Raw genomic sequence first — 57,671 nt, 5'->3', positions numbered from 1 at the left:
TGTCACTACCCGCTTTCAAGCGGCCGTTCACCTTAATCTGTTCAGCATGAACAGAACCGTCAACAACCAGCCGGCCGTTCACCTGAAGCTCTTGGCAATCGAGTGTGCCCTTAAAATTTGCATTGCCGCCAATCCACAACCGTTCTGCCTGCACCGAGCCCTGGACGCTAACCATTCCGTTAACGGATGCTTCCTGAGCAGCCAAAGCACCGGATACCTTGCAATTACCGTTCACTGTAAATATTGTACATTCAAGCGCACCATTCATCCGGCAGGCTCCATCTACTCTTACATTACCGTAAATACCTCCCACAGCTGTTCCGATTCCTGCGATTGACAGGTTGTTGCGCTGTTGTTCAGACATGTTCCCGCTCCTCTCCTTCGTTGATCGTTAATTTCAGCTTCTCTACGATGGGCTGCAGCGGCAGCCTCACAATCTCTTTCACTTCCGGATCTGCGTAGAACCTGCCATCGGTCAACGCTATGAATGGAACGCCCATCTTTCTCCATACACAAAGTTCGCCATTACGATCCTTAAGCTGTGCCAGGTGGGCTGTCAGCGTATACACAACAGAGATGCCCTCCTCCCGTGTAATCTCGCCGCTGCGCAGCAGCTGATCCAGCATATACACCGCCAGCAGCCGGTCAAAATCAAATTCAGCCGCAGGGTGAATCTGCAAGAACAAATTCAGCGCCTGATCCGAAACAATGTTTCGCTCCAATAATTGATCCCTATCCAGCTTCAAATCGCCGGGTGTAGGTGCAAACACGTCAGCCAGCTCATCCAGGGACAAATCGTCTTTCATGTGCTTGATGCGGTTAATGCGGGGGATAATTTTATCTCTCGGGAAAAAAGTTTCCTGTCCTGTAAAGGAGGAACGGCGGATAAACCATTCTTCCGGAATCAGGTTTTTGCGCTTCCAGCGGTACAGCTGGCCATAGGATATGTCCGTCAGCTCCAGCAGCTCCTTCTTAGAGATGAGATGATCCTCCAAGTTGGCCACCTCCTTCTGAATACAGTGTAACATAACATTGTTACGCTACAAAAGGGGTAATCTCTTAATATTTTTCTACAGGACACGGGCTCATCCTAACAAATCACTTGCAACCCTTTTCAATTAGCTTTATTTTGAGATAAAGACGATTTCGAAGGAGAGATGAAACATGGCCCTTATACAATGTCACTTTTTTTCCGAGGTTTTAGGTCTCAGCACATCGATGACAGTCATCCTACCGCAGCAGACAACAACCCAGATCGGACTCGATAATGTACAGCATGCCGGACCGCACCCTACCCTGTATCTGCTGCACGGCCTGTCGGACGATGATACGATCTGGCTGCGCCGGACCTCTATTGAACGCTATGCTGCTTCGCTCGGGATTGCCATTGTTATGCCGCAGGTTCACCGCGGCTTCTATACGGATATGGCGGCAGGCAGCCGCTATTGGACATTTATCAGCGAGGAGCTGCCGGAGCTGGCACAACAGTTCTTTCCGCTTTCACGCAAACGTGAGGATAACTTTGTTGCCGGCCTGTCCATGGGGGGCTATGGCGCGTTCAAGCTGGGACTGCGCAAGCCTGACATGTTCGCAGCGGCAGCCAGCCTCTCCGGCGCCCTGGATCTGAGTCTGCAGCGCACGCAAGCGCAGAGCCATGTTATGCCGCAGGATGAATGGGAGAGACTGTTCGGAAAAGGCGAGATCGCCGGCACGGACAATGATCTCATCCATCTGCTGAAGCAGCTGGACGCCAGCAGCGGCCCCAAGCCGCTTCTCTACCAGTGCTGCGGAACGGAAGATTTTCTGTACGAGGAGAACCGGAGCTTCCGCCAGGCCTGTGAAGGAACGAGCCTGGAGCTGACTTACGAGGAAGAACCCGGCGCCCATGAATGGGGTTACTGGGACATGAAGATACAACGTGTGCTGGAATGGCTGCCTTTACAGAAGTAAAATAGGAAAGATGAACAACAGGTTTGGCAGCTCTGCTGTCAGACCTGTGCTGTGTGCACGGCATTTTTAGAAGATTGGATAAAAATTAATTTTCATATTGAAATATCATAAGGAGAGGACTATATTACATATTGTATAAAGTTCAGTCCCGGTGGTAGTCAATGCGAAATCAAATAGGGAGTGTTACTTACGAATGAAGCCATATGATGAACGATCCGATTTCATTGTGGATGAGATGGACCGCAAAATTATCTCACTGCTGCAGAGCAACGGCCGGATTTCTTATACGGATTTGGCCAAAGAGGTCGGGTTATCCCGGGTAGCTGTCCAGACCCGTATTCAGGCGCTTGTGGAGAATGAGGTCATCGAACGTTTTACCGCTGTCGTTAATCCGGTCAAGGTAGGGATCGGGGTATCGGCTTTCTTTAATGTGGATGTAGAGCCTCAATTTCTGCAAAAGGTTGCGGAACAGCTGGCCGAGGAACAAGCTGTAACCAGCCTTTATTTAATGACCGGACCAAGTCAGCTGCATATGCATGCTTTATTTGTAAACAATCAGGATATGGAAGCTTTTATGAACGACAAGCTCTATCCTCTTCCAGGGGTTACAGGCGTAGACTGCCAGGTACTGATCAAGCGGTATAAAAGCCGGATCGGCATGAAGCTGTAAAGTAAGCTGTACAAGGAAAGGAGCTTGTCCCTTGGGAAAGACAAACAAAGATTATTGGGATCTGACGGCTGCCATGGTCCGTACCGGAATTCTCGGTTACGGCGGCGGCCCTTCCGTGATTCCGCTGATTCGCTATGAGGCGGTGAACCGCTACAAGTGGCTGCCTGACGAGGAATTCGGTGAGACCCTAGCCATCGCCAACGCGCTGCCTGGACCCATCGCCACCAAAATGGCAGCCTATCTCGGCTACAAGCAAAAGGGCGTGCTTGGCGCGGTTGTCGCCCTCATCGCTCATATTCTGCCAAGTTCTATCGCTATGATCGCGCTGCTGTCTGCTGTCACTTTTCTCAGCGATTCGCCCATCATTAAAGGAATGATCGCTGCAGTTACTCCCGTGGTTGCCGTGATGCTCGGGCAGATGGCTTATGAATTTGGTGAGAAGGCTGTCAAAGGCCTCGGCAAGTATCTGGGCATCGGATTCTTTATCATCGCCTTCCTGCTGCTGGAGGGCATCCGGGTACACCCGGCGATTGTTATTATTCTCTTCCTAGCGTACGGGGCCGTGCATTTTCGTATCGTGGGCCGCCTTAAAGCCAAGCGCCAGGCAAAAGAAGGTGACCAATAATGGATTGGATTAACCTCATTATCGGCTTTTTCATTGCAAATGTGCTCGGCTACGGCGGCGGGCCTGCATCCATACCGCTGGTCTATCGCGAGGTCGTTCCGCATTATCACTGGCTCGGTGACAAGGAATTCTCGAACATGCTGGCATTAGGCAACGCACTGCCGGGTCCCATCGCGACCAAGATCGCAGCTTATGTCGGTTACGACGTCTCCGGCTGGTTCGGACTGGCCGTCGCTCTGGCTGCTACCGTTGTTCCGTCCGCAATCGCGCTGATTCTGCTGCTGCGCCTATTGAATAAGTTCCGTCAATCGCCTGTGGTCAAAGGCATGACTTTGCTCGTTCAGCCGGTCATCGCTATTATGATGGTGGTGCTGACCTGGCAGATGGGCGAGACGTCCATTGCCTCGATCGGTATCTGGCAGTCGCTGGGGATTGCGCTCGTTGCCTTCTGGGCGATGCAGATCCGCAAAATCCATCCGGCCCTTGTCGTGGTGGTCGCCTTTATTTATGGCGGCGTCGTTTTGTCCCAATTTATCGCCTGATCTGAAGAGATACCTTATATGCCAAAAGGCCGTCCGCAGCTATGCAGCTGGGACGGCCTTTTCGATTATGGAGTTGAACGGTCCGGGCTGCCCGCAGCTCCCTCATAATATGCGGTGAACGAAACGTTCGCCGTCAGGATGCTGCCGGATGCAGACTGCACATAAGGCTGCTGAAAGCTGAATGCCTCAATGCTGACAAATCGCGGCATCTTCTGCAGCTGATTCATCCATTCGTGGATCTGCTTGTAATCACCCTGCAGAACTCCTGTCATATGAATCAGACCCGTTCCGTCCGGAAGCTGGCTGTTCGTCTCGCTCTGGGCGGTTCCCGACGTATCCTCCTTGCTGGAGACCGTAGTGAACTGGATATCCCGCAGATCTGCGCTGCTGCGCTGCCCGATCTGGTTCAGGTCGACGATCAGCTGCTTGCTGTCATCCCCTTCCGGAATCGCCCGCTTGGCAGCCTCGCTGCCTCCTGTTCCGGCGTCCTCGGTACTGAATTCGGCGATCTTGGCGCGGAGCGTCTCGTTCTGCTGTTCCAGACTGCCGATCTCCACCTCCTGCTCGGCAACTGCATCCAAGGTTGGCTTTAACAAAAACATATAGAGCACCAGCAGAATGAGAAACAGGATAGCCATTCCGAGAAAGACGACCTGACGCTGCTTCAGTATTTTGTCCATCCTTATTGCCCTCCTTCTACGGATGTGCCCCATGTCGTTGAATCCTCAGCCGATGACTCAGCCGGGACTGCACCGGAATCTGTATCTGAAGATGTCCTGCCGGCAGCACCCAGGTTGGCACGGTATACAGCAGTATAAGCACCCGACGGTTCAGCCTGCACTTGGGCACCCGCATTATGCGTCAGCTTCTGAATCTCGGCCCCTGTCACAAATGACATTCGGCGCAGCTTGTCGAGATAAGCGGCGGAATCGTTCATGGCGGCAAAATCGACCGTCAACGACAGTTCGTTACGATGCAGATAGGAAACCGAACGCACCACTCCGCCCTGAGGCAGGGCCTTCATGATCTGATCGAGCACCGCTACGGTATCTCCACGGTAGAGCTGCAGCAGCTTAAGCAGTGCCTGCCGGTTCACAGCCCCTTCCGCGCTGCTGCGTTCAGCGAGCTGCATCTGCAGCAGCTCACTGTCATTGCGCAGCTGGACCAGCTGGTTGGCCTTGATCCTGCCTTCATCCCTGCTGCTCATATAGAGCATCAGCATAGCCACCAGCAGAACTAGCCATATACCGAGCGCAGCAGCACTTACGGTCGGGAACAGCTTGGCTTCCCGGTCTTCACGCGGGTAAAGGTCAACGGCCGCTCCTGTCTGATGGCGCATCGCCACACCCCAGGCGACCCGATAGTCATTCATCTGCATGCCTGCCGCGCCTACGGCAGCCGCCTGATTGAAGTCAATGGACTGTATCGTCACCTCTGCCATCGCCGTTCTCAGCTCTTCCTGCAGCTGCCGCCGTGCAGCCGGGCTGCCGGTTAGCAGCAGCTCGCGGATTCGGGTCGAGCCATCGTGCAGGCTGTACTGATAGAAGTTCATCATGCGCTGAATTTCTGCCATCATTTCGAAGAGCTGCTCATGCCGGAGCTTCTCTTCCTTTTCCGGTGCAGCTGCAGATGTATTCATCCCCCATTCTGCAGCTGCCGCGGCATAATCGACGCTGGAGTCAAAGTCGGACATGTTAATCGTCCGCATAAAGACCGGCTGGCCGTCACGGAACATATAGATATCCAGCATCGCACCGTCCAGATGGATCAGCATCGTCTCCTGAAGATCCGAAGCATTCAGCATCTGAACGGAGCGGGCCAAGGCAGCTGCGGACACCTCGACATGCTTGACCTTCAGTCCTGCTGCATCGAGCAGGAGTATGTATTCTACAATGATGGCCCGCGGCGCGGCGTAAACAAGCAGTTCTGTATTCTCCCCATCGCTGCCGATCTCCACATAATCATAGACCGGCTCTTCAAACGGCAGATGCAGCGCGTTCTCAATCTCCAGCTTGGCGAGCTGGCGCACCTGCTTGCGGTTCACTGCAGGAATCGTAAGGCGGCGGATAATCATCTGGGACGGCGGAATAGAGAGCGAGATATTCCCTTTTCGGATCCCTTCCCGCTCTACCCACTCCTGCAGCGCTTCACTCAACGCTTCCGGATCAGCGATGCCGTTCTCCTGGATCATGCCGGATTTCAGCGGGAGATGGCTGCAGAATTCGACTTCACCCGCTCTGTTGTTCTTCAGCTTGACGTAGCGGATGCCTGTCTGCTCAATGGTCAGACCGATCCGAGAATGTTGTATTCCAAGCATGCTTGCCGCACTCCTAACCTAAGAGCGAGAGATACCCGCTGATAATTTGTGATCCATAAACATACGAGACTAACGCTCCCGCCGCCAGCCACGGGCCGAACGGTACAGGCTGACTCCGGGTGATAATCTTAAGTCCGAGCAGCACACCACCAACGAGGCTTCCGAGCGCACAGGCCAGCATAAAAGCGAGCAGTGTCTGCGGCGCACCCAGCACCCAGCCGAGCAGCGCAAGCAGCTTCAGATCACCCATGCCCATTCGTCCGCGGCTTAGAACTACAACCAGGCCGATGAGTGCGCCTCCAAGCAGCAGACCCAGCAGGTGGCTCAGCCACTGCTCCGGCTCTGCGAGCAGCGTTACAACAGCCAGGAGCGGCAGAAAGAACAGCAGCACCTTGTTGGGGATCAGCATGTACTTCAGGTCCGAGATGGTAATGATGATGGACAGACTGACCAGCAGCAGCCCGTTCAGTGCAGTCCAGGTGAAGCCCAGCTCCAGAACCATCCATAGGAAGAGCAGGCTGGTGGCTAGTTCTCCAAGCGGATACAGCACAGACACCCCTGCGCCGCAGTGGCGGCATTTGCCGCGGGAGAACAGGTAGCTGAACACCGGCACGAGATCCCGGGAACGCAGCCTGGTGCAGCACGATGGACAGCTCGACGGTGGATGAATGATCGACTCTCCCGCCGGGACACGCAGGCCGACCACGTTGTAAAAGGAGCCGAGCAGCAGGCCCAGCAGCGCCGTGTAGACGGCAAGGATGATGTGCATAAGCGTTCACTTTCCTGGATAAAATTTGAAAGGAACCGGGGTTAAGCCGGTTCCTGGTGGGGTTGCTGTATAGCTGAGATGCCCACTGCGTGTGCGGAATATTCTTACGATCGCTGTTGCCCCCAGATTTTATTGAACGAAGTCTGCGGTTATAATCCGGTGGCAAAGGCGAACGCTGCGCTTCTTCAAAATATTTCCGCTCACTCCGTTACTCAGCTATCAAGTTTGTTTGGTGTAATTGCTCTTAAATCATTTCTTTTCTGATTTAAGAACCTCTTCAGCTTCAAATTCCTCTGTCTTTGTCCCACTGTCTTCATAATTTATTGTTACTTTAGACAAATTTCCTTTATCAAAAGTAACTGTCCCACCGGTGATTTTCTTTTTATTACTTGGCAGGTAAAGTTCTGACTCCAAGTACCCTTTAGATACCAGCGAATCTCCTGTAGCGCTTGCGATAGTTACAGAGTTAACACTCTTAAAATCACCATTCTTCTCGCTTGTAATATACATACGAGCTGCATCATAAACCTGACGGGCTGTTGCCACATCTGCGTTATCCCGAGATTTATTCAACAGATTACTGATCATCGGAATGGCGATAACTGCGATAATACCGATAATAACGATAACCGCCAGGAGCTCGATCAGCGTGAAGCCCTTCTCCTCTTTCTTGACACGTTTCAAAACTTTTGCCAACATGTGTATTCCTCCCAATAGCATATTTTTATTATTGCGATGACTGCAAGGGTGCACTTCAGTCATCGGAGCACGATCCGTCCATTACATCTGGCTGTAAATACTGAACATCGGCAGCATGATCGCTGCCACAATGACGCCAACCACGCCGGCCAGGAAAACAATCAGCAGAGGCTCGATGAGCGACTTCAGCCGGTCCACCGTATTCTCCACGTCCATCTCATAAAAGTCAGCCACCTTGCCCAGCATCTGATCCAGCGCTCCGGTCTCCTCCCCGATCGCGATCATCTGCGATACCAGCGGAGGGAACACCCAGGCGGTCTTCAGCGGCTCGGAGAGCGGCTTACCCTGACGGAGGGATTCCCCGGCTTTGCGGATATACCCCCCGATTACCCGGTTCCCGGTCACATCCTCCACAATGCTCAAAGCATGCAGCACTGGAACGGAGCTGGCATAGAGCGAGGAGAATGTCCGCGTGAACTGCGCGATGGCGCCCTTCTGGTTCAGCTTGCCGAACACGGGGATTTTGAGTTTGGCATAATCGAGCAGATACGCCCCGCGTTCGGTTCTTTTCGATATCTGATACGCTGCAATCAATCCGATCACAACCGCCGCCCAGATGTACCACTGATGCTGAATGCTTTTGCTGAGCGCCAGCACGAGTACAGTTACGGCTGGCAGCTGTGCGTTCATCGACTCGAACATTTGCACAAACTGCGGCACGATGGCCCACAGCAGGTACACTACCGATGCGATTGCCAGCAGTCCCACCGTGATCGGGTACATTAAGGCGGACTTGACCTTTTCCCGGGTGGAATGCTCCTTCTCGAAGAAGACCGCGAGACGGTCCAGCGTCCCTTCCAGGTTGCCGGATTCCTCACCCGCCCGCACCATACTGACGAACATCGGCGGAAAAATCCGTTTATGCGACTGTACGGCCTGGGAGAACGGGATTCCTTTGAGCAGACTGGAGTTGACCTCCAGCAGCGCTTTACGCAGCGCCTTGCTCTCCGTTTGCTCTGCCAGAATAGCGGTGGCTTCCACAATCGTGACGCCTGCCCGGATCAGAGTCGCGAACTGGCGGCAGTAGATGATGAATTGAATGGTCTTTACCGGTTTGCCAAAATAAATCTCCGTCGACAGCACCGTATTGTGCCGCTCCTTAAGCGCATAGACAATCATGCCCCGCTTGCGCAGCTCCTCCATGGCGGCCGCTTTGTCGCTCGCGGTAAGCTTGCCTTTCAGAACCTTGCCGCTGCTGTTGCGGACGTTGTATTCAAACTGCTGCATCAGCTTCCCGCCTCCGGCAGATACAGCCTGGCTGCAGCCGCATCAATTGTTCCCTGCTGCAGCTGTTCCCGGATCGCCATCTCCATCGTTTGCATCCCGAGCGCACGGCCGGTCTGCATGACGTTGAGGATCTGATGATTTTTACCGGAACGAATCAGGTTCGCAACCGCCGGGTTGTTAACCAGCACCTCAGCGGTGCAGACCCGGCCGGAGCCATGACTCCGCGGGAACAGCCGCTGGGATACGACAGCCACCAGAACTGCTGCCAGCTGGGTCCGGATCTGCTCCTGCTGGTGGGCAGGGAATGCATCAATAATACGGTCCACCGACTGCGGTGCATTCGTTGTATGCAGGGTTGCGAGTACCAGATGGCCAGTCTCCGCTGCTGTAACTGCAGCCGAGATAGTCTCCAGATCTCTCATCTCCCCGACGAGGATGACATCAGGATCCTGCCGCAGCGCAGCCCGCAGCCCATCCGCGAAGCTGGCCGTGTCACTGCCAATCTCGCGCTGATGAATCAGGGATGAGCGGTGGCTGTGTACAAATTCAATCGGATCCTCCAGCGTCACAATATGCTTGTTATGGTTGCGGTTGATGTAGTCAATCACGGCAGCGAGTGTCGAAGACTTACCGCTTCCGGTCGGTCCGGTTACCAGAATCAGACCGTGTGGACGCTGGGCCAGCCGGGTTAGCACACGCGGCATGCCCAGCTGCTCAAGCGAAGGAATATCTGAGGGAATGACACGGGCCGCAATGCCGGTCTCTCCCCGTTCCCGGTACACATTGACCCGGAAGCGGCAGGCTCCCGGCAGACTGTGTGAGAAATCCAGTTCCCCGGCTTCCCGGAATTTGACTGTTCGCACCGGTCCGAGCAGCCCCTCTGCCATGTGATCGGTATCCTCGGGACGCAGAATGCTGCTGTCCAGCGGGCGTAGTGCCCCGTCGACGCGCAGCATCGGAGGAACGCCTGCCGAGATATGGAGATCGGAAGCTCCTGCTTCCCATGTACTGCGCAGAAGCTGTTCGATGACGGATGTACTCTGCAGCATGGCATTCTCCCCTTCTCTCCTCGAAATTGTATAGCCAGGCAGCCCCATTCTAATGGGCCACCGTCTCACGCATAACTTCCTGCAATGTAGTGATGCCCCGCACGGCCTTATCCAGGCCATCATCCAACAGCTGAATCATCCCCTGACGACCGGCTGACTGCTGCAGCTCCTGGACAGATGCCGATGCCGTGATCAGGCTCCGCAACTCATCATCCACCAACAGCACTTCATGGATCGCCATCCGGCCGCGGTATCCAGTATGATTGCAGTTGCCGCAGCCTTGGCCGCGGTACAGCTTGTCCGCATGCTGTCCATGGCTGTGCAGCAAAATCTCTTCCTGTGCCGAAGGCACGTATTCGGTCTTGCACTCCGGACAGATTCGTCTTACCAGCCGCTGTGCAACAACTCCGATCAGCGACGAAGCGATCAGATAAGGCTCGATTCCCATATCCCGCAGACGTGTAATGGTGCTGACAGCGTCGTTGGTATGTACAGTAGACAGCACCAGGTGACCAGTCAGCGAGGCACGGACAGCGATTTCGGCGGTTTCGGTATCGCGGATCTCTCCCACCATGACCACGTTCGGATCCTGACGGAGGATGGAACGCAGTCCTGCCGCGAAGGTCAATCCGATCGAAGCATTGACGTGCACCTGGTTGATACCTTCAATCTGGTACTCGACAGGATCCTCGACCGTAATGATATTCGTGTTCTCCTGGTTTAGTTCGTTCAGCGCGGAATACAGAGTTGTCGTCTTGCCGCTGCCTGTAGGCCCGGTGATCAGCAGAATGCCGTAAGGCCGTTCGATCATTTCGGTAAAAGCTGCGGTGTTCCGGTCATTAAAGCCCAGCTGGTCAATCGCTTTGACCCCTGTGCTCAGATCCAGCAGACGAAGCACAATCTTCTCTCCGTGAATGGTCGGAAGCGAGGATACACGGATATCGACCATGCGGTAATCGACCTGCATTTTAATCCGGCCGTCCTGCGGCAGCCGGCGTTCCGCGATATTCAGACGGGCCATAATTTTTAGGCGGGCTGTCACAAAACCCTGCATTTGCTTTGGAATCATCCGCTCGGTACGCAGCTGTCCGTCAATCCGGTAGCGGATGGCCAGATTATTTTCACCAGGGTCCATATGGATATCTGATGCCTTAAGCAGCACAGCCTGCTGAATCATCTGGTTGACCAGCTTTACAATCGGGGAGTCCTCGTCGGTGATCTCCGTCTCTTCAATCTCTTCCTGGCTCGGCAGTTCACCCATCATCTGATTCATGGAATCGCGCAGCCCGTAATGACGGGCGATCGCACGCTGCAGCTCATCCCGGGACGTAATGGCAGGCTCAATCCGGAACCCTGTCGTCATGCGCAGATCTTCAATGGCGAAATAATCCAGAGGATCAGCCATCGCAACCATCAGCCTGGAGCCTTCTTTCATGAAAGGCAGCACCTGATAACGCTTGGCCAAACTTTCCGGAATAATTGCTGTCAGAGCAGGATCGATCTGATATTTGAACAAATTGACATGGGGGATGCCGAGCTGAACCTCCAGCACTTCAATCAGCTGCTGCTCGGTGATGTAGCCCTGCGCGATCATCAGGTCGCCCAGCCTGCGCTTGCTGGTCCGCTGTTCACTCAGCGCTTCCTGAAGCTGCTGTTCAGTAATGACTCCGCTCTCCACCAGCAAATCCCCGAGTCTTTTCTTGACGATCGCCATAGCCTCTCTCAACCCCATTTCCTCAATAAGTAAAATATCCCTATGTCATTTAAGACCAAAGTTTTAAATTAATATATAAACTTCATGAATGTACACATCTTTTATCCCAAAAATGAAAGAGACAAATTCCCTAGTAATCTATTGCTTCACACGGTACTTTGTCCTAAAATGTGTATACCATATAGTCTAAATTTTGGCAACAGCTTGTCAGATTTTGATAAACAACCAGCAATTTTATTCGCATTTACGAAAAATAGATTCGTCTTTAAACGCTCTAGCAGCTATGTCTATCAACCGGTGTATTCCACGACATCTCTATTTGTTATCGGATTGCTTATCCCTACGCTTAATAGCTGCTGCAAAAATACGAACCCATTGGAGTGTAACTATGAAAATATTCCCGGTCATACGTCTTCCTATTGTGCTGGCTTCTGTCCTGCTCGTGCTCCTGGTCATCCCCTTCGTGATTCTGAGATCTGACGCGGATACGGCTCCGCCCTATCCAATTCGTATCCTTGAAATTACCGACAGCGGCGAGTCTGACCTCGCAGAAAAGGCAAAGGCAGTATCGAACCTGCAGTTGGAGACGATGAGCATGAAACGGTTTGTCGCTCTGCGGACCTACCTGGACGGCAAATATGATGCCGTCTATATCGGATCAGGCATATACAGCCCTGCCGGGGCAAAAAGCTTTAACTATAACAATACCAACACCACCAACCAGACAGCCGCCCATAACACCAAATCGGTGGAGAATGACATCACCCAGCTGAAAGCCGCTGAAATTGTAGACAGCTACATCAACAAGGGACTTCCCGTCATCCTGAATAAAGATATTCTCAATCAGCCGGTGGTATCCGGGAAAAAGCGCAATCTGTACGATACCTTCGCCCCTTACCAAGGTACAGGCCGCAGTAACGTGATGTTCAAGACTACGGCAGAAGCTCAGGCTTGGGTCGACCGGATCCGCCTTCAGGATGCTGCGGTTCTGGCCTCCCTGAAACAGCGCCCCCGTATTGAGCTGATTACGAAGCCAACTGATTACGCACAGAACCAAACATTTGTCTATCACCTTGGAGATAAACTCAACTTCCGTTTTAACGTCAATAATGTCAGCTCTCTGGCCAGCCGCAATGTAAACGCAAATCTGTATATGACCGTGGATCAGGTACTGCCGCAGACCTCTGAGCAGCTTGTGGCGACAACCCGGGTCACCGGACCCGATGCCGGACTGACTTATACCCTGCCCAAAGCCTACTCCGGGCTGCTCTATTGGCGGCTGGAAGTCACCGACAGATTGAACAGACTGACAGATGTGGTGAACGGGACCATCCGTTATGAGGATGAGAAAACGGTTGTACGGGTGCTTCAGGTACTGCCCAGCGACAATAACAACAGCAGCCTGATGAGCACCAGATATAACAACATGAGACCGGCCTATCTGCAGTCAGATGATTATTCCATCCAGATTGATCCGATCAGTTTTGCTGATTTCACGAGGAACGGCTATACCAATCTGAACGGGACCTATGACATGCTGCTCTTCGGTTTCAGGGATGAATATAATTTGTATGGCCCACTGACATCCGATGCCATCAGAGCCGTGAAAAATTTTATTCAGACCGGACAAGGCGTCATGTTCACCCATGATACGATCTACCGCGGGCAGAGCAATAACACGAATTATCCGAATTGGCTGAATAACTTCCAGACAGACACCGGCCAGATCGAACCGGAGACGAACCTTGGTCTAAAGGCACCCAACAAATCAACCCAAACGGCCATTGTCAATGAAGGGCTGCTGACCCAATATCCTTTCGATCTGACAGCCGCACCGGCCTCGGGTTCCGTAAATCAGGTAAATACGACTCATAACCAGTACTTTACGCTGGACCTGGAAGATCCCAACATTGTGCCCTGGTACAACATCATCGGGGGCGGACGCGATCCTTACGACAGCTGGAATCACTACTATACGTACTCCAAAGGGAATGTCACATATTCCGGTACAGGACATACCAACACAGGGTTCCCGGACTGGGAACAGCGCCTGTTCGTCAATACGATGTTCCGCGCTTTTATCGGATCCAATCACGCGCCGATCATCAAGGTGAATACACCTGCAGAGAACAGCATTATTGCGTCGTACAGCGATATCGTGGTGAGCTACAAGGTGGATGACTATGACTTGAAGGACCGCAAAGTGACAACCGGCTTTACTTTTGAATATGGAGGCAAGACAGTCCAGATGATGCCGGCCACCGAAATTCTCTCGGGCGACACAGTCACAAGGACCTTCGCCAACCCGCTCCCTGAAGGTGGTAACCTGACCATCCACATCACAGCCAAGGATAAGCAGGGCGCCGAAACCAAGCAGGATGTGCAGGTGACCGTCAAAAAAATCAATGCTACCGTCATTCCGGACCGAACGCTGTCGGACAATGTCAAAGACGGCAAAGTGGAGAAAAATGAGCCGGTTGTGCTGACCTATACCATTACGCCGCGACCCGTTCCATACTATACCGTCAAGGAAGGTGAGCTGCCGCATCTGAACGGATTTACGATTCGGGAACAGCTCCCGCCCAACCTGGAAATTCAGAGCATCTCAGACAGCCTGGGGGGCATAACCCGGAGCGGAAGCCTCAGCAGCGGCTACTCGCTGACAGGACGTCTTGGCGAGCTGCACTACCGCCTGTCAGCGGATGGCCAGAATTACATTGCCGATCCGGTGCAATTCCAGATTACCGTGGTACCGAAGAGCAACGGCAATTATACGCTGGCTAACTCCAGCTTGGCGTATATAGATCTCGACGGCACCAGCTCCGTCACGCTGCCTTTCCCGACTGTATCATTTACAGCGGTGACCAAGCTGACTTCACTTACATTGAAGGATCAGACGCTGCTCGTTGGGGACAGTATTACTCTGATTCCGGCTTACACGCCGGAGGACGCCAGCAGCACTATCGTAACCTGGAGCTCTGACCAGCCGGGCATCGTCTCCGTTGCACAAACGGAAGGTACCACAGGCACCATTACCGGCAAACGGGCGGGTAAGGCCCGGATTACCATCAGAGCTACGGATGGAAGCAAGGCGACCGCGACCGCAGTAATTACGGTTATAAATCCTGAATTGAACATTACAGGACCGGATCAAATCCGTGTACATGAACAGGCAGACGTGAACGCATCCATGGTATTGGATGGACAGGAAGTAAAGAGTGTGGCCTGGAGCTTGAAGGACAGCGGAACAGCCAGCCTGAAGCTGGTACCATCCAAGGACAACCCGTGGCAGGCACGGATGGAGGGACTGAACTCCGGGGAGGCTGTCATCACGGCCACCGTGGTTACGAGGAGCATCGGCAGCGGCATCGAGCATACTTACAGCGATGAGCTGACCGTTACCGTTGTGAACCCGCTGCAGGGAATCCGTATTGAAGGACCGGATGCTGTCAGAATCGGCGGAACCATTAATCTGAATGCTGTCATGGATCCGGGAGATGCCGATCTCCCTGACGGAGGGTTCATCTGGAAACTGAAGGATAACGGCAGCACCTATGCCATCCTGAGTCCCGGCGGATCTGGCCTGAACAGCCTGCACACGGCACTAACCGGCAAACACACCGGTACAGTCACCGTTATCGTGAGCGGCGGAGGCTTCACCGCCGAGCATGAGGTCCAGGTGGGCATTGAGCTTACCGGGCTGCAGCTTCCTTACAAGATCGAGCTGAAGGAAGGTGATACCCGATCCCTGCTGGGCGGGGATCTCCGGTATCTGCCGCGCGAGATTGAAAGTGACCTCAATCTGATTGCCGAGATCAACCGGGAACTGCAATGGAGCAGCAGCCATACAGGCAGCGTCAGCGTCTCCAGCAGCGGAGTGATTACCGCACTGCATCAAGGTACTTCTGAAATAACCGTGCATTATGGACCGAATAATCAGATTAATGCCAAAGTGCTCGTCATTGTCACGAAACCAACGGATGGCGGAGACAGCGGCGGCGTTGGAGGCAGTGGAGACCGTTACTAGAAGCGGATGAGTGGACAACAAAAAAGGGTGAACCTGACCATAATGGTCATTGGTTCACCCTTTTTTGGCACTCAGCTCAGCTTACGGAGAATTCAGCAGACGTTTCGGCCCCGGATGGATACTTACCTGCTTGACCCGCGGCAGGCCGGTCTGCTGCTCTTCAAAGACCGTCCCGTCATAAGTGACATTGAACCGCTTCAGCAGCTGATCGCCGATTCGCTGTTCCGCCGGTTCAAACTGAATCACCTGGTCACCGGCAGCAGCCTGGCCTAATGCGGCATTCACAGTCAGGTTCCCCTTAGCGAAGAATCCGCCTTGCAGTGAAAATATCGAACCGACACCATATAGTTCTGCCTCGCCATCCGTATAGAAGAAGCCCTTGAGAGCCATGGGCTCACTGTTTACAAAAGCGTCCACACGGGTGATCAGCACATCTCCCTTGGAGATCAGTACCAGCTGGCCTGTCCCTAACCCGCTGACCGATGCGTCTACGATCCGGGTCTGACCTAGGACATATATAGTCCCGTTAAACGATGCCCTGCCATGGATATTTACATTCCCGAGCACGATGATATTCCCGAAGGTTTCCAGCTCCTGCTGGCTCAGGTTATTGATATTTAGATCCCCCGTGACGATCAGCCACTTGTGTTCATTTTTCGCAGCACCCGTGAATTTAAGACTTGCAAAAGTTGCCCCGTCGATCGTCAGGGTACCATCAAATACCGAGGAAGACGCCAGATTTTCCAGTGTGTTCTGCAGCTGAATCATCTTGTTGCGGTATTCCTGTACCTTCTGCTCGTATAGATCCAGCTCCGCATAATAGGCCTTCCACGCTTCATCCGTATCTTCCGCAGGTTTGGCTGGCGGGTTCCCTGGTTCCTCAGGCATTCGCAGCTGCTGCAGCGTACCGAAATGTCCGGACGTCAGCAGACCTGCCAGATTCCCGCTGCTTTTCATGAATTCGCGGTCAGCCTCACGGCCGCCCACGGCCTCTGTCAGCTTATCGAGCACGGATTCCTCCACATTGATCTGTACGAACTTTTTCCTGCTCTTGATTTTGATATGGTTCTGGGCATTCTCCGGAATATGAAAAATTTTTCCCGCCGCACCCGAAGGGTGACTGCTCTGCGCCAACGTGATCTCTCCGCTGCTGCCGGACGAAGGATCAACCCATGCCGGTAAGAACAGCCGGGATAAGGATTGGACGTAGGCATCTCCATTCAGGAAAGGGAAATCGGTCTCCTTGACCGGTGCAGCACCTTTGTAGATATAATGCGCGATATTGCTGACCTTCATATCCCCGCCGGCATACATATTACCGGTCACCTCGGGTGCTCCGTTCAGCGTCAGGTCATTCTCGGAGCCTAACGCATAATTCAAAAAATCAGGATAAGCATCAATCGTGATCACCTGCTGGAGGTTGCGTTTCACGCCGTTCACATCCGCAGAGGAGGTCAGTGTCATTTTATAACTTGTCTTCTGACGGTCTGCGGATGCCGTCTCATACTGGATATCCACCACGCCGCCGGAGGCATTGCGTGAAGTCAGATCCGTACTGACCGGCAGCTTGTCGGCCTGATCCAGACGGGAGCGAACCTCCTGAATGACGGCCGTCAGCTCCTCAGGCTCGATATTCTGCCTGCCTTCCAGCTGGGATGTGATGTAGGCAACCGCCTCATCCAGTGACTTCTCCGCCAGATGCAGGCTCTGCACATCACTCTCCCGGGTGGCCGTCCGCTGCGCGCCGCCCAGCGTTGCACTAAGAATTCCCATTCCCAGTATGGTAAAAATAAGGACAACGAACAGCACCATCACCAGTGCCGATCCGTCCTCCTGCCGCAGCTGCTTGCGCCCCTTCATTGCTTAGCCCCCTTACTACTAGAATCCGAATTTACTCTGCAGCTTCAATGGAAATGCCTTGCCGTTGTAGGTCTGCATTAGATCAAGATTAACGCTGATCAAGCCGCTGCTGCAGGCTGTTCTTCCCTGGCAGTCCAGTTGGATTGCCGATGCATCCGTCCCGCCGGTAACGATTGTTGAGTCTATATCGATCCGTCCCTGTTCTGTTGAGGCAGGCTTACCGTCTGCCACATCACGGATATAGAGCCCATTCTGATCTATCCGGATTTCACGCCACTCTTTCTGTCCATTCTCATCACGCTCCAGCAGTAAGGAGGACGCTCCTGAGCTTCCTTGATCCTGGCTGTATTCAACCAGTTCCGGTCCAAATTCGTACATGGCCGTCATGATCGAGGACATGAGCAAGTCCCCCTCCTCCCGCAGTGAATTCTCGATCCGAACTTCATGGTAGCTGCGCAGCCCAAAAATGGTCACGCTCGAAATCATTCCCAGCACGACGACTAGCAGTGTCAGGCTAAGCATCATCTCCACCAGGGTGAAACCGCCTTCCTGCTGCCATCCTGGTAATCCCCGTTTATCGTTATCGAATACTTTCATCCGTTATGTACCCCTCCACCTGAACCTCACTCTGCCTCCCCTGTACATCCGAAGATGGCTGAACCGTTACAATTACCGGCAGCAAATACTTGGCCCCTTCCTTTTTCGGTACGTTTGCGGAATTGGCCATCTGATCATAGAGCTTGTCCTGGTAGCTGATCGTTACATGATAATCTATTCCGTTAATTGTAGGATTGAGAACGCTGTACAGCTCGGGCGGTGCGGCTTTGCCAGCCGTATTAAATAATGCGCCATCATAGCTGCAGGCCCCCGCCTTTGTGCACTGATCCCAAGATAATTGCCCCTTTCCTTCACGGAAAAAGGCGGACAGCTCATCATAATTCTGTTTCTGCACATAAAAGAGCGCGTTCCGCGCCAGGTTAACCATCACCGTCTTGTTCTGGTTGCTTTTGGAATAAGACAATGCATGAGTAAAGTAGGAGATCAGAACAAGCGAGACGATGGATAATATGGTAATGGCAGCAAGCACCTCGACTAATGAAAAGCCTTGCTCCCGCTGCTTCTGTTTGGGTAATATCAAGTTCTTTCCCCCATCCGATGGACCGATCTAGATATTTTTACTTATATCGGTAGATTCTCTCACTCATTATAGGCGGTGCAAGCTTTGCCAGCAATGATAAATTGGTAGAATAGACCTATTATTCCTGCGGTTTAAGGTCTCAACCATGAAGCCCGGTGTACGAAGTTATGAAAATACCAAAGAGCCCTGCCCCTGTCCGGGCAGAGCTGCATTATTTCTGTGATTTGCTATTGAAATGAAATCCGATTCTGCACACCGTCCCAAGTGACCTTACTGCCTGTCAGTTCAGCCAAGGTGGCAGCCGAGATCAGCTGTACATTCCATACCCGCTTCATGTTCGGCATGGCCAGCCGGCTTCCGTCCTCATTTATGATATGATCCCCGTTGATCGTCTTCGTCTTGCCGTTCATTGTCATCGTGATGGCCCCATTACTGTACCCAATCTTCGCCCCAAGAGCCTCCGCCGTCTGGCGCAGCGGTACCCATACCTTCCCCTGCTCCATGATCGGGGCTGCCATGGAATCCGGATCCTGTCCGCGGACCAGGAGCTCAATAGACCTGCCCACCGCCGTCGGCTTGAGACGGTAGCCTCCATCCTCACCAATGCCCAGCCGTCCGAACAGATTGGTCCCCCAGCTGCGGACGGTGCCGTCCGGCATCAGGGCATAAGCTGCAGCCTCTCCCTGCTGGATATCAACGGCACCCTTCAACAGCGGTTCCTTAACAGGCCGGGTTGTACCATAAGCCGTGCCATCGGCTTTCAATTTCCGTTTCCAGGTCCAGACGATACCGTCCTCCGTCAGCGAGTAATAAGTCCCATAGACATCAGCACGAAGCTGGCCTACCATGGCCGACTGCTTCTGCAGCCGTTCTTCCCCAGGCATCGTATTCCAGCGGTAATACTGCCCGTTCTGCCCCTGCAGAATCATATAGCTGCCGTGACGGGAGAGCGACTTGATCTGCCTTGCTGAGGGTACGATCTGAAGCGCCGTTGTCAGTTCCCATTTACCGTTTACTGTTTTGAAATGAAATTGATACTCGCTGACCGTCCCGTCTTTCTTTAAAGCCAGCATCCCCTCAGCACCTAAATCGGCAATGGAGGTCACCTGGTCCAGACCCTGAATTTGCCTTGGCGTATCACTTAGCGTCGTATTCTCCAGTCGCGCACTGTCGTTCTGCCAAGCCCAGACTGTGCCGTCCTTCTGGAGCGCATAGTAGGCATAGTATCCAGCCTCAACCTGTACCACATCACGCACCCCCTTCACTTGCACCGGCTTTCTGCTGCTTCCCTCTGTATGGTTCGCCTGATTCCCGGGGAGGGGGCCGCCCCACGTCCAGACCGAGCCGTCTTGTCGCAGGGCCAGGCTGCCGGTGCTGACAGCTACCTGCTTCACCTGCTCCAGTCCTTTGATACGGTATGGGCTGATAGAAGCCGCATATACCGTCGCTCTTCCGGTCCCGAATTGACCTTCCGCATTGCTGCCCCAGGTCCAGACGTGACCATCCTTATCAACAGCATACACCGTCCCTCCCCAAGAACCAGGTGCAGCTGTAAGGCTTACGATTCCGCTGAGCGGCTTAACCTGTGCGGTTGTCTTCGTCTGTGCAGAAGAACTGGAGGCTGCCGCATGCTCAGCAGGGAGTACCAAACCCGAAGTCAGCAGTGCACCCGCCAAACCCACTGTGAAGCACCAGCTTATTGTTTTGTGAAGTATACCTTTCATGAATTCATCATCAGCCTCTCAGTTTCAAATTTAAAAATCTATATGGAAATATACGGAGATACGCAGAGCTACACGGATATATAAGGAACTTTAATATAAGGATCTATACGGGTCTATCCGTTCTGTGCCGCAGACTCCTTAATCGCTTGGAGGATTGCTGCAAGCTGCTTGTAAGCATGTTTCGGCAGCTCATACAGATGGTTCGTGTCTTCCGGATCCAGGCACCAGCCCTCACCGGTATCCCTGTTAAGGTACAGATCATACTGCTGAGCATGGTCTCCGTACCGGAGGGTCAGTTTCTCTTCAGCCGGGCCTATATCTACAACGCACTTCCGCTTACGGCCGCTCTGCATGATATCCGCCAGATTTTCTATCGTCTTCGGATCGGTGACATGCACGGCCTTGGTTTCATAGGTGTAAGAAGCACGCTGTACCGTACTTGTTCTGTCCAAACTTCCGCATCCGGCTGCCCCCAGACTTATCATGGACAGCAGCAGGATAAGTGCTGATGACTGCCGTGAATTCATGGCACTCCCCTTTCGTTATCCTCTTAGATAATCAACAGATTTGTCGTCCAAAAGGTTGCTGTAAACATAAAAAAAGAGCAAATTCCGTATCGGAATCTGCTCTTTTGCTGCTTTTCCTATTAAACCTGTACGTGCTCATCCACCCATTGGGAAGTCGCCTGCAGCCTGGCTTCACTGCGTTCGATAGCAGCCTGCACCTGCGCGGTTGCGGTACCCCCGTATACGTTGCGGGCATTGACGACCGCTTCCGGCTGAAGAACGTCATAGATTCGCTCGTCGAACAGCTCGGAGAACTGCTGAAATTCCTCCAGGCTGAGATCCAGCAGATACTTGCCGTTCTGGATGCAGTACAGCACGGTTTTGCCGATCACTTCGTGCGCCTGACGGAACGGCAGTCCCTTGTTAACCAGGAAATCTGCGATATCCGTTGCATTTGAGAAATCCTGATTCACCGCTTGGCGCATAACATCCTTCTTCACCTTCATCGTGGCAATCATCGGAGCGAACAGCTGCAGGGCCCCCTCCAGGGTCGCCACTGTATCGAACATGCCTTCCTTGTCTTCCTGCATATCCTTGTTATAGGCAAGCGGCAAAGATTTCAGCACGGTCAGGAGACCGATGAGATTGCCGTAGACACGGCCTGTTTTGCCCCGGACCAATTCAGGCACATCCGGATTCTTTTTCTGCGGCATAATACTGCTGCCGGTACAGAAGGCGTCATCCAGCTCAATGAAGTTGAACTCGTTGCTGCTCCACAGCACCAGTTCTTCACTCAGACGGGACAGATGGGTCATAATCAGTGATGCGCCGGCCAGGAATTCCACAATGAAGTCACGGTCGCTTACCGCATCCAGACTGTTCTCATACACACCGTCGAATCCAAGCTGCTCTGCCACAAAATGGCGGTCAATCGGGAACGTTGTTCCCGCCAGCGCGCCAGCGCCGAGCGGCAGGATGTTAATCCGCTTGTAGCTGTCCATCAGACGCTCCGCATCACGCTGGAACATGGACACATATGCCATCAAATGATGGGCGAACAAGATTGGCTGCGCACGCTGCAGATGCGTGTATCCCGGAACGATCGTGTCCAGGTTGTCCCGTGCCTGTATCACCAGTGCTTCCTGCAGGGCATGCAGCATGCCTGTCAGGCTGACCACCCGATTTCGCAGGTACAAGTGCATATCTGTCGCCACCTGGTCATTCCGGCTCCGTCCGGTATGCAGCTTGCCGCCGACCGCTCCAACCTCTTCGATCAGGTGCTTCTCAATATTCATATGAATATCTTCATCCGATACCGAAAATTCAATGCTGCCTTCACGAATACGTGCCAGGACCTTGTGCAGCCCTTCCTTGATCGTGTCCACATCTTCCTGGGGCACAATCCCGCAGCGCCCCAGCATCGTGACATGGGCCAGGGAGCCCTGAATATCCTCTTCGGCCAAAGCCTTATCAAATCCGATGGAAGCCGTATATTCCTCCACCAGCTTGTTCGTCTGTTTCGTAAAACGTCCGCCCCACAGTTTGCTCATTGCCAGTTCTCCTTTTACAACGCAAGGGCCGCTGTAGCCTTCCGTTCCGCACACGGTGACGCTTCCTTCAGCATCACAGCGTGCAGGACGTTGGACGCTCAGTGACCCCCTGCCGATTTGATAAAATATATTACTTGCTGTTCTCTACACCAGAGTGAACCTTTAAACGCAGTGCGTTCAGGCGGATAAAGCCGGTAGCATCGCCCTGATCATACGCTTGTGTCGGATCGGCCTCCATGGTTGCAATATCCGGATTATACAGGCTGACAGGACTCTTCACCCCTGCGCCAATGATATTGCCTTTGTACAGCTTCACGCGTACGGTACCCGTAACGTTTTTCTGGCTTTCCGTAACCAGCGCCTGCAGAGCAAGGCGTTCCGGTGCGAACCAGAATCCGTTATATACGAGGGTTGCATACTTCGTAATCAGGCTGTCACGCAGGTTCATCACTTCACGGTCCATCGTGATGGACTCCATTTTGCGGTGAGCCGTGAACAGAATTGTACCGCCTGGTGTCTCATAGACTCCCCGGCTCTTCATACCGACAAAACGGTTCTCAACCATGTCCACACGTCCGATTCCGTGCTTGCCGCCCAGCTCGTTCAGCTTCTCCATCACCTGCAGCGGGCTCAGACGCTCGCCGTTCAGGGCTACGCAATCGCCCTTCTCGAACTCCAGCTCCAGGTATTCCGCTTCATCCGGTGCATCCTCAGGCGCATTGCTGAGTAGGAACATGTCCTTGTTCTCCGGTGCGCTCGGATCAAACCAAGGATCCTCCAGCACGCCGCTCTCATAGCTGATATGCAGCAGGTTGCGGTCCATGGAGTAAGGTTTTGCCGCAGAGGCGGTTACCGGAATGCCATGCTTCTCGGCATAAGCGATCATCTCGGCGCGGCCCGGGAACTGGGCACGGAACTCCTCCAGACGCCATGGTGCGATAACCTTAATATCCGGTGTCAGAGCAGCCGCGTTCAATTCGAAGCGAACCTGGTCGTTGCCTTTGCCTGTTGCGCCGTGGGCGATCGCTGTCGCGCCTTCCGCACGGGCGATATCTACCATCCGCTTGGCGATCAGCGGACGTGCAATACTTGTACCCAGCAGATACTGTCCTTCATACAGTGCGCCGGCCTGGAACATCGGATAGATGAAGTCGCTCGCAAATTCGTCACGCAGGTCGTCGATATATACCTTGGAAGCGCCTGTAGCGAGCGCTTTTTCCTCCAGACCGTCCAGCTCTTCCTTCTGACCGATATCCGCAGTGAATGCGATAATTTCGGCATCATATGTCTCTTTCAGCCATTTAAGAATAACGGACGTGTCCAGTCCTCCGGAATACGCCAGAACGATTTTTTCTTTTGCCATGATCTGTGGTTCCTCCCCTGAATGCTTACTAAATATAAATATTATCCCATCAATGCGGCCATCAGCGCTTTCTGCGCATGCAGCCGGTTCTCTGCTTCATCAAAAATAACCGAGTTTGGCCCGTCGATGACGCCGCCGCTCACTTCTTCCCCGCGGTGAGCCGGGAGACAGTGCATGAACAGATAGTCCGGCTTCGCCAGCTTCACGAGCTCCTCGTTCACCTGATAATTCGCGAACGCCGCTTCACGTTCCTTCTGCTCGGCCTCAAATCCCATGCTGGCCCATACATCCGTGTAGATGACATCGGCATCCTGGACCGCTTCCTGGGTACTGGTCGTGACGACAATCTTGGCACCGGTCTCGCGGGCGATCTCCTCGCACTGCTGCACAATCGCTTGATCTGGCTCATAACCGGCCGGTGTAGCCACCGAGACATTCACGCCCAGCTTGGCCCCGCCAATCATCAGTGAATGGGCCATATTATTACCGTCGCCAATGTACGCCAGCTTTAATCCTTCGAGCTTGCCCTTATGCTCATAGATTGTCTGGTAATCCGCCAGCACCTGGCATGGATGCGCCGAGTCGCTCAGCCCGTTGATGACGGGAATCGAGGCATGCTCGGCAAGCTCAACGACTTTTTCGTGTCCGAAAGTACGGATCATGAGACCGTCGAGGTAACGGGACATGACTTGTGCGGTGTCGCTGACGGTCTCGCCGCGTCCGAGCTGGATGTCATCCTTGCTCAGGAACAGAGCGTGCCCGCCCAGCTGGTACATGCCGACTTCAAAGGATACGCGTGTGCGTGTTGATGACTTCTCAAAAATCAGTCCGATCGTCTTGCCTTTCAGCGGCTGGTGCACTTCACCGTTTTTTTGCTTGGCTTTCAGTTCGATTGCCAGGTCGATCAGATATCTGATCTCAGCCGGTGTATAATCGGTCAGCTCGATAAAGTCCCGGCCTTTCAGATTGATCTGCTGCGTTTGGGCAGCTTGGCTCATGTGGATTCCCCCTATAATTGAACAGCATATTTCAAAAATAATGTTCGCTATATGAACGCTGAATCGCGTATATCATTCCAACCTTAAGCCTGATGAACTGCTGTATGCTCCTGGATCAGGGCTGTCAGCATACTGACCGCCTGATCGATTTCATCCTTGCTCACATACAGGTTCGGCAGCAGACGGATCACGGTAGGCCCTGCTGTAACAAACAGCAGCCCTTTCTGCTGACCAGCCAACACAATGTCGTTCACCGGTGCAGCACATTCGATACCGATCATCAGACCTTTCCCGCGGATTTCCTGAACAAATGGAATATCCTTCAGGGAAGCCTTCAGCTGCTGCATCAGGTACTCGCCGGACTTCGCTGCACGCTCAGCCAGCTTCTCCTCTACAATCACTTCTACCGTTGCATTCACAGCGGCCATCGCCAGCGGCGTGCCGCCGAAGGTGGAGCCATGGCTGCCGGCTGTGAAGGCTTCTCGCAGATACCCTTTGCCCAGCATGGCGCCCACAGAGAAGCCGCTGCCCACGCCTTTGGCGACAGTGAAGATATCCGGTTCGATGCCGTAATGCTCATAAGCAAACAGCTTGCCCGTACGTCCCATGCCGGTCTGGATCTCGTCAATAATAAGCAGAATGCCCTGCTCACGGCACAGCTCGCTGATGTACTGCACGAATGCGGGTTCAACCGGATGAACACCGCCTTCAGCCTGGATCATCTCGATCATGATTGCTGCTGTTGAATCATTTACCGCTTCAGCCAGCGCTGCTTTGTCATTCAGCGGCACATGTCTGAAGCCGGCAGGAAGCGGCTGAAAGCCTTCCTTCACCTTATCCTGACCTGTGGCTGTCAATGTAGCCAGCGTACGGCCATGGAAGGACTGATTGAACGTTATGATCTCATAACGTCCGCTGCCCTTCACCTTCTGCTGATACTTCCGCGCCAGCTTGATCGCCGCTTCATTCGCTTCGGCTCCGCTGTTGCAGAAGAAGACCGCATCCGCGCAGCTGTTGGCTGTCAGCAGCGCTGCTGCACGCTCCTGGCCCGGAATGTGAAACAGATTCGACACATGCCACAGCTCGTCGATCTGCTGCTTCAGCTTCTCCGCGACCTTGCGGGGCGCATGCCCCAGGTTGGTGACGGCCAGCCCGCACATAAAATCCAGATATTTATTACCTTTATCATCCCACAGCCAGCTGCCTTCGCCTTTAACCAGACTGATCGGGTAACGGGCGTACGTCGGGAACAGCGCGCTTTCCCGTGCTCCTCCATCACCGGAAACCGCTCCGTTCCCGCCTGCTTGTGTGTATTGTTGTTGACTCATCTGCTTCACGCTCCTGTCTTCTGCAGCAGCCTGGGCTGCGCAGCCGTTTGATAGTTATGTCCTGCTACTCTTATTAATCTATGAATTTCATCCAAGTAGATGTTATGCACGATTTAAGCCATACAATGAAGCCATGCTAGCCATTAAGCCATACGAGCAATTAAGCCATGCGCACAATACGTGTGCCGATCGTCTCCCCCTGCAGCACCTGGGTCAGCACCCGGGGTTCCGAACCGTCAACAATGACGACTTCGCGTACCTCGCCATGTATACAGGCTACGGCCGCTCTAACCTTCGGAATCATACCACCATAGATTTCTCCGGTAGCGATCATGTCTTCGATTTCCTGTACAGTGACAGAAGGAAGGACCTTTTTGACTCCATCCACCGTCTTCATAATGCCCGGCACATCCGTCACCACGATCATCCGGCTCACACCGAGATGGGAAGCGACAGCCCCTGCAGCCGTATCCGCATTAATATTATATCGCTGGCCGCTCGGGTCAACGCCCACCGGCGCAATAACCGGCATATAACCAAGCTTCAGCACCCCGTCTACAATCTCCGACTTTACCGAGACGACATCGCCAACCCAGCCAATCTCTGCGCTGTTCACGACAGGCCTTGCCTGGATCAGCTGCCCGTCAACGCCAGACAATCCAAGCGCCTGCCCGCCGTGTGTGCTGATCCGCCGGACGATCTGTTTGTTAATGCTGCCGGCCAGTACCATTTCTACCACGTCAAGCACCGGCTCCGTCGTCTTGCGCAGCCCGTTCACGAATTCGGATTCAATCCCCAGCTTGCCAAGCGTATCCGAGATGGCCGGTCCGCCGCCATGAACAATCACGGGCGTAACGCCCGTTCGCTGCAGCTCCACCAACTCATCGAAAAAGCTGCCCGGCAGCGCAGCCAGCGTGCTTCCCCCGCACTTCATAACAAAGCTGCTCTTCTTCTGCTCTGCCCGCTCTTCTGCAAGCAGCGCTTCAGCTGTACCGGATGTGTTTGCCTCTGTCATTTTCTCCATCTCCTCCCCGCTGTTAAACTAGCAATCTATCAACCATTTATGTGCGATACGCCGCATTAATCCGGACATAATCATAGGTCAGATCACAGCCCCAGGCCGTTGCGCTGCCTTTGCCGTGATGCAGATCCACTGTGACCGTGACTGTATCGCCCTTGAGATACTCCAGAGCGTTATCCTCATCAAAAGCCACCGGACGTGAGCCCTGCAGCACCACAATCTCACCCAGACGGATATCCACTGTATTCGGGTTCACCGGCTCGCCGGCACGGCCGACGGCCGCGATAATCCGGCCCCAGTTGGCGTCTGCGCCGAACATGGCAGACTTCACCAGGCTGGATCCGATCACCGTCTTGGCAATGGCACGTGCTGATTGTTCGCTGACCGCGCCGTTTACCGTCACTTCAACCAGTTTCGTCGCGCCTTCACCGTCCCGCGCAATAGCTTGAGCCAGCCCACGGCAGACATAGATGAACCCTTCTGCAAAAGCATTCCAGTCCGGATGCCCCGGGTTCAGCTTCCGGTTTCCCGCAAAGCCGCTTGCCATCGCCACCAGCATGTCGTTTGTGCTCGTATCCCCATCTACGGTAATCATGTTGAACGTCGTGTCCGTCGCCTGACGCAGCAGCTGCTGCAGGGCCGGCTGATCGATGTCCGCATCCGTCGTCATGAATGCCAGCATCGTCGCCATATTCGGATGAATCATACCAGAGCCTTTGGCTGCACCCGCGATCGTGACCGGGATTCCGTCAACTTCAACCGATACGCAGATTTCCTTCTTGACCAGATCGGTCGTCAGAATGGCCTGGGTGAACTGCTCCGCACTTCCCGCTTCCCGCTGCACCTGAGCTGGCAGAAGCTTGATTCCGCCCAGTACAGCCTCCATATTCAGCAGCTCGCCAATCACACCCGTCGAAGCAACCGCCACTTCGTCCGGAGCAAGTCCCAGCTCCTGTGCCAGAGCTTCACGCATGCGGTAGGCGTCGCGCTCGCCCTGCTCTCCTGTACAGGCATTCGCATTCCCGCTGTTCACCACGACAGCCCTCAGCTGTCCGTTCGCCAGACTTTCCCTCGTCACGGCGAGCGGAGCCGCCTGGATCAGGTTGGTTGTATATACCGCTGCCGCTGCAGCAGGTACCTCGCAGACAATGACGCCGAGGTCATTACGCCCGTTTTTCTTCAGACCGCAATGCAGCCCGCCTGCCGAAAATCCCTGTGGTGTTACAATCGAGCCGCCCTCGATAACGGTGAATGTATGATTTTCCATGATAAATGTGCCCTCGTATGAACGTACTGCCGCTCACGTTGCTCTCCCTATGGATATACAGGCGTCAAGCCCAGCCCGAGGTTCTCCTCCCATCCCTGCATTAGATTCATATTCTGGATCGCCTGCCCGGCCGCACCCTTCACGATGTTGTCAATAACTGAAACTACCGTAATTCGCCCCGTACGCTCATCCGCCGCGAAGCCGATATCACAATAATTGGAGCCGCTCACCTCTTTGGTGGCCGGCCATGTACCCGCTCCGCGCACCCTTACAAACGGATGCCCGTTGTAATATTCACGATACAGCTGAATGAAGTCTTCATTCGTGTACTGCCCGTTCATGCCTGCATACATCGTCGTCATAATTCCACGCGTCATCGGAACCAGATGGGTCGTGAAGCTTACCGTGACCGGTTCACCCGCAATCCGGGCCAGCTCCTGCTCAATTTCAGGAATATGCTGATGCCTGTTGATCTTGTAAGCCTTGAAGTTCTCATTCACCTCTGCAAAGTGATTCCCCAGACTCGCCTTGCGTCCTGCGCCGGAAATGCCGGATTTCGCATCAACAATGATGCTCCTGTGATCAATCCAGCCCGCTTTTAATGCAGGGATTAATCCCAGCAGTGTCGCTGTCGGGTAGCAGCCCGGATTCGAAATCAGCCGCACATCATGTGCATCCGGTCCGTAAATCTCGCTTAAGCCATACACAGCCTCGTCCAGCAGCTCCTGGGAAGGTGCCTCATGCTGGTACCATTCTTCGTACGCCGCCCGGTCCTTCAGACGGAAGTCGCCTGACAGGTCTATAACCTTCAGTCCGGCCTCCAGCAGCTGGGGTACCAGCTTGCCGCTGACGCCCGATGGTGTTGCCGTGAATACGAGCTCGGCCTTAGCCGCAATCTCTTCTGGATTCACACCGTCCAGATTCCGGACCATAATATCAGTCAAATGCGGAAAACCTTCTGAAATCGGTGTACCGCTGCTGGATGCCGATATAACAGATACCACTTCTGCCCGCGGATGCTGCTGTAAAAAACGAATCAGCTCCACCCCGCCGTAGCCGGTGGAACCGATGATTGCCACGCGTATGCTATTGCTCACTGCTGCTCCCCCTATCCGCTCTCTTGAATTATGTATTATTATACGACTGTATTCATATAAATACAACATTATTACATCCATTTTACATGAAAGGGCAGTTCAACGGGGTATAACATCATTTATATATGCAGCTGACCCTGTCTCAGGATACTCCGGATTGAAGCGTACAAACTCAAAAAAAGACCCGCACGCTTTCGCATGGGGCCTCCCTCTCTCTTAACTATGCAGTTCTTCATGATTCTGCTGCTTATTCCTTTTCCCCCTGCTTGCAGGGAACCTAACAGCCCGGTGTCGAACCCTTTGACCACAGCGCCTGATATGGATGAGTCCAATTCGGATGAGTTTGATCCAGATACATTCGATAGGGTTGAATTCAATTCGGATGAATTCGAGCCGGGTGGGCTGCTAGCAGATGAGATATCGAAAAACGGATCAGCTTTTTCACAGTACGCTGGTTTCCCCCTTGGTTTTGAATACGGCTTTGTCGCTGTATCCAACCTACCATGACTGGCGCTTTTCCAAATCCGTAGTTCCCCCTGAAAAAAGTCGATCGTCCGCAAACCTTTGGCGTGATCACGCAATGAATGGGCAGAAGCTGCCAGACAACAAAAAAAGGCATCCCTTATACAGGAATGCCCTTTGATCTAATGCCCGCTCTTGAATCCTTTGCCCAGTACTTCATTCGTATTACTGATAATGACAAACGCCTCGGGATCAACCGATTTGACGAGTGTCTTCAGGCGGGTCACTTCGTTTTGACCGACGACCACCATCTGGACGGTTCGCGCATCTCCAGTATAACCGCCTTTGGCTGACAGCTCGGTCAAACCCCGGTCCAGATCATCGAGGATCGCCTTGGAGATCGCTTCAGTCTGTTCAGAGATAATATAGGCTACTTTGGAATAACTAAAGCCTACCTCTACGGTATCAATGACCTTACCTGTTACATAGAGTCCAATCAGCGCGTACAGCGCATTTTCCAGCGATAACGAGATGCCGGCAATCATGATCACCGTGGCATCCAGCATCACCACACAAGTGGAGATGCTCAAGCCGCTGAATTTTTGAATAATCTGAGCCAGAATAGACAGGCCCCCGGTTGACCCCCGCCCCCGGAACACAATGCCAAGCCCCAGACCAACTCCAATCCCGCCATATAACGAAGCCAGGAGCGGATTCGCTGTAGGGATCGGCCAGTCCTTAGTCATATACACAAACAGCGGCAGCAGAACACTTCCCACCAGGGAGCGCATGCCATACTGCCTGCCGAGCAGCAGCACCCCGGCGATAAAAAGAGGGATATTCAGGATCCACTGTGTATACGCCGGTTCGATGCCAAACAGTGCTTTGAATAAAATGGATATTCCGGATACCCCTCCGGAGGCAATACGGTTAGGCAGCAGGAACAGGTTAAAAGCGACAGCTGTGAGGAAACAGCCCAAGGCAATGAGCAGCATATCTACCAGGTTGCGTTTGGGACCGTTCAGCGGCAGCCAATTCCCCCGCCTCCTTCTGCGCTGCTGGGATGTATACGTCGATGACATCAAAATGACTCCTTTTCGTTCTCTTTCCGGTCTGGATTTAGGTATCCCTAAGTTCACACAAAAAATTCCTGCACACCTTCATGTGCAGGAATGTGTTCAACGCGGTTACTCTGCCGCCACCTTGATCTGGCTGCGGAGATATCCGTCGATGAATGGATCGAGGTCGCCGTCCATGACAGCACCGATATTACCGGTCTCTACACTGGTACGGTGATCTTTGACCATGCTGTATGGATGGAAAACATACGAACGGATCTGGCTGCCCCACGCGATCTCGGACTGTTCACCGCGAATTTCATCCAGCTCCTTCTGCTGCTCTTCAATCTTGCGTTCATACAGCTTGGAACGAAGCATTGTCATCGCACGCTCACGGTTCTTGATCTGGGAGCGTTCATTCTGACACGTTACTACGATTCCGGTAGGAAGGTGAGTAATCCGTACGGCGGAGTCCGTCGTATTGATGTGCTGACCACCGGCGCCGCTGGCACGGTAGGTATCAATCTTCAGGTCTTCCGTCCGGATCTCGACATCCACATCTTCAGCAATCTCCGGCACCACGTCACAGGATACGAACGACGTATGACGGCGGCCTGAAGAATCGAATGGAGAGATTCGTACGAGACGGTGTACACCTTTCTCAGCTTTCAGATAGCCGTAGGCGTTAAAGCCTTTAATCAGCAGGGTTACGCTTTTGATTCCGGCTTCATCCCCTGGCAGGTAATCCAGCACTTCCACTTTGAAGCCGCGTTTCTCTGCCCAGCGGGTGTACATGCGCAGCAGCATTTGGCCCCAGTCCTGGGACTCAGTACCGCCTGCACCCGGATGAAGCTCCAGAATGGCATTCAGCTTGTCGTACGGCTGATTGAGCAGCAGCTGCAGCTCGAATTCCTCCAGCTTGGCAACAAGCGCTTTGACATTCTCGCCAATTTCGTCCGCCAGCGATTCATCGCCTTCTTCGTCTGCCAGTTCGGCCATCATCATGGCATCATCGTATTCCTGCTGCAGCTTCTCATATTGGTCCACAGAGGATTTAACGGCGTTCATCTCGGCAATGACGCCCTGCGCTCTCTCGTTATCGTCCCAGAAATCGGGAGCTGACATTTTCTCTTCGAAGTTTGAGATCATTTCCTGCTTCAGATCTAAGTCAAAGAGACCCCCTAAGGTTTGTTAGTTTCTTGCCTATTTCACGCAGGTCCTGCTTTACACTTGGATCGATCATGTACAATTCCACCTCTTCATTAAGATAAGCTCCTCTGAGCGGCATGTACCGCAGGCAGATCGGATTCCCGATCCCTCTGCGGCCATATCCTGTTCAAAGGAGCTCGTTACTTCATCTTATTCAACCGGCAGCCGGATGGCCTGCCGGATTATTCTTCCTGTCCGTGGCAGTGCTTATACTTCTTGCCGCTGCCGCATGGGCACGGATCGTTCCGGCCGATCTGATCTTCCACGTGGACCGGTTTCTTCTCTGCAGGTTCGCCATTGCTGGAGATTTGATTCTCATCCACCACGGCCTGGCGTTCCTGGTTGCTCTCAATCTGAGCCTTCATAATGTACATAGCCACTTCTTCCTGAATGCTGGCGATCATGGCATGGAACATCTCGAAGCCTTCAAATTGATATTCGCGCAGCGGATCCGTACCACCGTATGCACGCAGGTGAATACCTTGACGCAGCTGATCCATCGCATCGATGTGATCCATCCACTTGCTGTCAACCGCACGGAGCACGATAACCTTCTCGAATTCGCGAACCAGATCTTCACCGATCTTCTCTTCGCGTTCCTGGTAGCGTTTCTCCACTTTGTCGTAGATGTATTCAACCATTTCTTCTTTCTCTTTGCCCCACAGGTCATCATGGGTAATGGAGCCTTCGTCCAGCAGCTTGCTGTTCACATAATCAGCAACCTCCTGCACTTCCCAGTTCTCAGGGATGTCATCGCTGCAGTGCGCTTCCACTACACGCTCAATAACAGGCTTAATCATCTCGAATACGATCTGCTTGATGTTCTCGGATTCCAGAACTTCACGGCGCTGTTTGTAAATGATCTCACGCTGCTGGTTCATTACATCATCATATTGCAGGACGATTTTACGAACATCAAAGTTATTGCCTTCTACGCGCTTCTGCGCGGATTCGATTGCACGTGTAATCATGCGGCTCTCAATCGGCTGGTCTTCTTCGAAGCCCAGGCGTTCCATCATAGCCAGAACGTTATCAGCGCCAAAACGCTTCATCAGCTCATCGCCCAGAGACAGATAGAACTGCGTTGATCCCGGGTCACCCTGGCGTCCGGCACGGCCCCGCAGCTGGTTATCGATCCGTCTCGATTCGTGGCGCTCTGTACCAATGATATGCAGTCCACCGAGATCAGATACGCCTTCACCCAGCAGAATATCCGTACCACGGCCCGCCATGTTAGTCGCGATCGTCACGGCGCCGGCTTGTCCTGCACCGGAGATGATCTCCGCTTCTTCCGCATGGTACTTCGCGTTCAATACCTGGTGGCGGATGCCTTTGCGCTTCAGCATTTCAGACAGCAGCTCGGAGTTCTCGATGGAAACCGTACCTACGAGAATCGGCTGATTCTTCGCATGGCGTTCCACGATCGCTTCCACGACTGCGTTGAACTTGCCTTTTTCACTCTTATAGACAATATCGGGATTATCCACACGCTGGTTCGGACGGTTCGTCGGAATCTGCAGTACTTCAAGTCCGTAAATTTTCTTAAATTCTTCTTCCTCCGTCTTCGCTGTACCGGTCATACCGCCCAGCTTGCGATACATACGGAAGTAGTTCTGGAAGGTAATCGTCGCGAGTGTCATGCTCTCATTCTGAACTTCAATACCTTCCTTTGCCTCGATCGCCTGATGCAGACCATCGCTGTAACGGCGGCCTGCCATCAGACGGCCTGTAAATTCGTCAACGATCACAACTTCATCTTCTGTTACCACATAGTCCACATCGCGGCGCATAATCACGTTCGCTTTGAGAGCTTGTACGATATGATGATTCAGTGTGACATGACTCTGGTCATACAGGTTCTCAATCCCGAAGGCTTTCTCCGCTTTCGATACACCCTTCTCTGTCAGCGCAACAGATTTAACCTTGATATCGACTGTAAAGTCCTCTTCGTTCTGCAGACGTTTCACAAAACGGTCGGCTGCAAAATACAGCTCCGTCGACTTCTGCGCCTGACCGGAGATAATCAGCGGTGTACGGGCTTCGTCAATCAGGATGGAGTCCACTTCGTCAATAATACAGAAGTACAGCGGACGCTGTACCATCTGCTCTTTGTACAGGACCATGTTGTCACGCAGGTAGTCAAAACCGAACTCATTGTTCGTACCATACGTAATATCGCAAGCGTAAGCTTCCTGCTTGTCGGAATGGTCCATACCGTTCAGGTTAACCCCTACCGTCATATCCAGGAAGTTGTAGATCTGTGCCATTTCCTGACTGTCACGCTGTGCCAGATAATCATTGACCGTGACAACGTGGACCCCTTTGCCGAGCAAAGCGTTCAGGTAAACGGGCAGTGTCCCTACCAGCGTCTTACCTTCACCTGTCTTCATCTCCGCAATCTTGCCTTCGTGCAGAGCCATACCGCCCAGCAGCTGGACGTCGTAATGACGTTTGCCCAGCACACGCTTGGAGGCTTCACGAACCGTAGCAAAGGCTTCCGGCAGCAGCTCGTCCAAATCTTCGCCCTTCTCAAGGCGTGCACGGAACTCTGCTGTTTTGCCTTTCAATTGTTCATCGGATAACTTAACGAAATCCGGTTCCATTTTATTAATAACATCGACCGTCTTCATGAGACGCTTCACATCACGCTCATTCATGTCGCCGAAAATCTTCTTAACAAGTCCTAACATGGTTAACCCCTTTCGTGCAAAACAAATAATAGAATCAATTTCACACAATTCAAGGGTCCATGAAATTGATCCTGCCCAGTTCATCGAATTGTGACGGCAGATTGATGCCTGCCGCTGCAATTGTTGCTTTGCCTAAATTGTAACAGTTTGTAAGACAAGCCGCAACACACTTGGCCTATTGCCAACCCGTCTACAGCCTATTAGACGCTTCATCTAATGGATAAGTTTCGATACACCTGCGGATTCGCACCAGTCAGCCTTGAAGCATACCCAAAACATCCCATTTCTTTGATTATTCCTCTACTAAAAAGCCGCCGAAAAGAGCCTGCTCCAGCAAAGGAACAGGCTCTTCATTACAATATCACTAAAAGTGAATCTAATATGTGCTAAATCTCATAAACTCAACAACTCTAGCGGGAGTCAGCCAGGTGCGAAGTTCAATAGCTTTCTCTACCTAGTCCTGCTCAATCAGACCATATTTACCGTCATTCCGCTTGTACACGACATTAACCTGCTCCGTATCGATGTTGGAGAATACGAAGAAGTTATGGCCTACCATGTTCATCTGGAGGATCGCTTCTTCCACATCCATCGGCTTGAACAGGAACCGCTTCGTGCGCACGACTTCCAGCTCATCGCTCTCTTCCTCAGCGTCCTCAACAGCTACACTGCTGGAAGGCTGGTCTACGAACAGAGTCTTCAAACCACCGTCGTTGCGGAATTTGCGGTTCAGTTTGGTTTTGTGCTTGCGGATCTGACGTTCCAGTTTACTCACAACCGCGTCAATCGAGGCATACATGTCATCACTCTCATCCTCCGCACGGAGCACCAGGCCCGGCAAAGGAATCGTTACCTCAACGGTGTGAATATCTCTCTTCGCACTAAGTGTTACATTTACATCAGAGGTTGGGGGGGCATCAAAGTACTTCTCAAGCCGGTTAAGCTTCTTATCGACGTACTCTCTCAGAGCTTCTGTGACTTCAATCTGTGAACCACGAATCGTAGTATTCATACAGGTCAGCCTCCTTTACTCTTACACGTTCATTATACCATTTTGTTAAGCCCATGTAAAAACATCCTGCTAGTAATTAAGGGCTTTCTGTCTTTTAAGACAATTCCGTGAAATCGAAACAAATTATATTTGAACGGTATATATCTGAGGAAAGGGGTAAGTATGAAAAAGGATGGGTAAGCAAGGACAGGGGATTTAAGAAACAGGCCGATTGAGGAAATAATTTAGCGTATATCAATTGAAAATATCAACAAAAAACCAGCATTTTGATCAATTTTATTTCGCACAACTATAACAAACAATACAAAACTTTGATCGTTATATCATATTTTCAGAAAAGTTTCGTGATGCCAGCTTGTTTATCTTAGCTCCGAACACCAAGAAAAACCCTGAGGAAAACTCCCCAGGGTCATGCTAGCGTTGTCTAAATTGCTAACCATCTAACCATATATGTAGGTCGGCACTGCCGGGATGATTATAATTTGATTACGTTAGCTGCTTGCGGTCCACGTGCGCCTTCAACGATGTCAAATTCCACGTCTTGTCCTTCTTCCAGTGTTTTAAAACCTTCAGATTGGATCGCGGAGAAATGAACGAATACGTCGCCGCCTTCTGCAGTCTCGATGAAACCATAACCTTTTTCTGCGTTAAACCATTTAACTTTACCTTGCATGCACTAACATTCCCTTCGTCATCAAATGAAGTGAGACTTTCGTCCACAATTCCGACTATACCACCCAAGGTTATCCATTGTCAATTGGAAAAGAAAATGATTTAATTCATTTATTTTCCAGCAATATCCTGCTGCTAACACAGCCGGTTATCATAGACAAAGAAATCTGGTGATTGTATAGAAGTTACAATATAGTAATAACCCGCTTCCCTGTATATTGAAACAGGTGAAACGGGTTAGGAGAAAAATATTTAAAAAATCACACTTTGTTCTTTATAGATCTTATTACGTATTGCAGCAAAGGTATGTCCTTCCACTTGGGTAGCATTATCGCCATTAATACGCTGAGAGTACTCACTGGTTAGTTGAGCAAGATGATAAAATTCCGTCAGTTGACTGAGCCGGATCCAGAAGTCCCAATCCTCAAGAACTTGATATTGTTCATTGATTCCACCTGCCTCAATCGCCAGTTCCCTATCGAACATAACGGTTAGATTGGGTACATAGTTCGTTCTACGAAGGAGCTCAGCGTCAAAATCTCTTGAGTATTCCTTTTTCTTCTCTACCACTCTCCAGAAAGCCCCGGCCTTTTCCTCAATTCTTAGCATTGCATCTGAATACACAACATGGTTATTGCCTTGTACTAATGCATGTACGAGTAAAGCCACATGGTTCGGATATAAGAGATCGTCGTCATCAACAAAATTGACGTATTTACCTATTGCAAGTTCAAGACCCTTTTTCAAAGCATGAGCTCTTCCTTGAGAAGACTTATTCGAGTGGAATTGCACAGTGTGTTCAACTTTTTCAATCAATTCATCGACAGGTGATCCCCCATCATTAATAATTACTACTTCAATGTTCGAATATATTTGCTTATTGAGGCTTTCAATACATCTGGCCAAGAGTTCCGGTCTATTTTTTGTTCTGACTACGATAGAAACGAGGGGTTGCTCTTCAAGTTTTGACAGGTCATCCATTATAGATGCACATGAAATTTCTGTAAATTGATAAAACAAATCGTTATCTACTTCCCGCAGTTTCGATATATATTCTTCTGCATGCTCGGATTCCCCGAGGTATGTCAAAAAGTAAGCTGTATTAAATAATATCTCTTTATCTTGATCATTGATTTCTAAAGCCTGCTCGAAATATGGAAGAACCCTTTTCAGCTGGGCATTTTCAAAGAAAACGACACCTGTTATATTAAACAATTCGAATTGTTCATTCTGAGGGATAGTAAATTTAATAAAGTCCATAATTGTTTTGTCATTATATGAACTGAGCTTCTCAAAAAATTCTTTAGTATTATCTCTATTATCGAGTATACCTTTAAGAATGTCCGGGAGTTCACTTGGTTTAGCAGTTACAATGTATTCGGCAATGTTAAGCTGACTTTTTAATTCAGGCGGCATTAATCCGGAAAGGCTTTGTATGGTAACAGGATCCGTATAATGAAACGGAATGCCGAGCGTATTCGTGATTTCCAAACCGGCTCTTGCCATCAGCTTCCTTATTTCTTTTAGAGTAAAGAAGCGAAGATGCTTTTTCTCCAGAAGGCTGTCTCCTTCATAGTCCCAATTGCCATTTAAGAGATCCCCAACAATGGTGAAGTGCAGTGCGTTATATATTCCGAATATGAATATACCGTCAGGCTTCAGATATTTTCTTAATCCGTCGAGTACACGCCAAGGATCTATGACCTCACATAAAATTTCATCAATTACAATAGCGTCAAAGAACGCTTCGGAATAATTCAGACTTCCCGTATATTCGGCAACATGCTGCACCTCTCCAATTTTGTCTGCTAGACGTACAGCATTTATATTTTTTTCCACACCATATAAGCTGGCCTTCGGAAAATTGTTTCTGATCTGCTGCAGATTCCCACCGGCCTGGCAGCCCACTTCAAGAACTCGAAACTCTTCAAAACTTTTATGATTTTCCTGAAGCTGATCCACGACCCCAAAATTGATCTTCTGTGCATCTGGATCAAAGCCCCATTTATCCATGAACTTTTGTCGGTTTTTGGCAAGGAGCTGTTTAAGCCGAACTGCTTTTTGTTTGAAAGACACACTCCCAAAATGATGAATAAATGTATCTCGGCAGAGCATTAATCGATAACCCGCTTCGCGAATACGAATGGAGTAATCATCATCCTCATAATTGCCCGGTGTGAATATTTCGTCTAATAAACCGATTTGCTTGGCAATTTCAGCTCTAAAAAGATAGCAAAAACCTACGAGTTTTAATCTTTCCTCCCAAAGCTCTTGGTTAGATTGATTGAAATCGGCAGCAAATGCCTGCATGGCTTCCAGCTCAGAGTTATCATAAGGAACGGAAATCTGCTGACCATAGGAGCAATTATTGGTTACACATCCAACAGCACCAATATCAGGACTACTGTTTAAACAAGTAATCATATTATCAAGCCAATGGGAAGTAACCACTGTATCGTTATTTAGAAGCAGGATTAGTTCTCCAGTAGCTGCCTCTATACCCTGGTTACATCCTTTTGGAAATCCAAGATTTTCATCGTTCAGAATGAGCTTAAGATCCGGCTGTTCTTTCAGCCATTCCCTGGTACCATCTGTAGATAAATTATCGACGATAATGATTTCATAAGTCTCTGGACTTGTGTATGTGCGTATACTATCAATACAGAGTTTTGTATATTCTAATTGATTATAAGTTAATACAACCATACTGGTTTTCATCGTAGACCTCCTGTCATTTAAAAAGCCCTGGGTAACCAGGGCTCTTCGACAATATTCACTTCTTTTTATCCATTAATATGGAGTCTGGCGCGTAATTCAGTTCATATGCATTTCTTTGTATCTTGGAAGTTTGCCTTTGGACAAGCCATTGAGCTGCTTCTTGCTTATATTTTTTCATTTGCTTCGAAATTTGCTCATCATAGAATAAAATTCTAGCAAGTTCATCTGATACTTTCGAAGTTAATTCAAGCTTGCCCTCGTGAACCAAACTTACCAGTTCTCCTCGTTCTTGTACAAACAGAGATAACTCTTCCCAAGTACAACTATCTAGACGAGATGATAAAGCTTCCGTTTTTTCTAAAAATGCTGTTACTGAACTTTCCATATTAGTTAGCCTCAGAAGAACCTGCAACGAGTTTACTTGCTTCAACCCATGCTTCACGCAGATCCATTAAATATCCAAGTGCCTCTGTAGCCCCGGCGGTATCCTTTTTCATGTTGGATTGAATTAAAAGATACGTCATATATTCATATAAGCTGTACAGGTTTTTGGAGATTTCATATTTCCGATCCAAAGTAACGCTGAGCTCATTAATAATCTTTTGAGCTTTGACAAAATTAATATTCATTAGTTGAAGATCTTCTGTTTCAATACCCTTGATTCCGGCGCGGACAAAACGAATTGCGCCATCATATAGCATAATTAACAGCTGGGCAGGAGAAGTCTGAACGGCAGCCTGTCTATATTTCTCTTGTGGAGTAGTAATCACTTGATTTGCTCCTTCCTATCAACCATTCAAGAAGTTGGTTAAACTGGCCGACTGGTTATTAAAATTGCTTAATGCCTGTTCCATTGCCGTGAACTGCTTATAATATCTGGTTTCCATATCATTCAAGCGGTCCTGCAGGGTGGAAATCCGCTTATTATACTCTTTTAATTCCTTGCCCATCAGACTTTCAGGCAAGTACGCCTTAGTCGTATCAGAGGAAAGTTTGGATGTACCGGCTTTCTTGGAAATCTGATCAAGCACGCCATTAAGCTTGTCATAAAATTTATTGAAAAGCCCGCTCTTTGTCGAAGTAGCAGCAGTGCCCTGGAAGAAAGAAGTTACACCTTCAGGATTTGATTCAATAGCCTTTGTCAGCTTGGCTTCATCTACATATAACTTACCATTCTCAAAATATTGTCCTGTTGTAATCCCCATGGAAGCCAGGTTGACGGATCCTCCGCCTAAAGCTTCCGTTATGATGCCGCGCATCATGCTGATTGTTGATGTTAGGATATCATCACCCTTCAGAAGTCCACTTTGGGCCTTTTCATTCCAAAGTTTGATGTCGTCTTCACTCATATCCTTCTTCTGCTCATCAGTCAGAGGAACATAGTCCCTATACTTTGCCTCGCCTATTTTTGTATTTAATGTTGCGATTAGATCGTTATAATCCTTAACGAATGATTTAATTGTTTCCACAGCCGTCGAAGGATCTGACTGCGTTGTAATTTTAGAAGGTGACCCTTCATTCGTCGAGTTTAGCGTGAGTGTTACCCCGTTAACCGTGAGCGTATTGGAACTAGGCGTATACGTTTGAGAACCTTCATCCGTAGTCACTGTAACTTTGGCCGATGCTCCCTTAACAGATTGGGTAAAAACTCCGAGTGTAGCGGACAGGCCGCTAACTGTTATATCGTTATTTTCCCCATAATTTTTAGCTTTGATAGAAAACTGACCACTTACTTCGTCATAGACAGCCGTTACCCTGGAATTGGTTCCGCTTGTAATCTTATTGATAACTGAGGCGACTGTATCTTCTGATGTAATATCCACCTTGAGCGCATCAGCATCCGTATCCGCACCAACCTTAATCATGATTGTTGCCGAATATGTTGTCTTACCATCTGCCGATGTAGCTGCAGTAAAGTCAGACGAATTATAAGATGCCAAATCGCTCAGCTTGGTTGTCAATAATGCAGATTTTCCGCCAGCTGTTAAAGTATTAGCTGCTTTTACCGTTTCTTTAGTTGCAAGAGAAGAGACCTCTACAGACATGGCTACTCCATTAGCACCGCCACCTGCTTTGGCAGAAACGGCATCCGTGTTGCCACTTACAACGGCTTTCTGAGTAACCATTGCTGTAGAGCTCCGGTAACTCGAAATTTTGTTAACTCGGAAATCAACCAGTTTACTGTTTATATCACGATAAGCGTCCCGTTTCCATTCCAGGAGCTGTTTCTGCTGATTCAACTTATCGAGAGGGATTTTTTGAGCAGACATCAGCTGTTTAACAATACTGTCTGTATCCATGCCTGAAGCCAAGCCGCCTACACGCAGTAAGCTGCTGCCGTTGATTGTTGTCATACTATCACTCCTTATACTTTTTTATCTATAATGATCCCTGCAATTTCCATCATTTTAGCGACGATATCCAGCGTTTTCTCTGGAGGTACTTCTCGAATAACCTCCCCGGTATCTTTGTTGAGAACCTTAACCATGATTGAATTGGTTGGCTTATGAATGCTGATATCCAACGTTGTCTCTGGACCTGCCAAAGCCTTCATCGCTTGTTCAACGCGCCGGATGAACTGTTCTTCCCCTACTGGCAGTGGGCCTTCCTGATATTCCACTCTTTTCATTTCTCCAACGCTGTCAACTTCCTGCCCTGTAGATCTGTCATCTACAGGTGTGTTTCCCGTGTCTAAGCTGCCTGAAACTCTAGTTGAGATTGAAATATGAGGATCCATCCCAACAACCTCCGAATAAGATATTTTATATATATATATCGGCTTTTTACTTGTATTTAATTAGACCGCCTGTCTGATCCATTGTGCCTCCGGAAACCTATTCATGATCATCTTCTGCAAATCTTTCGCCGTGGTGGTTTCTTCAGCTTTAATAAGAGCTTTATACAGACTCTCGTAAGCTCTGTAATCATTACTGATTTCTACTAATCGGGTGTAAAAGAGCACAGCATCCTGAATATAATTTTGCTTCACACAAATATCTCCAAGCAGACGATGAATATTCTTATTAGTTAAATTCTGGTTGTATTCTTTCATCAATAATTCTACTGCTAGCTCATCAAAACCATACTGGTGCAGCAGCCGGCCTACGCTATATTTCATCTCAACGGACCCTAAAAGGAGCACGCTTATAATTCTCTCAAAACAATCAAACTCTTGCAATTTAATGGTATGTTCTGCAACCACTAACAGCACGTTACCCAAGAATGTAGAAATAGCCCCCACAATTTGTCTCTCACCGTTCACAAGCTTTTTAAGCAGCTTTACTTCCTTATGGTTAACATTCAGCAATGGCAGGACCATATCCAACAGCTGTTCGCTGTTCAAAAGAACAGCCAAAAGGAGAACATCTTTTATATTCTCGTTATCCAGACTATCCTGCTTGCTCCAACGCTCTTCGGCATCTGTGTATTTGCCTGCATATTGATAAGCAACCGCTTGCTCATTTGGCTGCAAGTTGACTTTATATTTTTGTAAATACTCTAGTAAGAGAGATGATCTTGTGTGGTACAAAACATCCAGCAGTTTTTGCAGATGACTTACATCCGAGACTTGATATAAGCTGTTGATGCTGCTGTACACTTCGTCTGAAGGAATATTAGCTTTGCCCATGATGTTCAAATACTGCTGCAAGCCGCCCGTAAACATCGGCTTTTCCTGCAGAACTTGGATAATTTGTTCATAGCTCTGTGCAATCAGCCCCTGCTGCTCATAAAGCTTGGATAACAGGTATCTGGCCATATAGCTTCCTGAACCCTCCGTGACTGAGACTCCCTGATCTCCGATTTCAAGACACTGCAGCAGCGCCTTTTCGGCATCCTGTACATATCCTCCCTCCATATAAAGCCTTGCCTGCATGCTCCGAATATCAACGTCCTCAGGGTACAGTTGTACTGCATCGTTCATAACCTTGATGCCCTGTTCATATTCGCTTAGCATCAACAGACAGAATCCCAGCCGGCTTAACAGCTCCGGTTGAAACATCCGCCCATGGGCCAGAGGAAACGCTTTTTGAAAATATTCAATTGCGTCTTCATACTTCTCCATATTCATAAGCACTTTGCCCATATTGTATAAGTTGTACCCTGTAGGGTTTTCTTCAACTTCTGTTTTCATGAGGCTATAGTTACGGTTAGACTTGTCCTTTTCAAGCATGACCTCTTCAAAGTAACCGGTGTGCTGAATCAATGTCCGAGCATCACCGCGAGATAGTTGATTCTCCAACTCTGGATCTGTCACATTCAGATGCTCATGCAGACGGTTTTTGTAAAAAAAGCGCGGATCATTCGCAAATAACCGGATAGCCGAATGCGTAAAAATACGTTCATCGGAATTATGGTTTTGTATTTTCATGATGTAAAAGTCTTTCTCCGAAGATATATCCTCCTTCAGATTCGCACTTCCGTCCAAATATTCATCTGCATCCAGTACTAAAATGTAATCGCTTGTGGCTTGACGAATCGAATAATTCCTCGCAGCCGAGAAATCCTGAATCCACTCAAAGTGGTATATCTTATCTGTGTATTTTTGGGCAATCTCTAAGGTACGATCTGATGAACCTGTATCTACAACAATAATTTCATCCACCAAATTCCTGGCACTCTCTATGCATCTTTCCAATACCTTTTCTTCATCCTTAACAATCATACAAAGCGAAATGGTATTTCTCATTGTTGTTTCCTCTCCGTTTCCTAAGTCGTACCTTCATTATCGGTTCTTTAGGAGAGCTTTTTTAGAGAAAAACAAAAAAGGACTCCATAACGGAGTCCTTTAAAGTGAAGATTAACGGAGCAATTGCAGTACGCCTTGCGGCTGTTGGTTTGCTTGGGAAAGCATAGCTTGAGCAGCTTGAGCCAAGATGGAGTTCTTGGTTTGAGTAACCATCTCGGAAGCCATGTCCACGTCACGAACACGGGATTCAGCAGCAGACAGGTTCTCGGAAGCAGTTCCCAGGTTGTTGATAGTGTGCTCCAGACGGTTTTGAACAGCACCCAGTTTGGAACGTTGTGTGGATACAGTTTTGATCGCAGCATCGATTGTGCTGATTGCTGCAGTAGCAGCAGTAGCAGCAGTCTTAATGTCAAGACCTGTAACTGCCTCGCCTACACCAGTACCTACAGACAGACTAGCAGCATCCAGCTTGCTGATTGTCAGGGACATTGTTTGGCTAGTATTAGCACCAATTTGGAAAGTCATAGCATTTGTAGATGCAGTTCCATCCAACAATTTCTTTGTATTGAACTCAGTTGTATCAGAGATACGAGTAAGTTCTTTTGCCAGTTGATCCACTTCGTCCTGCAGGTTTTGACGGTCATCCGCAGTATTTGTATCGTTACCGGATTGAACAGCCAGTTCACGCATACGCTGCAGGATGCTGTGGGATTCGTTAAGTGCGCCCTCTGCAGTTTGAATCAGGGAAATACCATCTTGAGCGTTACGGGAAGCTTGATCAAGACCACGGATTTGACCGCGCATTTTTTCGGAAATTGCCAGACCAGCAGCGTCATCACCAGCACGGTTGATGCGAAGACCGGAAGACAGTTTTTCCATGGATTTGCTTTGAGCGCTAGAAGCAGAGTTCAGTGCACGAGATGTGTTCAGTGCAGCAATATTGTGATTGATAATCATTTGAGTTTTCCTCCCTGAATTGGATAATTATTCCCACGTCCATGTGGTGTTTGGTATGGGCTGTAAGTTCAAGGGTCGGCCGCCCCTGCTCACTTATCAGCTCCTAAAATATATATCGTCTTCTGTTTTGGAATAGTTAATAGCTTTCAAAACTTTTTTAAAGAAAATTGTTCTTTATTCGTTCTGTGTCTGCTGACGATATTTCGCAACAAGAGACTTCATCGTAGCTGTCTCTGGAGCAGCCGATGCACGGTTGGAATCCTGAATGGATAAATAGATTTCCTTGCGCAGGATATCTATAGTGGAAGGTGCAGAAATGCCTAATCTCACGACATCTCCTTCCACGCCAAGCACCGTTATTTCAATATTGTCTTGAATGACAATAGACTCTCCCTTTTTTCTGGATAGAACAAGCATGTTATTTATCCCCCTTTGTAGTAGAAGGTGAAGATTTCCATAACAGATGACCGGTCTGATAATTAGATTGGTTAAGCACGATCTGCTTTGCAGTTCTTTTAATCGGATTGAGCACAAGAGGCGCAAGTAAATTTACAGTAGATTGTTCCAGCGGCTCTCGGATGGTAAGTACGTTTCGGATAACAATCTGCTCATCAATTCCCAGTTCATCAGCTTCTGAATCGGGAAGTTCAAACTCATAGTCCGGATAAAAAACAAAAGGATCCGCCAGCATAAAGGATACGTCCTTATCCTCAACAGACTGTAAGTATCCAAAAGGCTCTTCTCCCATTTCTAGTAATGCGAATTGCTTGTAACTTTCGAACCCAGGAATCCCCTTATCAAATCGAAAGACCTGTTCTTCCGCCACTTCTATGTTTCCCCATGAGGATGTCTCAATAATCAATTCTAATCTCTCCTTTTTCAAACGTCATATAACGAAAAGAGCTATAGACGGCAGTAGAAGCACACCTATAGCTCTTAATCAGACTGCTGTGTCCACAGCAGGAGGTATAAATTGCACAGACGGGTACTGCTGCATATAGATATCAAGCTTCCCGCGTGTATATTCAATGACCGGTTTGTTGACCGTAACATCTATGTCAACGCCCCCAGGTATCACTTCAATATCCGGCTCACGCACTTCAAAGTGGACATCTACGTTCGCAGAAGAAGCAGGTCCACGAAACTCTCCGAAGGAGGGACCTAAATTCCAATCCCCCTTGATTTGCGCAATACTGTTACCAGGCTTAAAAAACTCCGCCATCCGGTTTCCGTCTTCGACCCGCTTAGCAAGTCCCTGCAAAAAAATTTGCTGGACGGAGGAATATAATCGTTTGGTCATTTCCAGATTACCGCCACCAGTATATGCAGCGAACGCTCTGGATTGATCAATCTGCAGTTCGGGTTGATATTGATGAATCTCAAGTTGAGCAGCTCTAGTAGAAATCTGCATATCTGCCTTTGGCTGTTGAATAGAATAACTTCCGAGATCAGCATCTATACCGATTTTCCCATAGGTTTGGCGTATCTGGACAATAGGAACGGATGACATAATACACGGCCTCCTACGTTTATCTTAAGAAATCTACAAGAGAAGGCTGAATAATTTTGGAACCCGCCGACAACGAAGCATTGTAGATATTCTCCTGTATCTTGGATTGCATAATCAATTCAGCATAATCCGCATCTTCTGTCTTGGATTGCAATGAGGTCAGGTTTGTCTCCATGTCTCCCAAACGTGACTGCATCAATTCAACGCGGTTCGATTTGGCCCCGACCTCCGAACGTGATTTCAGTATCTTCTCGATTCGCGAATCGATCTGTTCCAACTGAGCACCAACATCAGCAGTCTTTCCGGCAGACAATGCAGTTGTGATTTTATCAAAAATAACAAAAATATTATCGCTATCTGTTTTATTCCCGAACACTTCATTTCCTGTCTGGTTAATTGGCAAAACTACACTATCACCCACAGAGAAGTTTACATAGCCTGTATCGGTTTCTTTTAATGTGGCCCCTGTTATATTATGAGTACCATCAGCATTCATTGGAAAGTCATATGGCTTTATATCGTAAGTCTGACCATTAAAAATGTATTTGCCGTTTAGCTGACTATTACCGATATCAACCATCTGTTCCCGAAGCTGACCGATCTCTTTGTTAATCGAGTCAAGTGCGGATTGCGGATTTGTATCGGTTGATGCTTGGACCGTCAGTTCACGCAAACGCTGCATCACATCGTTAGCTTGACCCAGTACCGTATCCGAATAGTCCAACCATGAAACCGCGCTATCCACATTCTTCTGATACTGCTCGTTGGAGGACAGCTCCGAACGGTAGCGCAGAGAGTAGGTAATACCAACAGGGTCATCGGATGGACGGTTGATCTTGCGGCCTGTCGCGAGCTGCTCCTGGGTAGTATTCATCCGTTCCGCATTGCGGTTCAAGTTCAGCATGAGCTGGGAGCTCAGCATATTATTCGTAATCCTCATCGTCTGGTTACCTCTCCTTCTTATCTGCCAACCGTACCGGTCGAGTTAATCAGCTTGTCCAGCAATTGATCGAACGTTGTCATAAAGCGGGATGCTGCACTATAAGCATGCTGGAACTTGATCATGTTGGACATCTCTTCATCCAGCGACACGCCGCTGACGGACTGGCGCATTGTCTCCACCTGGGACACCAGGGAAGTCGAGTTATCAGTTAGACGATCCGCTTCCTGAGCCTGAATGCCGAGCTGACCTACCATCGAGCTGAAATAGGAGTCGATCGTAGCAGACTTGGTGGTTCCCGGCGTCGTAAATGCCGTCGTCTTCAGGTTAGAAATCAAGCTGGCAATAGTATTGTTACCTTGTACCAGATTCTCCGTATCGCTGACTCGCAGCGAGGTGGCAATCTTGGTAGGGTCATCGGCAATAGCCGCGTTTAAAGTAATATTAGAAGCGGTAATGGTGCCATTATCGGACGCCGTAAAGAAAGGCAGACCCGTAATCGGCTTACCGTTCGCACCCTGACCTTCCTTGGTGTAGCCAAGCTGGTGCAATCCGTTCAGACCGGCTACAACCACATTCAGATCGCTGCCCAGCGTACGCGCTGCCACAGAGCCTGTGAACTGCTTCGTAGTGCCATCCGGCAGCCGGACGGTCGTTCCATCCGGGATAACGGAACCTTTCGGCAGCTTGATATTAATATCACCATTAGCCAGCGTGTTCGCCATGCTGTTCAGCTGATTCGTATAGTCTGCAACATAGTTATCACGGGAGACGATCATGCCATACACTTCGCCGCCTTTGAGGTCACCTGAAGCAAAGGCACCTGTCAGGAAAGCACCATCTACCTGAGCTGCGGCTACGGTAAATCCGGTGACCAGCGCTTGCCCGCCAATCGAAATATTGTAGCCCTGATCGCTGTCCGTTACGTTGATATTCACAATCTTGGACAGCTTGTCCGTCAGCAAATCCCGCTGGTCACGCAGATCATTTGCTTTATCACCAGAGCTTTCAATCTTGGTAATGGATTGGTTTAGGTTGGAAATGGCGGTAAGGTAGGTTTGAATTTCTGTTCCCTTTGTCGCAATGTTTGTTGTCAGGTCTGTGGACAGATCACTGAGCTGCTTGCTCATATGATTCATGGCATCTGTCAGAGCGAGAGCACTTTCCTTAACGATCGTACGTGCTGTTACACTCTCCGGGTCTTTACTCAGATCGGACCACGCTTTGTAGAAATTGTCTACCACCGTGCGGATACCGGTATCCGAGGGTTCGTTGAAAATGGCCTGCAGCTTATCCAAACTGTCTTTCTGTATCGTATAATTGCCAAGATCGGCATTCTCATTGCGATATTGAGTATCCAGGTATTTCTCCCGTACCCGTTCGATGGAAGTAACTTCAACCCCCGTGCCGAGCTGTCCCGGAAAAGTAGAATGCGTCATCCCGAAAGCTTCAAGAGGACGTGTCGCTTCCATCTTCACCACTTGACGGGAGTAACCCTCCGTATTGGCGTTAGCAACGTTGTGTCCTGTTGTGTTCAAGGCTGCGGTCTGTGTGAAGAGACTGCGTTTGGCTGTTTCAATAGAATGAAAAGTCGATGTCACGGTTGCTCCTCCTTAGTTAAGCCCGGGTATCGAATAATCCCGGACTGCGTTTGCCCATATTCTTATCGCCGGGATGCTGATAGACAGCATCCTGAACGGGCCTGTCCACCAGAACATCCAGGGAGTAATCAATAAATGCCAAGGATTGCTCCAATAGTTTCTGATTCAGTTCGTTGATCTCTTTAAGCTCATCTAATGTGTGGGACAGGCGGGATTGAATGTGGAGGAGTCTCTGTTTGTCTTCCGGATCAAATACGAGACGGGAGAGTTCTGTCACGTTCAGGTTTAACTGGGACTTAATGCCTCGATCCTGAAGGAATTGATACGAAGCCTTGATGCGCTGTTCTTCGAGCTGTTCAATCTGTTTCACTAACTTCGTCTCCTGATTCAGCAGCTGGATCAGCCGGTCCACATCATTAGCGATAATGGCCTTCTTTTTAACCTGGCCAAGGTCGATCATGGACCGGTGGATCGTATCCAGCTGTTCCATCAGGTTCATCATTACATCCAATGCCATTATGCATTCCACCTAATCAGGATTTAAAGAATGGCAGCAGTTTATCGGCCAGCTTACCTGCATCGACCTGATAATTACCAGAGGCCACCTGCTGTTTAAGCGCCTGAATTTTCTGCGCACGTTCCGGGTCACTGCTGCGCTGCAGCATTTCCAGAGCTTCGGAAGAAATCGAAACTTCGTCTTTCCGGCGGCTCTTCTTCTCTTCCGTCCGTCCTGCTTCCACATTACGCTGATAAGAATTAATCGCTCCTACACGGTTTGTTTCGTTGATTTTCACAAGTTACACCTTCCTTATCTTATCTGGAATTGAACACCTTATTTTCTTCGTCTTCGTTCAATTACTGTTTTCAATATTATATAGAATGACTCGGGTCTATGCTCTATAGAATAGAAAAAAACCGATAAGCTTTACTAAGTTTATCGGCTGCGTTTGAAACATTTTTTATAGCTGGAAACGTTTTTAATACCACTGTACTAGGTTTAGCGCAATTTGTCGACCGCCTTGTAGGCACCGGTGCCCATATGATCTTTCGCACTTGGGCCTTGGTCTGCTGCTGCTTGCGCAAGGTCCTTGGTAAGCCTCGCTCGGCAGGATTGGCACATATTCCCTTCACGAATCAGTGTTCCGCACACTTCGCAGGGATACATCAGATTAGGCGCATCCTTCATGGATATTCGGCCTTCTCTGATGAAGATGGTGATCTGTTTGATGGAAACCTCAACAGCATCGGACAACTCCTGAATATCCGCGCCCCGCTTCTCTCTCAAATACTCCACGCATCTCTCATATTCTTTCTCGACACCCTTGATGCAGTCCGGGCACATATTCTTGAAATTCAAAGCGTATAGTTTACCACAGCGAGGGCAATTACCTACATTCATCTCCCTGTCGCTCCTTTCAAGCACACTAATAACTGGTAATATACATACCATACTTTATTATGTCGGATGACGTCTATCATAATGTTAAATATTTGGCAGAAAATGCGCTTTGCTTTTCACAATTACCATGCTTAAGGCGTAGTTATCACTGTTCATTGTACATAAAAGCGAAAGATTTTTCTAAGCTCTGGCCCAGGTTAATCCATAGATTTCAGCACTTATCTCATGCTTCTCCATGTACTCCCGCAGCAGCCGGCTGCAAGCCGTTAATGTACTGCCTGTCGTATAGATGTCATCCACTAATACAATCCGCAGCGGGAGACCCTGCTGACCAAGCTCGCCATGCTTAACCCGTCCAAGCAGCCCTTCTGCAGCTCTTTCGTCCACCTTAAATACACTGTGCATGCTCTCCAGCCGCTCACGGCGTGTTTTAAAGCTCTGCTTGCCCGTATCCCGGCTGCGCACAAGCAGCTCCATGCACGGAATACGCTGCCGCTGCCCCAGCCGCAGAGCTAATTCCGCGGCCTGATTGAACCCCCGCTCCAACAGCCGCTCCTCACTGACCGGCACAGACGTCAACAGGTCGGCCTGCCAGAATTTATTACGGGTCATGCCTGTTCCAAATCGGATCCCGTGTCCTTGTCCATCCCGCCCGCGATGCAGCTCACGATAAACGGTGAACTCCCTCCGCATAGCCAAGTAGGCCTTCTCCAGCATATGCGCCAAAGGATCCGCCAGCCGCTCGTTCCCGCGGTATTTGTAACTCCCGATCCATGCCCGCATGTCCTCCGAATAGCTCACCGCACTGCGGTTGCAGACAAACGCCCGCAAGGCTGTACCTTCCCGCCGGCAATCCGGACAGCCTGACGGCCGGCCGCAGTCCGGACAGCGGATCGACTGAATCCATGGGATGAGAGCTGCACATCGGCCGCATATACCTGGAATATCGCCGGACGGTCTGGTGATCACACCCTGACAGGTCAGGCATACCCCTTTGGCCGGAGCAAGCAGCTGAAGAAGTCCCCGCTGAAGATCATGCCATGCCGAACCCAAATGCATAATTAGCTGCCTCCTTTTTTAAACTCTGATCACCACAAAACAAAACAACCGAAGAAAACGAAAAAACACACGCCGGTCATCAACCGGACGTGTGCTTCACGTCAATCCTGCATTTCGTCTGCTTTTACTTCTTTCGGGAAGTCAGCTTAGCCTGGGTAAAGAGCAGCAGATAGTCGTATCCTCCGGCTTTGGAGTCCGTCCCCGACATGTTAAAGCCGCCGAATGGATGAGCACCTACAAGCGCACCCGTACATTTACGGTTCACATACAGGTTACCGCAGTGCATGTTGTTCAAAGCTTCCGCAATCCGGTCTTCATCTGTCGAAAAGAAAGCGCCGGTCAGGCCGAACTCCGTATCATTATAAAGCGCGATCGCTTCCTGCCAATCTTTCGCTTTGCCAATCGCCAGGACCGGTCCGAAGATCTCCTCCTGCATCATCCGCGCCCTGCCATGAACATCAGCAAATACGGTAGGCTGAATATAATAGCCATTGCCCTCTGCCTTGTCACCCCCCGTCAGCAGGCGGCCTTCGCTTTTGCCAATCTCAATGTAGTCCAGAATTTTATTGTAGGAGCCTTCATCGATGACCGGACCTGTCGTGAAATTCTCTTCAGGCAGTCCTACCTGCAGCTGTTCGGTCAGCGCCTGGATTTTGCCCAGCATCTCGTCGTAAACCGATTCCACGATAAAAGCACGCGAGCCCGCCGAGCACTTCTGCCCCTGAAAACCAAAAGCCGAAGCTACAATCGCCTGTGCTGCTGCCTCCAGATCTGCCGTCTCATCCACCACGATGCCGTCTTTACCGCCCATCTCCGCAATGATCCGCTTGATCCAGATCTGTCCCGGCGCTGTCTCGGACGCCAGTTTGTTAATGCGCAGTCCCACTTCCTTGGAGCCGGTGAAACTGATAAACCGTGTCTTCGGATGCGTGGTCAGATAATCGCCAACCTCAGCCCCGCTGCCCGGAATGTAGTTAATTACACCAGCTGGCAGTCCAACCTCTTCCATTAAAGCCATAAATTGATGTGCAATGACCGGCGTCGTCGACGCAGGCTTGAGCAGGACCGTATTCCCCGAAACGACTGCCGCTGTCGTCATGCCCACTGTAATGGCTAATGGAAAATTCCACGGCGGGATGACCACGCCCACACCCAGTGGAATGTAAGACAGACGGTTTTCCTCACCAGCCACTGGCGTCAGCGGCATGTGCTCATTATTTTCACTGAGACGAATCGCTTCCCGGGCATAAAACTCCATAAAATCAATAGCTTCCGCTGTATCCGCATCGGCTTCAGCCCAGTTTTTGCCTGCCTCCAGCACCATCCAGGCCGAAAATTCAAATTTACGTTCACGCATAAGGGAGGCGGCCTTGAACAGGTATTGGGCACGTTCCGCTGCGGGAACCTTTTTCCATGTCTCGAAGGTGGTCAACGCCGTCTGCATGGCCTTCTCGGCCAAGGACTGGTCTGCTTTGCTGACATATCCGATGACCTCACCGGTATTGCCCGGATTAATTGAAGTGATAAGCTGTTCTGTGACGATGGTCTCTGTCCCGATATGCAGGGGGTAGGTTTGACCCAATTCACTTTTCACCTTGTTAAGCGCAGCCTGCATGGCCGCCCGGTTCTCTTCCTTGGTAAAATCCACAAAAGCCTCGTTGGCAAAAGGAACCGCTTGTGTCACCAAATTCATAAACATTCTCCTCCCGATTGGACATGCTTTATGGAACTATTCATTTGGCCTGATGCAGACTGCTGCTATTTGAACATATTCTTCAGAACAAACCATACGTTGGCCGGCCGCTCCGCGAGCCTTCTCATGAAATAGCCAAACCAGTCGATCCCGTAAGGAACGTACACGCGCACCTTGTACCCCTCCTGTACCAGCCGCTTCTGCAGATCTTCACAGATCCCGTACAGCATCTGGAACTCAAATTGATGACCGGGAATCTCTTTAGCCTTCACAAAGGATTTAACATGTTCAATGATGGCCTCATCATGACTGGCAACGGCAGTGTAATTCCCGTTCAGCAGGTGCTGTTCAATGATCCGGCGGTAATTGTCGTCCACGTCTTTTTTATTCGGGAAAGCAACCTCGGCTGGCTCCTTATACGCCCCCTTGACGAGACGAAGATTGGCGCGCAGCTCCTTCAAATCTTCAATATCCTGTTCCGTCCTGTAAAGATAAGCCTGGAGCACGATGCCCACATTGTCATAATCGCCACGGAGTTCCCGATAGATGTCTATGGATGTCTGACAATAGGGGTAATCCTCCATATCGATCCGGACAAAATTGCCGTATTCCCGGGCACGGTTCAGAATCATTCGCATGTTCCGCATACACAGCTCCCGGCTGAGACCAAGTCCAAGGGAAGTCATTTTGACCGATAGATTAGAGTGAACCCCCCGCTGGGCAATGGCATCCAGTGTGCGAAGGCACATCCCGGCGGATTCGACCGCTTCCTGCTCATTGAATACAAACTCCCCCAAATGATCAAGCGTCACCACCCGTCCATCCTCGTTAAACTGTGCTACCTTCTCAATCGCCTTGGCAATGGTATCTCCGGCCACAAACCGGGAAGCGCCAAACCGCAGTCCATATTTCTTGGCTAACCGGTTGGCGAAACGGCTCTTGCCCAGCTTCTGAAACATATTGCGCATTAACACTTCCATAGACATCCAGCCTCCATGTGTCAAGTGCAAAGAACTTGTTAATAAGATACACGGCGGATCATGATTTGTACACATTATTGTTCAAAAATTCATAATTTTCATTTATTTTGAACATATATGTATAATTAGTGGAGGTTATTCTCATGGATAAACGTCGTTCATGATTGATAAAGTGTTCATTTCATGTTAGATTTGTCAAAACTATTTATTGAAAAATCAATTCATTTAGGATAAAAGAGGTCTCTTATGTTTATAGATGAGCATTTTATAGTACATACCCGCTGGACGGAACTGCCTGCAGAATCTTCCTTCCTGGAAGCAAGCCGCATCCTGAAGGAAGGGACAGCCGTTTATGTTAGCCAGGAGTCCAATCACTATATGTTTACACAAGAGGATGCGTGGTTGCTCGAGTTAAATCCGGAGATGTCACTGCGTGCTTTGTGTGCCCATGAAGGCGTCCTCTCTTCACCAGCGCTCCCTTATCGTGAACCTTTGGGCTGGGACGGTCTTGCAAGCATTCATGGCAGTCTTCAAAGACCGATTATGCTGCTGCAGCCGGATGGCATCCCCGCCGGGTATTTGCTGCCCAGTGAGCTGATGAGGACCGCTGCGCAGCGAAACGTGGAGCTGTCCTCGTATTTTGCCGGTCTGGCCGACACCGTAACTGATGCGGTAACCGCCGTGGACCGGAACGGCACCGTTATCGTATGGAATGCGGCGGCAGAGGAGCTGTATGGTATACCCAAGGATCAGATTCTGGGAAAAGTCATTGGTGAGCATTTTGATCCGGCTGCTGTCGTTGTGCTGGGTCTCCTCGATGAGGGAAGAATGCTGCGTCATACCTACCACCGCCCGCGGGAGCATACGCATGTGCTGATTAACGCCTCCCCCATCACCGATGAGAAAGGCCATATTATCGGCGGTATCGCCGCTGAACAGGATATTACCCAGCTGGTGCGGCTGAACGATGAGCTGTCGACGGTACATGTGCACAGGCTGAAGCGGGAACGCACGGAGGAAGATCCGTTTGCCGTGATCCAGGCTCGTGGAGAAACGATGGGAACCGCCATCCGTTTAGCCAAAAAAATCGCCAAAGAGGACAATCCAGTTCTGCTGATTGGTGAAAATGGTGTCGGCAAGGAGCATCTTGCACGCATGATTCATCAGGCCAGCCCGCGGACCCAGGGTCCTTTCCATGTCATCAACTGTGGTGCCATGCCGGCAGGGCTGCTGGAAACAGAATTATTCGGCTATCAGGGCGGCGCCTTCTCCGGGGACGGCAGCGGCCGACCCGGGAAGCTGGAGCTGTGTGCTCACGGAACCCTTTTCCTGAATGAGCTGGATCTCCTTCCGCCGGAGCTTCAGGCCAGGCTGTACCGTACCCTGCAGCAAAAGTCGGTCGTTCGCACCGGCGGAGAAGAGGCTGTTCCTACGTCGGTTCGTCTGATTGCCGCTGTCGAGCAGGATCTGGAGCAGATGGTTCAGCACAAGCAGTTCCGTCAGGATCTGTACTACGCTCTGAATGTCGTATCGATCTATCTGCCGCCGCTGCGCAGACGACGCGAGGATATCTCTGCCCTCGTTCCGATGTACGTCAGGGAATATGCGGTTCAGCATCAGAAGCCGATCCTGCAGGTGGACCCGGCGGCGATGCACGCTCTGATCCGATACGAATGGCCGGGCAACCTGTCCGAGCTGCGGAGTGTGATCGAGCGCTGTGTGATCCTGAGCGATGGTGACCAATTGCTGCTGGAGCATCTGCCGATTGCTCTGCAGCGCGAGCATTTGCCCCTGGCTGGCAGTGATGAAGAACCAGCTGATGCCGGACTGCCATCCGGCACAGCGCCGAATTACCACGTAGAGGACAGCTCGGACATCGAGTCTCCTCCTGCAGATGAGGTTCAGCAGATTCGGGATGCACTTCATCGGACCTTTGGGAACAAGGCTGCCGCTGCCCGCCTACTCGGTATTTCACGGGGGACGCTGTACAACAAGATGCGGGAGCACGAGATTCAATGATGAACGGCCGCTTTCATTGCTAATGAAGAATGAAGACCTGCCCAATTCGCCGGCCCTACTTGAAGATAAGCTCCGAGTCTCTTGATCGCGGACAAATGTATGGGAAATGTCTTTCAAAAGGTGGACATTGTACGAATCTGAACCATAAACTCTCCCTAAGAAGACAGACACTAGATATGCGTATTTTGGTTTAAAGTTTTCTGTATGTAGTGGTTGGGAGATTGGAGGCGTTAGTATGTTGTTGTGAAATAAGTGTCCACTATTTGATAGGCAAACTCCAAAAAATGTCCGCGAATTAGAGACAATAAAAGAGAGATTCACTTGACTAGGCAAAGCTTTAAAGGTGTTGAGCTTTATGGGATAGCTAAGAACTGCATCGGTCAAGAACGATAACCGCCTGATCTGTTTTTTGGGAAACGATAGATTCCCGCTCCTCTTCTAATGAAGCTGCCCCTGATCACCCATCCCCATCTGTCTATCCCGCCGACTTTTGCATTCTGGAAGATCAAACGCCCTCTTTCTTGTCTAAATCCAAATGTATCATCTCTCTCTTAAATACCCCTGCTTCCGCGCGATCCGGTTCATACGCTTGATCTGGGCGACCGCCTGCTTTTGCCCCCGGGTCCACTGCGGTGAAGCGAACACTACGTTACCCGCAGGGTCATCCTTGGCGCGACCAGCCCGGCCGCTCATCTGCACGAGCGATGCCTCATCGAACAGGCTGCTGTCCGCATCCAGAATAAATACGTCGCTCTTCGGCACCGTGACACCCCTTTCCAGAATCGTAGTCGTCACGAGCAGACGGATCTCCCTGCTGCGAAAAGCCGCCACCTTCTCGGAACGCGCTGTATCCTCGGAAGAAGTGCCCGCTATGGAAATACCAGGGAGATGGCGTGCCAGGAGCTGTGTGAGCGGCGTTATCTGCGCAATGCGGGTCGCGAAGACAAACAGCTGCGCTCCGCGTTCCACCGAACGCCGAAGCGCACGCACCAGCGCAAGAGGCAGCTGGCCGCGGCGCAGGCATGAAGCAACCGGGTTCATGGTAATTCGCATCGGCACCGGCAGCGGATGACGATGAAAGCGGACCGGGACTTTGGCATGAGACAGCCTTCCCCGAGCTGCCTCACGCTGCAGTTCGGCCGGCGGCGTCGCGGAGAGATAAATGAACTTGCCATACGGCCGGCATGCCTGCTGCGCAGCGTAAGCCAGCATGGGGTCATTATGATAGGGAAACGCATCCAGCTCGTCGATAATGACGAGATCAAACGCATGCCGGAACCGCATCAGCTGGTGGGTCGTCGCCAGCATTAACTCCCCCTGCCGCCAGCGCTCCGGACTGCCGCCGTAGAGCGTCACGGGCGGCGAGGAGGGAAAGGCTTTGGCGAGCCGGGGCGCCAGCTCCAGCACCACATCCCGCCGCGGCGTCGCTACGAGCGCCCGGCCGCCCCGCTCCAACACATCGGCCAGGAGCGGAAAGATCATCTCCGTCTTACCAGCCCCTGTC

The 57,671-nt window shown here is 50.6% G+C and carries 52 protein-coding genes (2 of these 52 running past the window's edge); 7 read left to right on the top strand and 45 right to left on the bottom strand.

The annotated features are described in order from the left end of the window. Positions 1-364: the 5' portion of a polymer-forming cytoskeletal protein gene (locus Q5741_RS09270; RefSeq protein WP_305023783.1), read on the bottom strand. The gene continues 359 nt to the left of window position 1, outside the view; the window shows 364 of its 723 coding nt (coding positions 1-364); the start codon lies at positions 362-364; its stop codon lies off the left edge, out of view. After that, the gene (locus Q5741_RS09265; RefSeq protein WP_305023782.1) at positions 357-995 is read right to left on the bottom strand and encodes a YhbD family protein; all 639 of its coding nucleotides are present in this window, start codon (positions 993-995) and stop codon (positions 357-359) included. Before Q5741_RS09265 ends, Q5741_RS09270 begins: the two co-directional genes overlap by 8 nt. Before the next feature lie 169 nt (positions 996-1,164). On the opposite strand from Q5741_RS09265, the gene Q5741_RS09260 reads away from it, so the two are divergent. The 4 genes from Q5741_RS09260 to Q5741_RS09245 all read left to right on the top strand — a co-directional run bounded on the left by Q5741_RS09260 (position 1,165) and on the right by Q5741_RS09245 (position 3,787). Beyond that, complete coding sequence (locus Q5741_RS09260) at positions 1,165-1,950, top strand: alpha/beta hydrolase (protein ID WP_305023781.1); 786 nt, start codon at positions 1,165-1,167, stop codon at positions 1,948-1,950. A gap of 193 nt (positions 1,951-2,143) precedes the next feature. Beyond that, a complete protein-coding gene (locus Q5741_RS09255; protein ID WP_305023780.1) occupies positions 2,144-2,620 on the top strand; it encodes an Lrp/AsnC family transcriptional regulator in 477 nt (158 codons plus the stop codon). Between the two features lie 31 nt (positions 2,621-2,651). Further along, a complete protein-coding gene (locus tag Q5741_RS09250; RefSeq protein ID WP_305023779.1) occupies positions 2,652-3,245 on the top strand; it encodes a chromate transporter in 594 nt (197 codons plus the stop codon). Further along, on the top strand, positions 3,245-3,787 hold the full coding sequence (locus Q5741_RS09245) for a chromate transporter (protein ID WP_305023778.1): 543 nt from the start codon (positions 3,245-3,247) through the stop codon (positions 3,785-3,787). Before Q5741_RS09250 ends, Q5741_RS09245 begins: the two co-directional genes overlap by 1 nt. A 65-nt stretch (positions 3,788-3,852) precedes the next feature. Here Q5741_RS09245 and Q5741_RS09240 read toward each other — a convergent pair whose 3' ends face one another. From Q5741_RS09240 to gspE, 7 genes are all read right to left on the bottom strand, one after another. Next, a complete protein-coding gene (locus Q5741_RS09240; RefSeq protein ID WP_305023777.1) occupies positions 3,853-4,467 on the bottom strand; it encodes a type 4a pilus biogenesis protein PilO in 615 nt (204 codons plus the stop codon). A gap of 2 nt (positions 4,468-4,469) precedes the next feature. Beyond that, positions 4,470-6,104, bottom strand: a complete 1,635-nt coding sequence (gene pilM / locus Q5741_RS09235) for a pilus assembly protein PilM (RefSeq protein WP_305023776.1) — start codon at positions 6,102-6,104, stop codon at positions 4,470-4,472. Positions 6,105-6,117: 13 nt separating this feature from the next. Further along, a complete protein-coding gene (locus Q5741_RS09230) occupies positions 6,118-6,873 on the bottom strand; it encodes a prepilin peptidase (RefSeq protein WP_305023775.1) in 756 nt (251 codons plus the stop codon). Between the two features lie 249 nt (positions 6,874-7,122). After that, positions 7,123-7,572, bottom strand: coding sequence for a prepilin-type N-terminal cleavage/methylation domain-containing protein (locus tag Q5741_RS09225; RefSeq protein WP_305023774.1), 450 nt, complete (start codon positions 7,570-7,572; stop codon positions 7,123-7,125). An 81-nt stretch (positions 7,573-7,653) separates the two neighbouring features. Then, positions 7,654-8,859 (bottom strand): type II secretion system F family protein, encoded by a 1,206-nt coding sequence (locus Q5741_RS09220; RefSeq protein WP_305023773.1) that lies wholly within the window; start codon positions 8,857-8,859, stop codon positions 7,654-7,656. Continuing rightward, the gene (locus tag Q5741_RS09215; protein WP_305023772.1) at positions 8,859-9,908 is read right to left on the bottom strand and encodes a type IV pilus twitching motility protein PilT; all 1,050 of its coding nucleotides are present in this window, start codon (positions 9,906-9,908) and stop codon (positions 8,859-8,861) included. Before Q5741_RS09215 ends, Q5741_RS09220 begins: the two co-directional genes overlap by 1 nt. Positions 9,909-9,957: 49 nt before the next feature. Then, a complete protein-coding gene (gene gspE, locus Q5741_RS09210; protein WP_305023834.1) occupies positions 9,958-11,622 on the bottom strand; it encodes a type II secretion system ATPase GspE in 1,665 nt (554 codons plus the stop codon). Positions 11,623-12,010: 388 nt separating this feature from the next. Here gspE and Q5741_RS09205 point away from each other — a divergent pair, with 388 nt between their 5' ends. Continuing rightward, entirely contained in the window at positions 12,011-15,649 is a 3,639-nt protein-coding gene (locus tag Q5741_RS09205) for a DUF5057 domain-containing protein (protein ID WP_305023771.1), read from the top strand. A gap of 81 nt (positions 15,650-15,730) precedes the next feature. Here the strand turns inward: Q5741_RS09205 and Q5741_RS09200 are convergent, their stop codons facing one another. The 12 genes from Q5741_RS09200 to argC all read right to left on the bottom strand — a co-directional run bounded on the left by Q5741_RS09200 (position 15,731) and on the right by argC (position 29,501). Continuing rightward, the gene (locus Q5741_RS09200) at positions 15,731-17,509 is read right to left on the bottom strand and encodes a hypothetical protein (protein WP_305023770.1); all 1,779 of its coding nucleotides are present in this window, start codon (positions 17,507-17,509) and stop codon (positions 15,731-15,733) included. Between the two features lie 18 nt (positions 17,510-17,527). Continuing rightward, positions 17,528-18,106 carry a prepilin-type N-terminal cleavage/methylation domain-containing protein gene (locus tag Q5741_RS09195; RefSeq protein WP_305023769.1) on the bottom strand — a complete coding sequence of 193 codons (579 nt, stop codon included), beginning with the start codon at positions 18,104-18,106 and terminating at the stop codon, positions 17,528-17,530. Continuing rightward, a complete protein-coding gene (locus Q5741_RS09190) occupies positions 18,090-18,647 on the bottom strand; it encodes a type IV pilus modification PilV family protein (protein WP_305023768.1) in 558 nt (185 codons plus the stop codon). Before Q5741_RS09190 ends, Q5741_RS09195 begins: the two co-directional genes overlap by 17 nt. A gap of 227 nt (positions 18,648-18,874) precedes the next feature. After that, complete coding sequence (locus tag Q5741_RS09185) at positions 18,875-20,371, bottom strand: stalk domain-containing protein (RefSeq protein ID WP_305023767.1); 1,497 nt, start codon at positions 20,369-20,371, stop codon at positions 18,875-18,877. 113 nt (positions 20,372-20,484) lie between these two features. Next, entirely contained in the window at positions 20,485-20,898 is a 414-nt protein-coding gene (locus Q5741_RS09180) for a hypothetical protein (protein ID WP_305023766.1), read from the bottom strand. 119 nt (positions 20,899-21,017) lie between these two features. Next, positions 21,018-22,427: an argininosuccinate lyase gene (argH, locus tag Q5741_RS09175; protein ID WP_305023765.1), complete on the bottom strand. Its 1,410-nt coding sequence runs from the start codon at positions 22,425-22,427 to the stop codon at positions 21,018-21,020. A 130-nt stretch (positions 22,428-22,557) separates the two neighbouring features. Continuing rightward, a complete protein-coding gene (locus Q5741_RS09170) occupies positions 22,558-23,790 on the bottom strand; it encodes an argininosuccinate synthase (RefSeq protein WP_305023764.1) in 1,233 nt (410 codons plus the stop codon). A 41-nt stretch (positions 23,791-23,831) separates the two neighbouring features. After that, on the bottom strand, positions 23,832-24,788 hold the full coding sequence (argF, locus tag Q5741_RS09165) for an ornithine carbamoyltransferase (RefSeq protein WP_305023763.1): 957 nt from the start codon (positions 24,786-24,788) through the stop codon (positions 23,832-23,834). Positions 24,789-24,871: 83 nt separating this feature from the next. Next, complete coding sequence (locus Q5741_RS09160) at positions 24,872-26,116, bottom strand: acetylornithine transaminase (protein WP_305023762.1); 1,245 nt, start codon at positions 26,114-26,116, stop codon at positions 24,872-24,874. A gap of 160 nt (positions 26,117-26,276) precedes the next feature. Continuing rightward, the gene (argB, locus tag Q5741_RS09155) at positions 26,277-27,050 is read right to left on the bottom strand and encodes an acetylglutamate kinase (protein ID WP_305023833.1); all 774 of its coding nucleotides are present in this window, start codon (positions 27,048-27,050) and stop codon (positions 26,277-26,279) included. A gap of 127 nt (positions 27,051-27,177) precedes the next feature. After that, a complete protein-coding gene (gene argJ / locus Q5741_RS09150) occupies positions 27,178-28,404 on the bottom strand; it encodes a bifunctional glutamate N-acetyltransferase/amino-acid acetyltransferase ArgJ (RefSeq protein WP_305023761.1) in 1,227 nt (408 codons plus the stop codon). A gap of 47 nt (positions 28,405-28,451) precedes the next feature. After that, positions 28,452-29,501 carry an N-acetyl-gamma-glutamyl-phosphate reductase gene (argC, locus tag Q5741_RS09145; protein WP_305023760.1) on the bottom strand — a complete coding sequence of 350 codons (1,050 nt, stop codon included), beginning with the start codon at positions 29,499-29,501 and terminating at the stop codon, positions 28,452-28,454. Positions 29,502-29,735: 234 nt separating this feature from the next. On the opposite strand from argC, the gene Q5741_RS09140 reads away from it, so the two are divergent. Further along, positions 29,736-30,008: a hypothetical protein gene (locus Q5741_RS09140; protein WP_305023759.1), complete on the top strand. Its 273-nt coding sequence runs from the start codon at positions 29,736-29,738 to the stop codon at positions 30,006-30,008. A 137-nt stretch (positions 30,009-30,145) separates the two neighbouring features. On the opposite strand, the gene Q5741_RS09135 is transcribed toward Q5741_RS09140, so the two are convergent. The 23 genes from Q5741_RS09135 to Q5741_RS09025 form a co-directional block, all read right to left on the bottom strand. Further along, entirely contained in the window at positions 30,146-31,045 is a 900-nt protein-coding gene (locus tag Q5741_RS09135) for a YitT family protein (protein ID WP_305023758.1), read from the bottom strand. Between the two features lie 105 nt (positions 31,046-31,150). Next, positions 31,151-32,264 (bottom strand): peptide chain release factor 2 gene (prfB, locus tag Q5741_RS09130; RefSeq protein ID WP_305023757.1). Its coding sequence is split into 2 segments (ribosomal slippage): positions 31,151-32,191 and positions 32,193-32,264, totalling 1,113 coding nucleotides; the frame shifts between segments, so codons are not numbered across the junction. 148 nt (positions 32,265-32,412) lie between these two features. Beyond that, complete coding sequence (gene secA, locus Q5741_RS09125) at positions 32,413-34,920, bottom strand: preprotein translocase subunit SecA (RefSeq protein WP_305023756.1); 2,508 nt, start codon at positions 34,918-34,920, stop codon at positions 32,413-32,415. 454 nt (positions 34,921-35,374) lie between these two features. Next, on the bottom strand, positions 35,375-35,932 hold the full coding sequence (gene hpf / locus Q5741_RS09120; RefSeq protein ID WP_305023755.1) for a ribosome hibernation-promoting factor, HPF/YfiA family: 558 nt from the start codon (positions 35,930-35,932) through the stop codon (positions 35,375-35,377). A 475-nt stretch (positions 35,933-36,407) separates the two neighbouring features. Then, the gene (locus Q5741_RS09115) at positions 36,408-36,605 is read right to left on the bottom strand and encodes a cold shock domain-containing protein (protein WP_018887618.1); all 198 of its coding nucleotides are present in this window, start codon (positions 36,603-36,605) and stop codon (positions 36,408-36,410) included. A 251-nt stretch (positions 36,606-36,856) separates the two neighbouring features. Beyond that, complete coding sequence (locus Q5741_RS09110; protein WP_305023754.1) at positions 36,857-39,322, bottom strand: glycosyltransferase; 2,466 nt, start codon at positions 39,320-39,322, stop codon at positions 36,857-36,859. A 55-nt stretch (positions 39,323-39,377) separates the two neighbouring features. Then, positions 39,378-39,707 carry a hypothetical protein gene (locus Q5741_RS09105; protein WP_305023753.1) on the bottom strand — a complete coding sequence of 110 codons (330 nt, stop codon included), beginning with the start codon at positions 39,705-39,707 and terminating at the stop codon, positions 39,378-39,380. Position 39,708: 1 nt separating this feature from the next. After that, a complete protein-coding gene (gene fliS / locus Q5741_RS09100) occupies positions 39,709-40,092 on the bottom strand; it encodes a flagellar export chaperone FliS (protein WP_305023752.1) in 384 nt (127 codons plus the stop codon). Between the two features lie 18 nt (positions 40,093-40,110). Further along, positions 40,111-41,676: a flagellar filament capping protein FliD gene (fliD, locus tag Q5741_RS09095; protein ID WP_305023751.1), complete on the bottom strand. Its 1,566-nt coding sequence runs from the start codon at positions 41,674-41,676 to the stop codon at positions 40,111-40,113. 11 nt (positions 41,677-41,687) lie between these two features. After that, positions 41,688-42,059 carry a flagellar protein FlaG gene (locus Q5741_RS09090; protein ID WP_305023750.1) on the bottom strand — a complete coding sequence of 124 codons (372 nt, stop codon included), beginning with the start codon at positions 42,057-42,059 and terminating at the stop codon, positions 41,688-41,690. A 60-nt stretch (positions 42,060-42,119) separates the two neighbouring features. Continuing rightward, positions 42,120-44,009 carry a glycosyltransferase gene (locus Q5741_RS09085; RefSeq protein WP_305023749.1) on the bottom strand — a complete coding sequence of 630 codons (1,890 nt, stop codon included), beginning with the start codon at positions 44,007-44,009 and terminating at the stop codon, positions 42,120-42,122. A gap of 111 nt (positions 44,010-44,120) precedes the next feature. Beyond that, a complete protein-coding gene (hag, locus tag Q5741_RS09080) occupies positions 44,121-44,966 on the bottom strand; it encodes a flagellin Hag (RefSeq protein WP_305023748.1) in 846 nt (281 codons plus the stop codon). A gap of 174 nt (positions 44,967-45,140) precedes the next feature. Then, entirely contained in the window at positions 45,141-45,383 is a 243-nt protein-coding gene (csrA, locus tag Q5741_RS09075) for a carbon storage regulator CsrA (protein WP_305023747.1), read from the bottom strand. Between the two features lies 1 nt (position 45,384). Then, positions 45,385-45,828, bottom strand: coding sequence for a flagellar assembly protein FliW (fliW, locus tag Q5741_RS09070; RefSeq protein WP_305023746.1), 444 nt, complete (start codon positions 45,826-45,828; stop codon positions 45,385-45,387). Between the two features lie 78 nt (positions 45,829-45,906). Then, on the bottom strand, positions 45,907-46,476 hold the full coding sequence (locus Q5741_RS09065) for a DUF6470 family protein (RefSeq protein WP_305023745.1): 570 nt from the start codon (positions 46,474-46,476) through the stop codon (positions 45,907-45,909). 19 nt (positions 46,477-46,495) lie between these two features. Then, entirely contained in the window at positions 46,496-47,416 is a 921-nt protein-coding gene (gene flgL, locus Q5741_RS09060; RefSeq protein WP_305023744.1) for a flagellar hook-associated protein FlgL, read from the bottom strand. 20 nt (positions 47,417-47,436) lie between these two features. After that, entirely contained in the window at positions 47,437-49,017 is a 1,581-nt protein-coding gene (flgK, locus tag Q5741_RS09055; RefSeq protein WP_305023743.1) for a flagellar hook-associated protein FlgK, read from the bottom strand. A 16-nt stretch (positions 49,018-49,033) separates the two neighbouring features. After that, positions 49,034-49,534, bottom strand: a complete 501-nt coding sequence (locus Q5741_RS09050; protein ID WP_305023742.1) for a flagellar protein FlgN — start codon at positions 49,532-49,534, stop codon at positions 49,034-49,036. A gap of 16 nt (positions 49,535-49,550) precedes the next feature. Continuing rightward, a complete protein-coding gene (flgM, locus tag Q5741_RS09045) occupies positions 49,551-49,811 on the bottom strand; it encodes a flagellar biosynthesis anti-sigma factor FlgM (RefSeq protein WP_305023741.1) in 261 nt (86 codons plus the stop codon). A gap of 203 nt (positions 49,812-50,014) precedes the next feature. After that, on the bottom strand, positions 50,015-50,416 hold the full coding sequence (locus tag Q5741_RS09040; protein WP_305023740.1) for a flagellar protein: 402 nt from the start codon (positions 50,414-50,416) through the stop codon (positions 50,015-50,017). Between the two features lie 180 nt (positions 50,417-50,596). Beyond that, positions 50,597-51,475: a ComF family protein gene (locus Q5741_RS09035; protein WP_305023739.1), complete on the bottom strand. Its 879-nt coding sequence runs from the start codon at positions 51,473-51,475 to the stop codon at positions 50,597-50,599. A 124-nt stretch (positions 51,476-51,599) separates the two neighbouring features. Further along, complete coding sequence (gene pruA, locus Q5741_RS09030; protein ID WP_305023738.1) at positions 51,600-53,168, bottom strand: L-glutamate gamma-semialdehyde dehydrogenase; 1,569 nt, start codon at positions 53,166-53,168, stop codon at positions 51,600-51,602. Between the two features lie 65 nt (positions 53,169-53,233). Then, a complete protein-coding gene (locus Q5741_RS09025; RefSeq protein WP_305023737.1) occupies positions 53,234-54,148 on the bottom strand; it encodes a proline dehydrogenase in 915 nt (304 codons plus the stop codon). A 246-nt stretch (positions 54,149-54,394) separates the two neighbouring features. On the opposite strand from Q5741_RS09025, the gene Q5741_RS09020 reads away from it, so the two are divergent. Next, complete coding sequence (locus tag Q5741_RS09020) at positions 54,395-56,167, top strand: sigma-54 interaction domain-containing protein (protein WP_305023736.1); 1,773 nt, start codon at positions 54,395-54,397, stop codon at positions 56,165-56,167. Positions 56,168-56,707: 540 nt separating this feature from the next. Here the strand turns inward: Q5741_RS09020 and Q5741_RS21665 are convergent. After that, positions 56,708-57,671, bottom strand: partial view of a helicase-related protein gene (locus Q5741_RS21665; protein WP_407074339.1) — the 3' portion only. The gene runs 905 nt beyond the window's last position; only the last 964 of its 1,869 coding nucleotides appear in the window; its start codon lies off the right edge, out of view; it ends in the stop codon at positions 56,708-56,710.

Source organism: Paenibacillus lacisoli (assembly GCF_030580655.1).
In the GTDB taxonomy this organism is placed as follows: domain Bacteria; phylum Bacillota; class Bacilli; order Paenibacillales; family Paenibacillaceae; genus Paenibacillus; species Paenibacillus lacisoli.
The sequence above is the reverse complement of the archived record's forward strand: the minus strand, read 5'-3'. Positions and strand labels throughout refer to the sequence as shown.

Excerpts from the sequence above, each read along its gene's own strand:
- Q5741_RS09260 (WP_305023781.1), top strand. The coding sequence starts at position 1,165 with ATGGCCCTTATACAATGTCACTTTTTTTCCGAGGTTTTAGGTCTCAGC.
- Q5741_RS09255 (WP_305023780.1), top strand. The coding sequence starts at position 2,144 with ATGAAGCCATATGATGAACGATCCGATTTCATTGTGGATGAGATGGAC.
- Q5741_RS09245 (WP_305023778.1), top strand. The coding sequence starts at position 3,245 with ATGGATTGGATTAACCTCATTATCGGCTTTTTCATTGCAAATGTGCTC.
- Q5741_RS09240 (WP_305023777.1), bottom strand. The coding sequence starts at position 4,467 with ATGGACAAAATACTGAAGCAGCGTCAGGTCGTCTTTCTCGGAATGGCT.
- pilM (WP_305023776.1), bottom strand. The coding sequence starts at position 6,104 with ATGCTTGGAATACAACATTCTCGGATCGGTCTGACCATTGAGCAGACA.
- Q5741_RS09230 (WP_305023775.1), bottom strand. The coding sequence starts at position 6,873 with ATGCACATCATCCTTGCCGTCTACACGGCGCTGCTGGGCCTGCTGCTC.
- Q5741_RS09225 (WP_305023774.1), bottom strand. The coding sequence starts at position 7,572 with ATGTTGGCAAAAGTTTTGAAACGTGTCAAGAAAGAGGAGAAGGGCTTC.
- Q5741_RS09220 (WP_305023773.1), bottom strand. The coding sequence starts at position 8,859 with ATGCAGCAGTTTGAATACAACGTCCGCAACAGCAGCGGCAAGGTTCTG.
- Q5741_RS09215 (WP_305023772.1), bottom strand. The coding sequence starts at position 9,908 with ATGCTGCAGAGTACATCCGTCATCGAACAGCTTCTGCGCAGTACATGG.
- gspE (WP_305023834.1), bottom strand. The coding sequence starts at position 11,622 with ATGGCGATCGTCAAGAAAAGACTCGGGGATTTGCTGGTGGAGAGCGGA.
- Q5741_RS09205 (WP_305023771.1), top strand. The coding sequence starts at position 12,011 with ATGAAAATATTCCCGGTCATACGTCTTCCTATTGTGCTGGCTTCTGTC.
- Q5741_RS09200 (WP_305023770.1), bottom strand. The coding sequence starts at position 17,509 with ATGAAGGGGCGCAAGCAGCTGCGGCAGGAGGACGGATCGGCACTGGTG.
- Q5741_RS09195 (WP_305023769.1), bottom strand. The coding sequence starts at position 18,106 with ATGAAAGTATTCGATAACGATAAACGGGGATTACCAGGATGGCAGCAG.
- Q5741_RS09185 (WP_305023767.1), bottom strand. The coding sequence starts at position 20,371 with ATGAAAGGTATACTTCACAAAACAATAAGCTGGTGCTTCACAGTGGGT.
- Q5741_RS09180 (WP_305023766.1), bottom strand. The coding sequence starts at position 20,898 with ATGAATTCACGGCAGTCATCAGCACTTATCCTGCTGCTGTCCATGATA.
- argH (WP_305023765.1), bottom strand. The coding sequence starts at position 22,427 with ATGAGCAAACTGTGGGGCGGACGTTTTACGAAACAGACGAACAAGCTG.
- Q5741_RS09170 (WP_305023764.1), bottom strand. The coding sequence starts at position 23,790 with ATGGCAAAAGAAAAAATCGTTCTGGCGTATTCCGGAGGACTGGACACG.
- argF (WP_305023763.1), bottom strand. The coding sequence starts at position 24,788 with ATGAGCCAAGCTGCCCAAACGCAGCAGATCAATCTGAAAGGCCGGGAC.
- Q5741_RS09160 (WP_305023762.1), bottom strand. The coding sequence starts at position 26,116 with ATGAGTCAACAACAATACACACAAGCAGGCGGGAACGGAGCGGTTTCC.
- argB (WP_305023833.1), bottom strand. The coding sequence starts at position 27,050 with ATGAAGTGCGGGGGAAGCACGCTGGCTGCGCTGCCGGGCAGCTTTTTC.
- argJ (WP_305023761.1), bottom strand. The coding sequence starts at position 28,404 with ATGGAAAATCATACATTCACCGTTATCGAGGGCGGCTCGATTGTAACA.
- Q5741_RS09140 (WP_305023759.1), top strand. The coding sequence starts at position 29,736 with ATGATTCTGCTGCTTATTCCTTTTCCCCCTGCTTGCAGGGAACCTAAC.
- Q5741_RS09135 (WP_305023758.1), bottom strand. The coding sequence starts at position 31,045 with ATGTCATCGACGTATACATCCCAGCAGCGCAGAAGGAGGCGGGGGAAT.
- secA (WP_305023756.1), bottom strand. The coding sequence starts at position 34,920 with ATGTTAGGACTTGTTAAGAAGATTTTCGGCGACATGAATGAGCGTGAT.
- hpf (WP_305023755.1), bottom strand. The coding sequence starts at position 35,932 with ATGAATACTACGATTCGTGGTTCACAGATTGAAGTCACAGAAGCTCTG.
- Q5741_RS09115 (WP_018887618.1), bottom strand. The coding sequence starts at position 36,605 with ATGCAAGGTAAAGTTAAATGGTTTAACGCAGAAAAAGGTTATGGTTTC.
- Q5741_RS09110 (WP_305023754.1), bottom strand. The coding sequence starts at position 39,322 with ATGAAAACCAGTATGGTTGTATTAACTTATAATCAATTAGAATATACA.
- Q5741_RS09105 (WP_305023753.1), bottom strand. The coding sequence starts at position 39,707 with ATGGAAAGTTCAGTAACAGCATTTTTAGAAAAAACGGAAGCTTTATCA.
- fliD (WP_305023751.1), bottom strand. The coding sequence starts at position 41,676 with ATGACAACAATCAACGGCAGCAGCTTACTGCGTGTAGGCGGCTTGGCT.
- Q5741_RS09090 (WP_305023750.1), bottom strand. The coding sequence starts at position 42,059 with ATGGATCCTCATATTTCAATCTCAACTAGAGTTTCAGGCAGCTTAGAC.
- Q5741_RS09085 (WP_305023749.1), bottom strand. The coding sequence starts at position 44,009 with ATGAGAAATACCATTTCGCTTTGTATGATTGTTAAGGATGAAGAAAAG.
- hag (WP_305023748.1), bottom strand. The coding sequence starts at position 44,966 with ATGATTATCAATCACAATATTGCTGCACTGAACACATCTCGTGCACTG.
- csrA (WP_305023747.1), bottom strand. The coding sequence starts at position 45,383 with ATGCTTGTTCTATCCAGAAAAAAGGGAGAGTCTATTGTCATTCAAGAC.
- Q5741_RS09065 (WP_305023745.1), bottom strand. The coding sequence starts at position 46,476 with ATGTCATCCGTTCCTATTGTCCAGATACGCCAAACCTATGGGAAAATC.
- flgL (WP_305023744.1), bottom strand. The coding sequence starts at position 47,416 with ATGAGGATTACGAATAATATGCTGAGCTCCCAGCTCATGCTGAACTTG.
- Q5741_RS09050 (WP_305023742.1), bottom strand. The coding sequence starts at position 49,534 with ATGGCATTGGATGTAATGATGAACCTGATGGAACAGCTGGATACGATC.
- Q5741_RS09040 (WP_305023740.1), bottom strand. The coding sequence starts at position 50,416 with ATGAATGTAGGTAATTGCCCTCGCTGTGGTAAACTATACGCTTTGAAT.
- Q5741_RS09035 (WP_305023739.1), bottom strand. The coding sequence starts at position 51,475 with ATGCATTTGGGTTCGGCATGGCATGATCTTCAGCGGGGACTTCTTCAG.
- pruA (WP_305023738.1), bottom strand. The coding sequence starts at position 53,168 with ATGAATTTGGTGACACAAGCGGTTCCTTTTGCCAACGAGGCTTTTGTG.
- Q5741_RS09025 (WP_305023737.1), bottom strand. The coding sequence starts at position 54,148 with ATGGAAGTGTTAATGCGCAATATGTTTCAGAAGCTGGGCAAGAGCCGT.
- Q5741_RS09020 (WP_305023736.1), top strand. The coding sequence starts at position 54,395 with ATGTTTATAGATGAGCATTTTATAGTACATACCCGCTGGACGGAACTG.